36 protein-coding genes, 2 tRNA genes and 4 pseudogenes are annotated in these 43373 nt (G+C 70.3%); 11 read left to right on the forward strand and 31 right to left on the reverse strand.

Going from position 1 to position 43373, the window contains the following annotated elements:
* Both I4I78_RS04215 and I4I78_RS04220 read left to right on the forward strand, forming a co-directional pair.
* A partial coding sequence (locus I4I78_RS04215) for an SDR family NAD(P)-dependent oxidoreductase (RefSeq protein ID WP_218609850.1) occupies nucleotides 1–801 on the forward strand: 801 nt, incomplete at its 5' end.
* Between the two features lie 10 nt (nucleotides 802–811).
* Nucleotides 812–916: pseudogene (locus tag I4I78_RS04220) on the forward strand (PH domain-containing protein); the annotation flags it as partial.
* Between the two features lie 642 nt (nucleotides 917–1558).
* On the opposite strand, the gene I4I78_RS04225 reads toward I4I78_RS04220, so the two are convergent.
* Complete coding sequence (locus I4I78_RS04225) at nucleotides 1559–2218, reverse strand: TetR/AcrR family transcriptional regulator (RefSeq protein WP_308251890.1); 660 nt, start codon at nucleotides 2216–2218, stop codon at nucleotides 1559–1561.
* A gap of 178 nt (nucleotides 2219–2396) precedes the next feature.
* Between I4I78_RS04225 and I4I78_RS04230 the strand changes: the two genes are divergently transcribed.
* Both I4I78_RS04230 and I4I78_RS04235 read left to right on the forward strand, forming a co-directional pair.
* Nucleotides 2397–3719, forward strand: a complete 1323-nt coding sequence (locus tag I4I78_RS04230; RefSeq protein ID WP_218609852.1) for an MFS transporter — start codon at nucleotides 2397–2399, stop codon at nucleotides 3717–3719.
* Entirely contained in the window at nucleotides 3716–4366 is a 651-nt protein-coding gene (locus tag I4I78_RS04235) for an NAD(P)-dependent oxidoreductase (protein ID WP_218609853.1), read from the forward strand. Before I4I78_RS04230 ends, I4I78_RS04235 begins: the two co-directional genes overlap by 4 nt.
* 356 nt (nucleotides 4367–4722) lie before the next feature.
* Here the strand turns inward: I4I78_RS04235 and I4I78_RS04240 are convergent.
* The 5 genes from I4I78_RS04240 to I4I78_RS04260 all read right to left on the reverse strand — a co-directional run bounded on the left by I4I78_RS04240 (nucleotide 4723) and on the right by I4I78_RS04260 (nucleotide 7325).
* Nucleotides 4723–4788, reverse strand: a tRNA-Pro gene (locus tag I4I78_RS04240).
* A 47-nt stretch (nucleotides 4789–4835) separates the two neighbouring features.
* Nucleotides 4836–4982 carry a hypothetical protein gene (locus I4I78_RS04245; protein ID WP_218609854.1) on the reverse strand — a complete coding sequence of 49 codons (147 nt, stop codon included), beginning with the start codon at nucleotides 4980–4982 and terminating at the stop codon, nucleotides 4836–4838.
* A gap of 32 nt (nucleotides 4983–5014) precedes the next feature.
* Complete coding sequence (locus I4I78_RS04250) at nucleotides 5015–5863, reverse strand: aminoglycoside phosphotransferase family protein (RefSeq protein ID WP_218609855.1); 849 nt, start codon at nucleotides 5861–5863, stop codon at nucleotides 5015–5017.
* Between the two features lie 173 nt (nucleotides 5864–6036).
* Nucleotides 6037–6549 carry a GNAT family N-acetyltransferase gene (locus I4I78_RS04255; protein WP_226379070.1) on the reverse strand — a complete coding sequence of 171 codons (513 nt, stop codon included), beginning with the start codon at nucleotides 6547–6549 and terminating at the stop codon, nucleotides 6037–6039.
* Nucleotides 6550–6896: 347 nt separating this feature from the next.
* Nucleotides 6897–7325 carry a DUF6176 family protein gene (locus I4I78_RS04260; RefSeq protein ID WP_218609857.1) on the reverse strand — a complete coding sequence of 143 codons (429 nt, stop codon included), beginning with the start codon at nucleotides 7323–7325 and terminating at the stop codon, nucleotides 6897–6899.
* A 218-nt stretch (nucleotides 7326–7543) separates the two neighbouring features.
* On the opposite strand from I4I78_RS04260, the gene I4I78_RS04265 reads away from it, so the two are divergent.
* A complete protein-coding gene (locus I4I78_RS04265) occupies nucleotides 7544–8767 on the forward strand; it encodes an MFS transporter (protein WP_218609858.1) in 1224 nt (407 codons plus the stop codon).
* A 1302-nt stretch (nucleotides 8768–10069) separates the two neighbouring features.
* On the opposite strand, the gene I4I78_RS04270 is transcribed toward I4I78_RS04265, so the two are convergent.
* From I4I78_RS04270 to I4I78_RS04285, 4 genes are all read right to left on the reverse strand, one after another.
* The gene (locus I4I78_RS04270) at nucleotides 10070–11077 is read right to left on the reverse strand and encodes a DUF2332 domain-containing protein (protein WP_218609859.1); all 1008 of its coding nucleotides are present in this window, start codon (nucleotides 11075–11077) and stop codon (nucleotides 10070–10072) included.
* Between the two features lie 73 nt (nucleotides 11078–11150).
* Nucleotides 11151–12074 carry a hypothetical protein gene (locus I4I78_RS04275; RefSeq protein WP_218609860.1) on the reverse strand — a complete coding sequence of 308 codons (924 nt, stop codon included), beginning with the start codon at nucleotides 12072–12074 and terminating at the stop codon, nucleotides 11151–11153.
* A 1038-nt stretch (nucleotides 12075–13112) separates the two neighbouring features.
* Nucleotides 13113–13778, reverse strand: a complete 666-nt coding sequence (locus I4I78_RS04280; protein WP_218609883.1) for a trans-aconitate 2-methyltransferase — start codon at nucleotides 13776–13778, stop codon at nucleotides 13113–13115.
* 532 nt (nucleotides 13779–14310) lie between these two features.
* Nucleotides 14311–15132, reverse strand: coding sequence for a GAF domain-containing protein (locus I4I78_RS04285; RefSeq protein ID WP_218609861.1), 822 nt, complete (start codon nucleotides 15130–15132; stop codon nucleotides 14311–14313).
* Between the two features lie 590 nt (nucleotides 15133–15722).
* On the opposite strand from I4I78_RS04285, the gene I4I78_RS04290 reads away from it, so the two are divergent.
* Nucleotides 15723–16271 (forward strand): hypothetical protein, encoded by a 549-nt coding sequence (locus I4I78_RS04290; protein WP_218609862.1) that lies wholly within the window; start codon nucleotides 15723–15725, stop codon nucleotides 16269–16271.
* A 55-nt stretch (nucleotides 16272–16326) separates the two neighbouring features.
* Here I4I78_RS04290 and mobF read toward each other — a convergent pair whose 3' ends face one another.
* The 15 genes and pseudogenes from mobF to I4I78_RS04365 all read right to left on the reverse strand — a co-directional run bounded on the left by mobF (nucleotide 16327) and on the right by I4I78_RS04365 (nucleotide 32942).
* Nucleotides 16327–20784: a MobF family relaxase gene (mobF, locus tag I4I78_RS04295; RefSeq protein ID WP_218609863.1), complete on the reverse strand. Its 4458-nt coding sequence runs from the start codon at nucleotides 20782–20784 to the stop codon at nucleotides 16327–16329.
* Between the two features lie 241 nt (nucleotides 20785–21025).
* The gene (locus tag I4I78_RS04300) at nucleotides 21026–22015 is read right to left on the reverse strand and encodes a hypothetical protein (RefSeq protein ID WP_218609864.1); all 990 of its coding nucleotides are present in this window, start codon (nucleotides 22013–22015) and stop codon (nucleotides 21026–21028) included.
* A gap of 54 nt (nucleotides 22016–22069) precedes the next feature.
* Entirely contained in the window at nucleotides 22070–22831 is a 762-nt protein-coding gene (locus I4I78_RS04305; protein WP_218609865.1) for a hypothetical protein, read from the reverse strand.
* The gene (locus tag I4I78_RS04310; RefSeq protein ID WP_218609866.1) at nucleotides 22828–24702 is read right to left on the reverse strand and encodes a type IV secretory system conjugative DNA transfer family protein; all 1875 of its coding nucleotides are present in this window, start codon (nucleotides 24700–24702) and stop codon (nucleotides 22828–22830) included. The genes I4I78_RS04305 and I4I78_RS04310 overlap by 4 nt, the downstream gene beginning before the upstream one ends.
* On the reverse strand, nucleotides 24699–24971 hold the full coding sequence (locus I4I78_RS04315) for a hypothetical protein (RefSeq protein WP_218609867.1): 273 nt from the start codon (nucleotides 24969–24971) through the stop codon (nucleotides 24699–24701). Before I4I78_RS04315 ends, I4I78_RS04310 begins: the two co-directional genes overlap by 4 nt.
* Nucleotides 24971–25519, reverse strand: coding sequence for a hypothetical protein (locus I4I78_RS04320; protein ID WP_218609868.1), 549 nt, complete (start codon nucleotides 25517–25519; stop codon nucleotides 24971–24973). The genes I4I78_RS04315 and I4I78_RS04320 overlap by 1 nt, the downstream gene beginning before the upstream one ends.
* A 194-nt stretch (nucleotides 25520–25713) precedes the next feature.
* Nucleotides 25714–25986, reverse strand: a pseudogene (locus tag I4I78_RS32570) (WhiB family transcriptional regulator); the annotation flags it as partial.
* A 149-nt stretch (nucleotides 25987–26135) separates the two neighbouring features.
* The gene (locus I4I78_RS04330; RefSeq protein ID WP_218609869.1) at nucleotides 26136–26849 is read right to left on the reverse strand and encodes a hypothetical protein; all 714 of its coding nucleotides are present in this window, start codon (nucleotides 26847–26849) and stop codon (nucleotides 26136–26138) included.
* Nucleotides 26850–27378: 529 nt separating this feature from the next.
* Nucleotides 27379–27618 (reverse strand): hypothetical protein, encoded by a 240-nt coding sequence (locus I4I78_RS04335; RefSeq protein ID WP_218609870.1) that lies wholly within the window; start codon nucleotides 27616–27618, stop codon nucleotides 27379–27381.
* Nucleotides 27618–27992: a helix-turn-helix domain-containing protein gene (locus I4I78_RS04340; protein ID WP_218609871.1), complete on the reverse strand. Its 375-nt coding sequence runs from the start codon at nucleotides 27990–27992 to the stop codon at nucleotides 27618–27620. The genes I4I78_RS04335 and I4I78_RS04340 overlap by 1 nt, the downstream gene beginning before the upstream one ends.
* Before the next feature lie 219 nt (nucleotides 27993–28211).
* Nucleotides 28212–29339 carry a thermonuclease family protein gene (locus tag I4I78_RS04345; protein ID WP_218609872.1) on the reverse strand — a complete coding sequence of 376 codons (1128 nt, stop codon included), beginning with the start codon at nucleotides 29337–29339 and terminating at the stop codon, nucleotides 28212–28214.
* Nucleotides 29340–29639: 300 nt separating this feature from the next.
* On the reverse strand, nucleotides 29640–30218 hold the full coding sequence (locus tag I4I78_RS04350) for a flavoprotein (protein ID WP_218609873.1): 579 nt from the start codon (nucleotides 30216–30218) through the stop codon (nucleotides 29640–29642).
* Nucleotides 30215–31453, reverse strand: coding sequence for a helix-turn-helix domain-containing protein (locus I4I78_RS04355; protein ID WP_218609874.1), 1239 nt, complete (start codon nucleotides 31451–31453; stop codon nucleotides 30215–30217). The genes I4I78_RS04350 and I4I78_RS04355 overlap by 4 nt, the downstream gene beginning before the upstream one ends.
* 63 nt (nucleotides 31454–31516) lie before the next feature.
* Nucleotides 31517–32752: a tyrosine-type recombinase/integrase gene (locus tag I4I78_RS04360; protein WP_218609875.1), complete on the reverse strand. Its 1236-nt coding sequence runs from the start codon at nucleotides 32750–32752 to the stop codon at nucleotides 31517–31519.
* A 115-nt stretch (nucleotides 32753–32867) separates the two neighbouring features.
* Nucleotides 32868–32942 (reverse strand) — tRNA-Ile (locus tag I4I78_RS04365).
* 256 nt (nucleotides 32943–33198) lie between these two features.
* Between I4I78_RS04365 and I4I78_RS04370 the strand changes: the two are divergent.
* Nucleotides 33199–33324 (forward strand): annotated as a pseudogene (locus tag I4I78_RS04370) (SDR family mycofactocin-dependent oxidoreductase); the annotation flags it as partial.
* A 98-nt stretch (nucleotides 33325–33422) separates the two neighbouring features.
* Here the strand turns inward: I4I78_RS04370 and I4I78_RS04375 are convergent.
* Both I4I78_RS04375 and I4I78_RS04380 read right to left on the reverse strand, forming a co-directional pair.
* Nucleotides 33423–34760, reverse strand: a complete 1338-nt coding sequence (locus I4I78_RS04375; RefSeq protein WP_218609886.1) for an MFS transporter — start codon at nucleotides 34758–34760, stop codon at nucleotides 33423–33425.
* Nucleotides 34757–35908: an LLM class flavin-dependent oxidoreductase gene (locus I4I78_RS04380; RefSeq protein WP_218609876.1), complete on the reverse strand. Its 1152-nt coding sequence runs from the start codon at nucleotides 35906–35908 to the stop codon at nucleotides 34757–34759. Before I4I78_RS04380 ends, I4I78_RS04375 begins: the two co-directional genes overlap by 4 nt.
* A 391-nt stretch (nucleotides 35909–36299) precedes the next feature.
* Here I4I78_RS04380 and I4I78_RS04385 point away from each other — a divergent pair, with 391 nt between their 5' ends.
* Nucleotides 36300–37106: a response regulator gene (locus I4I78_RS04385; RefSeq protein ID WP_218609877.1), complete on the forward strand. Its 807-nt coding sequence runs from the start codon at nucleotides 36300–36302 to the stop codon at nucleotides 37104–37106.
* Nucleotides 37107–37266: 160 nt separating this feature from the next.
* Here the strand turns inward: I4I78_RS04385 and I4I78_RS04390 are convergent, their stop codons facing one another.
* Nucleotides 37267–38910: an NAD(P)/FAD-dependent oxidoreductase gene (locus I4I78_RS04390; RefSeq protein ID WP_218609878.1), complete on the reverse strand. Its 1644-nt coding sequence runs from the start codon at nucleotides 38908–38910 to the stop codon at nucleotides 37267–37269.
* 139 nt (nucleotides 38911–39049) lie between these two features.
* Here I4I78_RS04390 and I4I78_RS04395 point away from each other — a divergent pair, with 139 nt between their 5' ends.
* Complete coding sequence (locus tag I4I78_RS04395; RefSeq protein ID WP_218609879.1) at nucleotides 39050–39394, forward strand: hypothetical protein; 345 nt, start codon at nucleotides 39050–39052, stop codon at nucleotides 39392–39394.
* 37 nt (nucleotides 39395–39431) lie between these two features.
* A complete protein-coding gene (locus tag I4I78_RS04400; protein WP_218609880.1) occupies nucleotides 39432–39656 on the forward strand; it encodes a DUF2795 domain-containing protein in 225 nt (74 codons plus the stop codon).
* A 22-nt stretch (nucleotides 39657–39678) separates the two neighbouring features.
* Here the strand turns inward: I4I78_RS04400 and I4I78_RS04405 are convergent, their stop codons facing one another.
* From I4I78_RS04405 to I4I78_RS04415, 3 genes are read right to left on the reverse strand one after another with little or no spacing between them, the layout of a single operon-like run.
* Nucleotides 39679–40116, reverse strand: a complete 438-nt coding sequence (locus I4I78_RS04405; protein ID WP_218609881.1) for an SRPBCC family protein — start codon at nucleotides 40114–40116, stop codon at nucleotides 39679–39681.
* Nucleotides 40117–40150: 34 nt separating this feature from the next.
* Nucleotides 40151–40984 carry a phosphoenolpyruvate hydrolase family protein gene (locus I4I78_RS04410; RefSeq protein WP_308251893.1) on the reverse strand — a complete coding sequence of 278 codons (834 nt, stop codon included), beginning with the start codon at nucleotides 40982–40984 and terminating at the stop codon, nucleotides 40151–40153.
* Nucleotides 40985–40994: 10 nt separating this feature from the next.
* Nucleotides 40995–42185 carry a Tm-1-like ATP-binding domain-containing protein gene (locus I4I78_RS04415; protein WP_218609882.1) on the reverse strand — a complete coding sequence of 397 codons (1191 nt, stop codon included), beginning with the start codon at nucleotides 42183–42185 and terminating at the stop codon, nucleotides 40995–40997.
* A gap of 126 nt (nucleotides 42186–42311) precedes the next feature.
* On the opposite strand from I4I78_RS04415, the pseudogene I4I78_RS04420 reads away from it, so the two are divergent.
* Nucleotides 42312–43373: pseudogene (locus tag I4I78_RS04420) on the forward strand (hypothetical protein); the annotation flags it as partial.

Consider the following 43373-nt stretch of genomic DNA (forward strand, 5'->3'; position numbering starts at 1 on the left):
GCCACGGTCGTGGCAGTGTGCCGCAACCCCGACCGCGGCCGGCAGCTGCGCGAGGAGGTCGCCGCGCTGGTCGGCGCGGACCGGGTCGAGATCGTCACCGGTGACCTGGAGCGCCAGAGCGACGTCCGCCATGTCGCCGCGCAGGTCCTGACGCGACACCAGCAGCTGCATGTCCTGGTCAACAACGCCGGAGCGCACTTCCCCGACCAGCGACCCGGACCCGACGGCATCGAGCGCCACATGGCGGTCAACCACCTGGCCGGGTTCCTGCTGACCGAACTGCTGCTGCCCGCGTTGCGCGCCGGCGCGCCGGCGCGGATCGTCAACGTCGTCTCCGACGCGCTCAACGACACCCGCACGGTCAAGATCACTCCACGGCCTCGGCCGGCCACGATCACACCCGAACAGCTGGGCGAGGTCGACGACGCCACCCCGATGCAGGTCTACGGCCGCTCCAAGCTGGCCTCCCTGATGTGCGGCTACCTACTCGCCGACGAGCTCGCCGGCAGCGGCGTCACCGTGACCGCGGTCCACCCCGGACACGTCGACACCGGGATCGTCAACGCGTTCTCCACCCCGCTGACCAGACGTCTGATGCCGGCCGTCCGTCGATTCCTGCTCACCCCCGAACAGGGCGCCGAACCGGCGATCCGACTGGCCACCGACCCCGCGCTGGAAGGGGAGACCGGTACCTACCACCATCGCCACAGACTGCACGCGACCACGCACGTGTCCTACGAGCGAGCACTCCAGCAGCAGATCCGAGCGGCCAGCCTGCGGCTCGCGCGGGTTGTGGTGTGAATGCACCAGGCAGGTCCATGCGGCTTACCAGCTGATCCGGGACGCGTTTCTGTTCACCGACCGGCGACTCATCCTTGTCGATAGGCAGGGGATAACGGGACGAAAGGTTGAATATCGGTACAGGCACTGATGAGCACTTACGTGGCCCGCTGACAGGGACGCGGCAAGCGCCTGAACGCGTCGACTGCTCGCGCGATCGCCTCTACTCGGCCGACTTCGGATGGCCGGGACCGGCCGCCACGGGCCAACCGGCACAGCTCCTCCCACGCCTTCGCCGCCTCCGAAGTCGCGAACCGCGCTTCCCAGCCGTGGGGAGGCGCCGGCGGAGCAACCCGATCGCCACGCTTGGCCGGCAAGTCTCAAACCCCTTCCGGCGCCGGCACGAGTCCGTGGTCGTCATCAAGGGGACGGTTGAGCTCGTCGACTAGAGCAGGATCGGCGTGGATCGCCGCGGTCGCCCTCCACTCGACGACGACCTTCGCAAGGACGGACCAGCGACCCAACTCGGCCGATGGCCCCCACCGCACGAACGAAGTCGATGGCGAACGTCTCCCTTGTCGGCCAGCGCAGCCACACCCTTGGGGTCTCGCTGCAACTCGCTCCACTGCACCTCGGTCGTCACAACATTTATGAACTTATTCAGAAGTCGGCGTAAGACGGGTGAACGAACCCCGCAGCGGGACCGCGTGCTCGCCGTCGGCGCGGGACGGTCATGCAGACATTCATCGCTGCTGCGGCAACACAGCGGTGAGCTGGGCTACTGGGCGCGGGCGATGACGCCGTTGAGGATTACCTGCAGTTTCCAGGCTGCGCGTTGCGCGGGATCGCCGGCGGTCAGTTGCGGGGTAAGGAGCCGAAGCGTCGGATACCGCTCTTCGGGCAGCCCGCTGTAGAGGGCACTCACGGTGCTGGTTGCGGGATCGTCGTCACGCGCCCGGGAGGCGACGTCCTCGAGTGCCGCCGACGAGATGTACTGCCCGATGAGGTCGGCTGCCCAGGCGCAGGCCTGCTTCTCGATGCCGCCGGACAGGAGCAGCGACAAGATCTCTTCGACGATTCGCAGGGAGCCCGGCCCGGTGTCGAGGTGGGTCAGGCCGAACGAGCCGAGGTCGGAGTGCTCCGCCAGGGCCGCCACCGTGCGTCGGACGAGGAGCTCGAGGCGCTCGCGCCAGTCGCCGTCGGCGTCGGTCGGCAGCTCGACACCGGCCACCGCCTCATCGTGGGCGAGGGCGATGAGTTCGTCGCGGTCGGCGACATAGACGTAGAGAGCCCCTGGTGAAGTGTCGACCTCCTTCGCCACTGCGCGCATGGTCACGCCTGCGACACCGTGTGCGTCGATGAGGCGGAGCGCGGCGCCGACGATCGACTCTCTACTCAACGCCGGCTTCGCGGGCCGTGTCCGCGGGCTGTCTCGCACCCCAGCACCCTATATCTGCCGGCTCACATCGTTTGCCGCGGACGTTGTCCGCGACGTACGTTGTTCGTAACGAACAGCGTTCAATGGAGTCCATATGAGTCTCAGCCACAGCATCCGCACCACGACGCCGTCCCGGCGTCGGTGGCTCGTTCTCGTGATCGTTTTGACGGTGACGTCGATGGATCTGCTGGACTCGACGGTGATGAACGTGGCGGCCCCGTCCGTCCGTGCCGAGTTGGGCGGCTCGGAGACCAGCTTGCAGTGGTACTCCGCGGCGTACACGCTCGTGTTCGGGTCGCTGCTCATCGTCGCCGGGCGGTGGGGTGACCGCTGGGGACGGCGGCTGCTGCTACTCGTCGGCGTGCTCGGGTTCACGGCCGCTTCGGTGCTGTGCGCGGCTGCCACGGGCCCGGAGCTGCTCATCGCCGCACGCACGGTTCAGGGCGGATTCGGGGCGTTGATGATCCCGCAGGGCTTCGGCATCCTCACTGCCGTTTTCGCCCCGGAGGCGCGCGGCCGGGTCTTCGCGATGTTCGGTCCGGTGATGAGCCTGGCCGGCATCGGCGGTCCACTCATCGCCGGTGGGCTGATCGCGCTCGACCTCGGCGGGCTCGGCTGGCGGACGATCTTCCTGATCAACGTGCCGCTCGGGCTCCTCGCCGCCGTCGGTGTTCTGCTCTGGGTGCCGGCCGACCGAGGTGACCCTGCCGCCCGGTTCGACCTGCTCGGCACCGTGCTGGTGGTCACCGCGTCGGCTCTGCTGGTCTTCCCGCTCGTCCAGGGGCGCGAGTCGGGCTGGCCGTGGTGGACCTTCGTGTTACTCACCGGCGGCGTCGCCCTGTTCGCCGTGCTCGCGCGGCGGCAGCGCACGAGCCCCTCGCCGGTACTGGTCCCGAGCTTGTTGGCCAAGCGATCGTTCGTCGCGGGCCTGCTGGTGGCCGTGGTCTTCTTCACCGGTGTGGGTGGCCTGGTGCTGGTGCTCTCCGTGCACTTCCAGATCGGCCTGGGCCTGACCGCCCTTTCCACGGCCGTGCGGCTGTCCCCGATCGCCATCGGCATCCTGCTCAGCTCGTTGGCCGTGTCGCGCCTGCAGAAGGCCTGGGGCCTACGCGCCGGGCTGTACGGCGGGTTCGCCGTCGAGGTCATCGGCTTGGGTGCCTTGGGTGTCGCATCAAGCTCGGCCGCACCGTATTGGATCTCTGCGGCCGCACTCCTGCTCATCGGGCTGGGCCTGGGAGTGCTCTTCGGGCCGCTGGTCCAGCTCGTTCTGACCACTGCGAATCCCCACGAGGTCGGGAGCGCCTCCGGGGGCCTCAACGCCGTGCAACAGCTGTGTACCGCCGCCGGTGTGGCCGCCGCGGGCACCCTCTACTTCGCCGTCAAGGGTCTCGGTGGCCTCCTCGCCGGGCTGGCGTTCGCCGGCCTTGCCTGCCTCGCTGCAGCCGCCCTCGTCCCACTCATCCCGTCGGTCTCGGCCGACACGAACGGAGCATCATCGTGACCAGCATCGTCGTCTTCGGCCCCAACGGAGCCACCGGCCGCGTGATCGTGGAAGAAGCCCTCCGCGCCGGACACTCCGTCACCGCCGCGGTCCGTCGACCGGAGCTGTTCATGAAAGACGAGCCGGATGACGTGGCGCGGCCACAGATCGCGAGGGCAGACGTCCGCGATCTCGAGTCGGTCCGGTCGGCGATCGCCGGGCACGACGCCGTCGTCTCCGCGATCGGCCCTGCTGGCGCACGCGCCAAGGGCCTCTACTCCGCTGCCGCCCACAACCTGGTCACCGCGATGTCCGACCACGGCCCCCGACGACTGGTCGTCCTCTCCTCCGCGGGCGCGCGGCGTGACGACCCGCACCACGCGCTCGTCTACCGGATACTTGCCCGCACGGTCATGAACGAGCTCTACAGCGACATGCGCGCGATGGAAGACATCCTGCGCACCAGCACGCTCGACTGGACCGTCGTCCGTCCAGGGCAGATCGTCGACGAACCGGCCGGTGCCTACGAAGTGCTCGACGGGCTCACCCCCAAAGGGAACCCGAGCATCCCACGATCTGACCTCGCTCGATTCGTCGTCAGTCAGGTCGACAACGCTGAGTGGTCGCACAAGTACCCCACCCTCACCCGCGGGTCGAACCGAGGGTGACTGACGAGCAGGACGTAGGAAAGGTGTGCCTGCCCGAGCGAACCGCGCCGGGCAACGGCTGCATCGGCGGTCCGTCCACAGCGTGACGGCACCCGGGTCCGAGACGCGGTGGACCGGCATGGCTCCTGTTGTCCCGCGCGGCATCGGCCGCCTGCAGAACCTGCCGACTCCCAGCGAAGTGTTCAACCGGGATGATCCCGACGTTGCTCGCCGCCGTCACCTCGGCCGTTCTGCGTTCCCTGGCAGCCACTCGGCTCGACCGCTGGAATCTCGGGGCCCCTGCGATGGGTTTCCGTTGGATACAATCACCGTAAGGGGCCCTGAGCGGTGATCACAAGGCTCTGAGCTGCAGACTGTGGGGCGGGTCGGGTTCGAACCGACGACCTGACGGGTCCCGAGTCCGACCGGCTACGGGCTGCAGCGGTAGTCAGCAATGGTCATCGGTGCTGCTCAGCGGCGGTATGGATGTTCAGCAGCGATCTATCGAGGCAAGCCAGAGCGGAACGTAAGCGTTGGCATTCTCGTTGGCGACGATCTTGAACCGCACGTCCGGGAACTTGCCGAGTTGACCTTCTGAGTTCAAGCGCGCCGCCTCCGGCAGCGCGGGGCCGGCCACGCCGGCCCCACTCCCCTGAGACACCGCTCAGATCACCCGAGGCCATCCGACACCATCCAGCGCGCCACGCTAGCCACGCACTCGGCGAGAGCTGCACCGGTAACCCCGTCGAGAAGCGCCTTCACGATCTGCTCGATCGACAGCGTTCCGTACCAGGTCCGCGCCCGGGTGTACGTCGTCTCCTCGACCGCTCGCTTGATAGTCGACCAGCCGTGCCAGTGAGCCAAGCAGGCCGCGTCGATGGCCGGATCGGCGGGGCTTGCAAGATCCCAGTCCAGCACGCCCAGGAGCTGGCCGTCGACGGACCAATGCATATTCTCGCCGGTCAGGTCTCCGTGCACCAAGCGAGGCGGTTCCGGATCCAACGCCAGAACCTCGTGAACGCGTCGCCGGCCGGACGCGCGTAGCTCGGGTGGAAGGCGGGGAACCGCCTCGTTGAACATCAGCTCTTCCCAGCGTTCCCGGCCCGCGTAGGCGTGAGGAACATCGAGATGGTCCGCCAGTGGCGCCAGGTCGACTCGCGAGAGTGCGTCGAGGACTTGGCGAAGCGCGGCGGGATCACCTGCGTCGGGCGGGAGGTACGAGCCCGGGATCCACGAGACCGCCACAGCCGTCCATCCAGGTTCCGAGACGACCGGGGTTAGCGGAACCGGTGTGGAGAACGGCAGCCCAACGGTCTGTAGATCGGTGAGCAATGCCGTCCGGCGCGGCAGCGACTCAACCGCCGGCTTGCTTCGGGCGATCCTCACTGCTGCCCGGCCGGGCAGGAGAACGACGTCATGTGAGCCACTCGGGATCACCTTGGCGTCAGCCACGCTCATACCGGGCAGCAACGTTCGCGCGATACCGATCTCGCGATCACTCGGACGGCGCGGCACCACAGTCCGTAAGGCTAACGAAGCGGGCTCCGCCCGGACCCGGCACCGCTGCGGAGATCACGGAGTGCGGGTCGGCGGCGATCACCTCGGGCCGGGCCGTGGCAGGGATCGCAAGACGGTGCCGCGACTCGGGCGCCCACGGGAGACACGGAAGGTACCGACGCCAAGCGCTCCCGTTAGAGCGTCGTCGCGTAGACCGACACTGATTGCCCCGAGCGGGCGGTGGCTTGTCGTTCGTAGCCGAGGCCGATCTTCTCTGCGACGTGCTGTGAGGGCGTGTTGTGAGGGTGGGTGATCGCGATCAAACGACGGGTGCCGAGCTGGTCTCGCGCGTGGTCTCGACAGGCTGTCGCCGCTTCCGTGGCATAGCCGTGCCCCTGCAGATCAGCTCGGACGTGGTACCCGACCTCCACGTCTGTCTCACCGTCGATCGTCTGCGGAGTGAGGCCGCAATCACCGACGAACTCGCCCGTCGAGCGGAGGGTCACGCGCCAGAGCCCGAATCCTTCCTGCCGGTAGAGACGCTGGTTCCACTCGATCCAGGCCCGGGCCTCATCTCGATCCCTCGGCCGTGGGTAGTGCTTCATCACCTCGGGATCACCCAGGAGCCCGGCCATGTCATCGAGATCGTCCAGAGCCATCTCGGCGAAAGCGAGCCGCGTCGTCGGTACCGGTACTTGAAGTCGCATGGCGCCCGAAGCCTCCCCTTATGAAACGCGGCACCGGCCAGCAGTGCGCACGCCACGCTCGAATATGTTTCGGCGGACGGTCACGGACTATATCCGGGCGAAGACCAGGAGCCCAAGATCATCCCGTTGGCCGTCTCCGGGCCGTGGGACGTTCGGAAACCCTGAGAACCCCGGGGAACTCACGAGAGCATCAAGCCTGGTCAGGACAGGTTCCCCGCTCCCCGGGGCGTAGTGCCGGGGTGCGAGGCGGACGAGTCGGTCTGTAAGGCGGATATTGACACAATCTTGAAGCGTGCGGGCTGAAACGAGTAAGGCGGTCAGAACGAAAGGGACAGGGAGAGTGGACATCATCCCTTCGACGGCGGCGCACTCGTTGTCGAGCCTGGCGCCTGACGGAGCGCCCACGCAAGAAGGGCCCGTTTGACCGGCTCGGGTAGGAGCAGGAACTGCGGCTCGGCGTCCGCCCAACCGGGTTCCTTGCAGAGAGTGGCCTGGTCCTGAAGGTCGCGGTCGAGCGGGTTGGTCAGGTCGAGTCCTGATCCATCCTCGCCGTAGATCGACATCCAGTAGATGTACTCCGGCCCCTCCTCTCGGAAGCGGAAGGCGCATTCGACGGCCATCCGTTCGCGGTCCAGCGACTCGATGCATTCGTCGTAGCGTTCGTTGATCATTGCCATCCAGCGGTCGGCTTCCCGTTCCTTGCCCGGCAGGATCTTGCTGCGGGATAGCTCGACGACCAGGCCCTCCGGGATACTTCTGGGACGCTCGGTGCTCATTGCCGCAGGCTGGCACACCCGACGACCCAGTTTCGAACGCATCCACCTCGGCCGACCGCCGTGCCCCGGGGCAGCGCACGGACTATGCGCGGACGGAGCCGGGTGGCCTATCGCTCCACTGCAGGTCAGAGCGCATATGGCCGCTCACTGTCAATCCGCTGCTTCACTATGTTGCGGAGTCTTTGTACGACGACGCCCTACCGTGCCACGCTGATGAGGTGAGTACCGCCGGGGGGCTGCGTGGGCCGTTTGCCCGTTATTGGGCATCGGCGTTCCTGGCCGACTTCGGTGACGGCGTCCGGATGGCTGCGTTCCCGTTGCTCGCGGTGCATCTGACCAGCTCGCCCATCGCAGTCGCCGCAGTCACTGCCGTACAAGGGCTGCCCTGGCTTGTGTTCGGCCCCGGAGTCGGTGCACTGGTCGATCGACTCGACCTGAGGCGAGTCATGGCCGTCGTGGACGTAGCGCGTGCAGTGACGATCGGCGCACTCGCCGGAGCAGTGCTGGCTGGGATCGCGACGATGCCACTGCTGTACGCGGCGGCGTTCTTGACCGGGGTTGGCGCGATGGCCCGCGACACGGCGGCCTCCACCGCAGTTCCACGCCTGGTTGATGAAAAGGACCTGGAAGCGGCGAACGGACGCTTGCAGTCGGGGACTCTGGTTGGTGGAGAACTCGCCGGCCCCGCCGCCGGTGGATGGTTGTTCGGGGTCGCCGCAGCATTGCCGTTCGCGCTGAACGCGGGAGGCCTAACGCTGGCCGTCCTTCTGTTGCTGACCCTGCCCAACGTCTTCGCCCCAGCGCCCGGAACGCCCGATCTGAGTCTTAGCTTGCGCGACGTTCGAGGTGACATCGTTGCTGGGCTGCGTTGGCTGTGGCGCGACCTCCCATTGCGCGACCTCAGCGCCGCCGTGGTGTTGGTGACCTTGGCCGACGGAGCATTTCTGGCGATCCTCGTGCTGTACGTGACTCAGGTACTGATGCAGCCCCCGGGGGTCTACGGACTCCTGCTCGGTGTGGGCGCCGTTGGTGGCATCGTCGCCGGGTTCGGCTGCGCTCCACTGGCGCGTCGGATGGGTCCCGCGTCGACGCTCGCACTGACGATGGTCCTCATGGCTGCCGCGCAGCTCGCGATCGGGCTGACCACCGAGGTGGCGGTTGCGGTGGCTGCGTTGGCGGTCAGCAGCGCCGCGTTCGTGACTTTTAACGTCGTCGCTCGGACCCTGCGCCAACGTCGCAGCCCACCGGACATGCTGGGCCGCACCAACAGCACCTACCTGACCATCGGTCGGACAGGCGAGGCCACCGGCGCGATTCTCGGTGGTGTGCTCGCAGCTACCGCCGGCGTGCGCGCTCCGATCCTGGCTGGCGTTCTCCCCCTCCTCGCTGCCGGAGTCGTGATCAGCCGTCCGTTCAGCCGAGGCGCCCACGACACCGAATAGTGTTCTCATCGCAGGGGTTCGGGCGATCCAGGTGCCGGGGACGACCTGGCCGATCCTGCCTCGATCGAACTGGTCTGCCCCGAGTACATGCCGAAGAGGCTTGGATCAAGCGGCACGCCTCGGCATCGGTGCAGGTCACCGGCGCTGTGAAACGAGGCTGACGCGTCCCCCTAAAAGGACCACGCTCCCGCTGAGCCTGCGGAACGAACTTAACTGCGCTAAGTGGCCCGCCTGGCCATCTTATGGACAGGAGCCAAGCTGCGGTCGGGCTTAGCAGATCCCGACGATACGGGCGTGTCCATCGGGGCACACGCCTTCAGGTGCGTACATCGGCAGTCCAAGGTTGATCTCAGCGTTCGAGCGTGGGTCGTTCTGGTACTCGGCTCGGTCAGACTTCTTGTCCGGAACCCCGCCTGTGCACAGGTCGGGGTTGTCCACACAGAACGCCGCCTCCTGTGCCTTCGCTGAGGTGGGGCCCGAAGATGTCGGAGACAATTGCTGCGTCGTGGGCGTCGCAGCGGCGACGGTCGCAGCACGCTCTTCTGCGGCTGCCTCCGCAGCGGCAGCGGCAGCGGCGTCGGCCGCAGCATCGTCGGCCGCGGTGCGAGCACTGGCTACGACGGTCGACAGCTCCACCGGAGCGACGAGCAGCCCGGTAGCGGCTGCGGCCGGGTTGCCAGTAGCGGCGGGAAGGACCCCGCTCACTATCGGGCCCGCCCCGCTTGCGGTCTGCCCGGTGAGTACGAGCGCGCTGGTCACCGAGGCCGCGCACAGGACACCAACTCCGGCCATCCGCCAGCCCGCACCGCGTCGCGCTGCCCGCGCCGATGCACGGTGTCGTCCGGCGCGCGGCGCCCACGGCTGTGGCGCCGCTCGGCGAGGCCGCGTGGTGCTACTCATTGCCGGTCCCGGGGCGAGGTCGGGGGATGTCCGACTGGTCTCCGACGTGGCCGACCGCTGCAGCTTCGAACAGCGGGCCATCGACCCCGACGTCGGGCACGCTGCAGCGGAGGGCCTCGGAGCCCATTGCGGAAACCGGGACGGCTGCTGCGTAGTGGTCACACCCGGGATGTCCGATCCGAACGGCGGGCCGTTAGCTACTCCGTCTGCGCGTCATCAAGACTGGGTAGCTCGCCCCACTACCGGCACACCGGGCCGCATCAACATGGCCATGCGGCGGTGAGAAGCCCCTCTCGGCACGAGAATCTGGCACCTACCCAGGGCGCGCTCGACCCGCGGCCGTCAGCGCCTCTGTCGCAACGCCACGATGTCTCGGTGCGCTTGTCGCTCGGGCGGGGCAGGTTACGAGACCCAGCTGATCCGCGTGCCGTGCGACTCGGTGAAGGCCAACAGTTCGTGGCCGTCACGAGTCAAGGTGAACGAGTCCTCACCGGGCGCGGCCGCAGCGCTCGCCGGCAGGGGGACGACACCAGGAGCCTCGTTGGACAGCCACACCGCGCCCAGCTCGCGGACCGCAGCGGCGAAGGCCTCGCGCTTACCGCGGTCGACGTAGGCCAGCACCGCCGAGTGGAAGACCACCAGCGTGGCCTGCCGCGGGGCGTTGGCAGCGACCCGGGCGAGATCGTCGACCAGGTCGCCACGGTGCACCGTTGGCGGGTGGCGGCGAGCGGCGCCCAACGCCGCGTGCAGGCGTGCCGCGCGGTCACCCTCTCCGGGCCAGAGCAGGCACTCCAGCCACCGCGCGTCGTCGGGGTCGGCGGCGTCGAGGGGATTGAGGTCAATTCCTGCCCGCCAAGCGACGGTCGGCAACCGTTCTGGCAGCGGTACGGGGCCCCGCGGCTGGCAGGTCAGGGTCGGTGCCTGCGGATCGGCACCGGAGAGGCGGTACCCCGCGTAATCGTAGGAGTAACGGTCGAGCAGCAAGGTCAGGCCAGCGGCCGCACCCACCTCGAGCAGAGCCAGCGGCTCGGGCAGGCCGACCAACGCCGGCAGCAGCGTCGCGCAGCGGGCTGCCTCGTTGGTCTGGGTACGTCGAGCCCGCATCACCGCGGCCAGCTCGCTGGCCTGCTCGCCAACCACTCGACGCAGGGCGCGAAGGTCGGCGGGAGCGCCGAGCAGATATCGAGCCGCGGCGAACAGGAGGTTGGGCTGGCGTTTCGCGACCGGCAACGCCCCCAGGAACGCCAGAATATCCTGATCTGCGGCCACTGCGTCGGCCAAGGTCCCGTACGCCGCCGACCGTCCCGCGGCCTCTCGACCGAACCGCCGATAGTTCTCGGCGATGCTCGCGTTCGGGTCATGACCGATCATCGCCCCGGGAGGCTCGGCGCCTCCTGCCTCGGCTACCACGCAGCAATCCTGGAACGCCGGTGCTGACGGGGTCAACCATGGGCACCTACCTGCGTCCGGCCAGGATCGATCGTCACTCTCGGCCCGCTGAGTCTCTGTTGGCTGGCCAGGGCCTTGAGGGCCGGGTGAGTCCGGTGGGGTTGCCACTTGGGAGTGCGCCACTATTGGTGATGGCATCGGCCAGGGGCGTGAGCAGTTCGGCCAGACGGTCAGTGGCATCGTCGCCGATCGCGGTCCACGGTGCGGCCGCAGCGCGGTCGGTGAGGTGCTCGATCTCCAGGTGCTCAGCGAGTCCCGCCGGTGCGAGTGCGGTGATGTCGCTGAGCCATTCTCGCCGCTGGAGGTCGGCCAGGGTGTCGTTCCAGGTATCGGCGGGCCAATTGCGGGCGTCGCGCAGAAGCTCGGGCTCGTTCTCCCCGGCGGCCGCTTTGAGCAGATGAGATTGCACGGGGCTGATGCCGCGAGTCACGAGCACGGCGACATGGCCGTCTCCGCGGTGCTCACGCAGCGTGGTGCACGCTTGCCATAGCGCGGCGACAGGGTCGGCCGGGCGCCGGACGGCGCGGTTAGCGCCACCGAGCGGCCGGCCCGCTACGTCGATGGAGCAGGCCGCCCGCCAAGCCAGGTCGACGGTCTCCGCAAGCAGCTCGGAGTCGTCGACGAGGGAACCGCAGAGCCGGCGCAGCGCCTCAGCGGCGCCGCGTTCACGGGCTTGCAGCGCTTGGTCAGGGCTGGCATAGATCCAGGCATCCGGCAATGCGCGCGCGACTCGGTCGGAGTGGAAGCCGTAGAACAGTGCCGTCACGGGCTCACACGCGACCGGCCCGAGAGGTGCAGCGCGGAGCGCGAAATAGCCCATCCAGAACCCGCGCAGACCGAGGCCGGAAGCGGCGGCGCGGCATTCCGGGGTGAAGTACACGACGTCGTGGAGGGTCTCGTAGAGCTCCCACAGCCGCCGCGCGGCCGGAGGCCGGCTTGCTCTCGTTGACGACTCCACGTCGGGCCTCCGAACCAGCGTCGATGTTGCGGCCCGACCAAGGGGACGGTACCGAGACTTCAGTGTGTAACGGGCCGGTTCTCCGAGCCAGACGGTCTGGTCTCCGACCGTCGGAGTTGAAGCGGATCGGCCTCCCGCCTAGCCTTCGACCACCTTCGCGATTGATTGTCAGCATCGACGACCGTTCTATCATCGGACGGACTGGGGGTGGACCTGCGACCTCTTCGTCCCGAAGCAACGGGGGTGACCAGCCCATCGCTCAAACGCGCTGCTCAGGGCCTCCGCGCGTCCGTGGACGTCCGCGCGGTTCCGGGCTCGGTCGGCTCGATCGTCACTCAGTTCGTCACGCACTCGCCCCGGTGCTCATGCCACACCCGGGCCATCCTGAAAACCTGCCACCCGGCGAGGGGTTTTGGACCGGTCGCCGCTCACTAAGCCACCCTCGACGTTCGGCCACTCAGGGCGGGTAGCGCGCAGATCGCCCCTGTTCAGGCGGTCAAGTACACCTGAACGTTGCAGTGTGTCGCGTCTCGAAACGCATACACCGCCCCGCTCGGCGGGCTAGGCTCCGACCCGACGCACGGTCCAAAACGACGGAGCCTAGCCCGCCGAGCGGGGCCACGCGCGTCTTCTTCGGCATGCCCTAATCGTACCCCGGCTAATCATTCTAGTCCAGCGAATCCGCCGGTTTGGGCTCTAATTCTAGTGGCCTTTATTGGCGCACTCGGAGTAGCGGCTGTCCCGGTTCTCCAGGCAGCGTTGAAAGAAGACCCGCCGAAGCTGACACGGTCATGCGTAGATATCGCCGCGGGTTACGTCAACGGCATGAAGAGTAGCCCCGAACTACGCGAGCTCATCCTTCCGGGACGCGACCGCAATTCATTAATGGAATCCGATCCAGAGGCCCGCATTTGCGGAATCAATTCGAAGATGTTCGTTTAGCTGTGTTAATGAAATACTGACGGCAGCACCCGAGGTTTACTCGCTCAGCCAAGTCGCCTTAGCCAAGCTGGAGCTCTGCGTTGTGGCTAGCGTCGCTCACGGGCGCCGTGTGCCGATGCCCCAGTAGAACGGTCCGGCGGTCTGGTGGACTCGGACGTTCCAGCCCAGACTTGTGAGTTCTTGTTCGAGGCCATCAGGTGTGTGGGGCACCTTCACTGCGCGGTGCGGGGTGCCATCGCGCAGGCGGCGCTGGATAGTCGTTGATGCCTCTCCGTGGATGAGCTCCTGTTCGGTGCGATGGGCGTCATCGACGAACAGCACTTGACCTCCTGGGCGCAAGCTGCGATCGACGAGGGCCCAGAACTCTGCGAAGCGGCCCCAGGGCACGTGTGAGATCCAGAAGCCCATGAAGACGCCGTCGTAGCGTCGGTCAGGTTCCCAGGCGAATAGATCGGCCTGGACGAATCGCGCCCGCGCGAGATCAGGCGCGACTCGCTGCTTAGCCAGCGCTTGCATCTCGCGTGAGGAGTCGACTGCGGTGACAGTGTCGGCGCGCCGGAGCAGTTGCGGAGTCCAGGTGCCCGGCCCCGAAGCTAGTTCGAGGACGTCGCCAGCAGGAGCGAACTTCGCGACTGCGACGGCCAGTTCGTCGCCACCAGGTTCGTCGAGCTTGCCGTCGAGGTACTCGTCGGCGACGGCCCGGTAGTAGTTGACTTGCTCTGCCAACAGCTGCTGTTCACCACTACCCGAGTCGGCATCCATCACGGCCCCGTTCGTGGAAAGTTCTGGTCAGCGTAAGGATGACGGTTGCCTCCAGGGCCGCGTCAAGATGGCCGTGACGGCACGGTGCCGCCATCGTGGAGATCTGCCCCCGCGCGAGCGGGAGCGCGTCGTCCCGAAAGCGGCTACACCGGACCGGGCTGTGTCACTGGGTATCGCGTCGTGCCTGTTGACCTGCGCGTTCGTGTCGGGGCGTCGTCCGGCGTGGCGAACGGTCGTGGGTGGTCCGCTCCGGGTTTGCTCCGGCTGAACAGCCCAACCGAGGGGTTCGTGTGACATCCCGTCGACCTGGCCACGCCCGACCGCGCGTCCGTCCCGGGGGCGGGCCCTCGACGCAACCGCCGGCCGAGCTCGTTCAGCTCCGCCCCGGGACGTCGCGTGGTAGCCCTCCGGGAGGTCGTCGGGATGCCACACCCCGGCCATCCCGGAGATCTGCCCGCCCGGCGAGGGCGCTCTTCCCTGCGTTGGCATTTTCAACGTGAGGGTGGCTGGCCGACCACCTCCGGTCTCGGTCCTACGCACGGTTGCCAGAGTTCTCTCCGGTCTTGTTGCCCTTCAACGCAACCGCAAGCAGTTGAGCGAATAGGCGAATGAAAGGTTCGTGGCGCTGAGTTAGCTCACCAGGTTCGAGGGCATCGACGGTAAGGAGACCGTAGATGCGAGCGTCGGTGGCCACGGGCGCCGAGATGAAAGTCTTATAGACCCTGCTGACCGCACCCGGGGGGCGGTTCTGAGTTAGGTCGGGCCAATATTCGGCCTCTCGCTTGTCAAGCTGCTCGAAAACGTGACGGTGATTCGGATTGCTCTCACGAAAGATTGTTGACGGGCCACCTTCTCGACCGTCATACACAGTTTTGCACTCTAGCCGTCTACTCCCGACGTGTCCGCTTAACTCGAAGAAGCATGCTCGCACGCGGTCGGCGCCGATGAAATTCGAGGCGTAGCTGACTATCGCCCGGCGCGCCTCTGCCTGGACGCCGGACCTCTGGACGGAATTAGTGGTGACTGCCTTGCTGAGGATATCGCTATATGGCAAGAAGATGTCGTTCAGGGCAATCTCAAATTTGGTGACTGCTCTAGTGGCGAGTTCTGACGCGTCGTCGGCCGCAGCCTCGGCTTCTTGACGAGCCTTGGCTTGGGCGAACGTCTGGACCGCCGCAAGAACGATCACAGCAGCAGTGGCGAGTCCGCCCACCACGGTTAGAGTGACGACTTGCCAGGGCTTGATGTTGGTGCCCGCAACAACTTGCGCCACATACGCGGCAGCCGCCAGGACTGCGGCAATGATGCCCAGGGTCCACCAGCGTCGAGTTAGGGGCTGGGTGTCACCAGGCATAGCGCTGGAGGTTACATTGTGATGATCGATTATGTAAATCGCGACACAACGTCACCTAGGGTAACTACGAACTGCTCCTCCACTGGGCCGAGTGGGCTACGATCCTTGCGTGTGCGCTCGCTCGTTGATGTACTCAGTCGGTCTGCACGCTGTCAGCGGTCGTGTACTGACAGCGACGACCATTGGAGGTTGCATGGCGAGTCCGGCATCAAGCCATAAGATTCCGAGTGTTGACCCAGAGATGGAGCAGGCGGTTGGTGAGCTAATTGAGGATGCCGACGGATACTTCGAAGCACGGTGGGCTCGACGACATGGTGAAGCTGCCGAATTTGTAAAGGGCGAGCTAGCGGCCGCCGCGGCTCGCCGGAAAAGTCGACGGTAACCGTTACTCGCGGAGACCGCGGAAGTAGTGCGCCAGGCGGGGACCGGCCGGAGGCCGCACGCCCCGCGTGGCGTGGCGCCCGGAGGCGCCGCTTTGATCAAAGGAACGGAAGTCTGAACGCACGGCTGCAAGATCGTCCGGGTCACTAGCACGCTTGCGGGGTGCCAGGCCGGTGAGAATTGTCGGTGCTCGGGGTCAGACTGCCGGCATGGCGGTGGAATGGCAGGCGGGGTGGGTAGTCCCGTCGCTGGCCGAGGTGCGGGATCTGGGGTGGCTCGCCCGATGGCGCCACTTGGCCAACTCGCATCCGTGCGACGCGGCATACGCCGAGGGGGTCGGCGCAGCGATCGCCTGGGTCCAGGGGTCGGCTCGGGTGGGGCCGGCGACGGCCCGGTCGGAGTCGCCATTGACGCGGCAGTTGGTGACGGCAGAGATGTGGGCGGCGATGGCGCTCAACGACGGGGGCGGTACCTCGGAGCGGACGTTGCGTGGTGTCTGCGCCGTGCAGGGCGTCGCCTATGTACGGCCGGATTTCGAGAGGGCAACGCTGGATCACGGCTCGGGGATCTATCGGACGCTGGGTTGGCTGATCGGCAACGGTGACGGCTGGCGCGGTGGGCGGGTGCCGCCGTACGAGATCCCGGCCCGTGACGCCGCCGGGAACGTGGCCGCTGACCCGCGCTCGCGTGAACTCGTCGAGCTGATCGAGCGCACCCGAGCCGCCGACGTGGCGATGCAGCCTGCCCGCCGCCGGTGACGCCGGGCCGCTATCGGTAGGTATGGCCTCACGCCCGCCAATGAGATCCGCTGGCCTAATCGTCGCCTGCTGAGTCGGTGTCTTCGGTGGTGTCGGTGAACGGGTCGTGCTGGGACAGGTCGACGTCGCGGTCCTCCTCAGCGGTCTGGCTGGCTTCGTAGGCCTGGCGTGCGGCCAGCTCGGCGAGCGTCCGACGGGCGCGTTCGGCGTTCTCGGCGCTCTCATCGCTCGGCGCGACCCGGTCATGGGTGACGTGCGCACGGACCGGATCGCGGTCGGCCGCGTCGCGGATGTCCTCGGCGTCGGTCTCGACCGCTGCGGCCTCGTCCTTGCCGAGGTGGTCGTCGCTGAAACGGTCGGCGTGGGCCTGGTCGTGCTCGTCGCGGTCGTCGGACAGGTCGGTGTCGGTGATGTCGCGGTGGGGCTCCTCGTCGCGTTGCGCGGCGTCGTGGGCGGCGTTCCACTCCTCGGCCGTCACCGGCGGGTCGTCGGCACGGTCGGCGCCGCGCTGGGCGACGATCAGCCGTGATCGCTCCGCGTTCTGCTGGGTGACCGCGCCGGCCATCAGCGCCAAGTTCCGCGCGCGGTCGGCTTCGGCGAGCTGCCCTGCCCGCTGGTCGAGTTCGGCTGCGTCGGCGGTCGCCTTCTCTGCTTGCGCCCGTAGTTCGGCGGCTCGGTCGGGTTCAGATGCCGCGTCGGCTTCGGTACGGCGCAGGGTGGCGGTGTTGCGGTGGTCGTCGGCGGCCTGGCGGGTGCCGGCGAGTTCGTGCGCCACGTACGGAGGCAGGGTCCGCTGCTCGCGGTCCCAGGCGCGGATGCGAGAGAAGTGCGCACCGTCGGAGAGCTCCAGCTCCTCCCGGTCCGCTTCCGGTCGTCCGAGGGCGGTCCAGCCGGCGTGGAACGACGCATAGGCCTCGACCCGGCCCGGCCTCGGCGCGCGCCCCAGGACCTCGGTGGGGTCGGCTGGGATCTCGGATCCGTCCGTCGGCTGGTCGGCGTCGGTGGGACTGTCGTGGCCGTTGAACTCGCGGGCTCCGGCGACGTCGCCGGCCCTGCGCTCCCACTGCGCCCGAGCCTCCGGGTCGCTATCGGCGTCCGGTACCGGGCCGAGGAGGTCGGTCGCCCAGCGGGGCGGCTCGGCGGCGGTCTGCGCGCCGAGGTCGGCGGTACGGCGGTCACCGTGGTCGGCGAGGTCGTGCAGGTACCGGCTGGTCTGCGGGTCGTCGAGCGCGGGCACCAAACCGGCCCACCCGTCGTCGCGCGGGGTGAAGTCGTGACCACTGTCGCGCAGGCGCCCGTAGACGACGTTCGCGAGGTTGCGGGCCCCATCCAACGGCTGCTTCGCGATCGTGTCGTGCAGCAGCTCGTAGGGGTCGTGGCCGGCTACCTCTGCGCGGCGCAGGATGCGGGTCAGGGTGGCGGCGCCGTCCTCGGCGGCGAGCTGGTCGCGCTGCTCCGATGTGAGGGCCCCGTGGTCGGTGAGGCGGTCCAGCCACGTCGCGGTCCGGCCGGTGGCGGCCTCGTGGGCGACATCGGAGAAGCGTTCCCCGAGGGTCTGCAACGACTGCGCCCACTCCTGCGAGTCCGCGGAGACGGCGAGCGCGGAGCGGTCGGGCTGCGCGGCCTCGACCGCGTCGGCGTGGATCGCCTTCGGGGACCGGTGTAACCGCTGCGCGTCGCCGCCCTGGGCGGGGTCGGCGACCTCGATGACGGTGGCGCAGTGCGCGACGTTGTCCGCGGTGCCGCGGGTCAGCCCGACCAGCCATGCCGGCGCGTCGGTCTGATAGGTGATCACCGAGTGCGCCGAGTCCACGGTCGCGCCCTGCCCGCAGTAGCGGGTACCGGCGTAGCCGAGCGCGAGGTCCTGCGCGACATAGCGGGGTGAGAGCACCATCCGCTGCCCGGTCTCGCCGTCGCCCGACGACGCGGCCCTGGCGACGGCGTCTCGGGCCGGGCGGGTGAGGTCGGTGCTCACCTCGAGTCCACCGTCGTCGCGCACCCCGACCACCCGGAACAGCTCGCGGGTCCGCGGCGGGCGGGTGTTGCCCTCGTAGCCGACGAGGTCGTGACCGATCGTACGCGCCTCGACGAGATCCCCGACCCCTGCCGTGGCTCCGGTCAGGCCGAGCTGGACGCCGTCCTCCTCGACCAGGCCCAGTTCGACGAGCCGGGCCCGCAGCTGGGAGGAGACGCGCGCAGCGGCGTCGTTCTCGTCGACCAGCAGCAGCGAGCGCTTGCCGTCGAGGGTGTCGGCCAGCCACGCCGTCGCGGCCGACTCCTCAGCCTCGGCGACGGTTCCGCAGTCGCGGAGCCGGCCCTCGCGGTGGTAGTCGTCCAGCGCTGTCGGGTCGCCCTCGCGTAGCCGCAGCGATGCATCTCGTTCCCACGCGGCCTCGAAGCGGCGGGCCTCGTTCAGCTCGTAGCGGGGCGCGCCGGACCCTGCGACCAGATCCATCCCGCCGCCCGCGCCGATCGCGGCGAGCTGGCGCGGGTCCCCGGCCAGCAGCAGGCCGGCACCGGCCGCGTCCACGTGCCGGTGGACCGCGGCCAGCGCGGACAGGTCGGCCGTCGCCGACTCGTCGACGACCACGATGTCCCCCGCCCGCAGCGCGAACTCCAGGTCCTCGTCGACACCGCGACCGCCGGTCAGGCGCTGCTGTGTGGCCAGCCAGTGCGCGGTGTTGCGGGCGGTGAGTCCCTGCTCGCGCAGCACCTCGGTCGCCGCCTCCGCGGTGGCCAGCCCGAACATCCGGCGCGGCGTACCGCCGGTCAGCTCCGGGTCCGTCCAGGCGCGCGCCAGGGTGCCGACCACGAACGACTTCCCCGTCCCGGGCGGCCCGACCAGCACCTCGACCCGCGCTCCGGAGGTGAGCACACCGCGCACCGCGGCCTCCTGCGCCGCCCCCAGCTCGACACCCTCCGCCGCCAGCCCCGTCAGGAACCTCTCGACCGAGGGCCCGGCCATGACCGCGCCGTCGCGAACCGTCGCCGCGCCGGCGAGGATCCGCTCGGTGTGGATGTGCTCCGGGGTCGCGTACAGCTCCGAGCCCGGCGCCGTGAACGCCGATCGCCCGTTGTCGAGCCGATACGCGTCGGGCTCGCTCTCCGCCGCGGGGCCGGCGTCCTGCACCCCGAGCCCGCCGGACGCGAGCGCGTCATCGGCCAGGGTGCTCAGCAGCTTGGTCAGGTCGTCGCCGTCGGACATGGCGAGGTAGTCCGGCAGCGCCCGGTCCAGCGCGGCGATCAGATCGGCGCGCGTCCACACCGCTTTCGACTGCTGCACCTCGTGCAGGGCGACGGCGATCACCTCGCTCGGCACCCACCCGTTCGCCTGCAACTCGTCGGGGCGGGCCGCGAGAGCGGTGTCGGCGATCGCGGACAGGTTCGTGTCGACCTCGGCCCGCATCCGCGCCTCGACGTCGTCGAGCAGCTGCTCGCGCGTCGTGCCCTCGTGCGACTTCCCCTTCCTCGTGGCCAGCGTCGCGGTCTGGGCGAGGCGTTCGAGCTGGTAGCTGTTCGGCGCCTTCCCGTGCCGGGCCTCGAACGCCTCCACCAGCTCCGCGGTCTTCGCCGTCACCTGGTGGCGGCGGCTGGAGATGATCCCCATCGCCTCCGCGGCCACGCCGAGCACCTCGCGCGCCTTCCCGTCCGGGCGAGTGGCCAGCAGCATCCCGACCGCGGCGGTGAACCGCTCGTTCGTCGTCCGCTCGGCCAAGGCCGCAGCGGCGGGCCGCGCCCGGTGCAGTGAGCGGCCGTCGATCGTGCGCCATTCACCGTCCGGGCCCTGGACCCGGTTGAAGATCCCGTTGTGGATGTGGAGCTGCGGGTCGCCCTCGCGGGAGTCGTGCTGCAGGAACGACGCGACGGTGAAGTTGTGCGCGTCGGCGTAGCGCCCCGCGGCGCCGCCGTGGTGTCCGACGCGGGTGTAGCCGGCCTCCTGCTGCAGGAACGTGAGCCCGGTGTTGTTCCCGGCCCAGATGGAGTCCTCGACCGCCTCGCGCAGCTGCCCCCACGCCGCGGCCTCCTCCTCGTTCCCGGCCGTGCGGGCCGCGACCTCGCGCGCCTCGAACGCGGTGTGCACGAGCGTGATGGACTTCTGCACGCTGAACGTCGCGTCGAAGAACGCCACGTTGTGCCGTGCACTACGCCCGGCTTCCGTCCAGAGCTGTGCACGCCGTTCCGGGTCGGCGTCCGGCTCGCGTTCGAGCGCCTGGTCGAACAGGTCCTGCTCGGTGGCGTACTTGCGCCCGGTGTGCCCGAGCGTGGGCACCGTGTCCCACGCCTTCGGGTCGCGGAAGCCCTCGGCGCGCGGGTCGAGGTAGCGCTCGTAGACGGCCCGCATGTCCTGGGCCTCGACCAGGCCGGTGAGGCCGAGCTGTTCGGCGCCGGCGCCCCACCACCGGCCCGGTGGCTCGCCCTCGGCGACCGCGTCGGTGTAGTAGTTCTCCCGACCGGTCGCGACCTCCCGGAGCAGGTACTCGGGGCTGTAACCAGTGTTGATTCTCAGCACCATCAGTGCTCACCGCCCGCACGGCGAGCGGTCCGAAGCATCGAGCGGAGCGGGAACGCGTCACCGCCCGTAGGCGGCCGGCCGGAGGCCGGCCCGCCCCGTCGGATCGTGATGCAAGGGTGTGCGGCTCTTGATCCTTTGCTCGTGTTCCTGCTTTCGGTGTAGTCGCTGTGCTCTGGTGAGTTCGTGCTGGTCGCGGTCTGTGTCTGGTTCTCTCGGATCGGCGCGGTCGTCGCGGGGGCGTTCATGAGTTGGTCTCGGTCGTCGCTGTCGGGTCCTGGGTCTGGTTCCGGAGGTGGCGCAGGGTCCTCGCGGCAAGGCCTTCGGAGACGTCGGCCGCTGCGGCGAGGGTCCGGACGCTGGGCCACGCGCCGTGGTCGGCGCGGTGCGTCTCGGCGCACGAGGTCGCGCGCTCCCGGAGCGGCGTCGAGGGCGCTCCGAGTGCCTGGCCGTCCCGCGACGGCTCGGCTTCTCTGATCGACGGCACTGGTTCGAGATCGCGGGTCAGATCAGTGGACGCGGCCGGACGGACATCGGCGCGCGCGTGCACGGCGGCCGGGTGCACACGGGACACGCGTGCACGGGCCGCCGCGTCGTGTACGGCGGCGGCCGTCGAACGCCGGTCGCCGTGCACACCGGGCACGGGCAACGCGCGCCCGGTCCCGAGCGGTGGCGTTGACAGCGACGCGTCAACCGGCGTCGCCCGCTCCCGCTCCGCGGTCGACGCGTGGTCCCGGGGTGGCGGTGTCGAGAGCAGGTAGAGCAGGTGCGCGGTGACCGCCGCCGCGACGGCCGGCCACGCCCCGATCCCGAACCGCAGCAGCGCTCCAGACGCTCCCGGCCCGCCGGGGTCGGTGGCGAGGTAGGCGGCCTGGGCGAGCCCGGACAGCCCGGCGGCCAGCACCACGATCGTCCACGCGTAGCGGGCTCCGGCCCGCGGGAGGCACGACGTCGCCGCGTAGGCCACGAGGGCCAGGCCGTCGGTGATGAGCGGGTAGAGCCAGGCGATGCCGGCCGGGACCCGGGCGGCCACGGCGACCTCGTAGAGACCGTGCGCGGTCGCCACCGCGGCACCGGCCGCCACGGCTCCCCCGGCGAACCACACCGCCCGGCTGCCGTGAGCCGGTGCGGCGGACCCGAGATGATCGGCCCGGAACGAAGCGGCAGCCCGAACCTGGGTGTCGCTCGCGCTGGGCCGGCCATCCGTCGATCGGGCGTAGGGCTTCGTGGTCATGGCAGGTCTCCTCCCGGCCCGTCGAGGGGGCCGGTGGTCAGGTGGTCGATCAGGTCAGGCCGTGCGCGATCGGCCGGGCGGGCCGGGTCGCTGGAGCGGACGTGGCCGGCGCGGTGGCGGCTCGGGCGCCGGCCGGTCCCGGTCCGAGCCCCACCACCCCGCGATCAGCCGCAGCTCGCCCTCGGCGGGGACCACGGGTGCGCCGGACGGCGCGGTGGTCCAGCCCTCGCGGAATTGGTGGCGTTCGCGCGAGCAGGTCCCGGCGCGGGCCTCGATCCGTCGGACGACGCCCGGGCGGTGCCGGTCGTGCCAGTCCGCCGCGGCGGCCACCGATGCCTTCTGCCCCTGGTAGGCGCCGATCCAGGCGTGCATCAGCCACAGCAGCTCCTCGACGACGTCGGGGTGCCAGCACCAGCACTCCGGCAGGCTCGCCGCGGCGTCGCTGTAGCGCAGGTACACGCGCGTCATCCAGCCGGCGAGCCCGTCGAGCACCTCGGCAGCCGCCGCCGGGTCGACGGGCAGCAGCATCCACGTCGGCGCCGGATCGCTGCGCGGCTTCTGGGCCAGGGCCGTCACCGCGTCCGAGAGCTGCGCGACCGTGCGAGCCAGGTCGTCCACTCTGGTCGCGGCCTCGCCCGCCCGGGTGCGCGCCTCGTCCGCACGGGCGGCGACGTCCGCTACCCCGGCAGTGGCCTCCGCGGCACCCGCCGCGGTCCGGGTGGCGGCGGCGAGATCACGCCGGATCCCGTCGAGCTGGCCGACCAGCGCCGTCACTGTCTCGGCGCGAGCGAACTCGATGTCACCGCCGGGGGTCATCGGGCCCACCTCCGTGCCCACCGACCCGACCGAGCCGGTCCCGGGAGTGCCCGGGGACGGGCGAGGTCGAGGCGTTCGCGCATCGCGTTGTACTCGTGCCGCCGACCCGCCCGCTCACCGACGTGATCGGGCCAGCGCCCCGCAGCCGCGGCCAGGGCACGCTCGATCCACCGCCCGACCGTGACACGCACGGCGGGTACCGGGCCGATCCGTTCGTGCAGCCGCTTACACCGGGCCCGGTGCGCGGCCAATGCCCGGACGTCGCGGCGACGCCAGCCCTTGCGCGCCCAGCCCAGCACCGGCGGGCACCCCGAGGTCAACACCAGCACCCGGTGCTTGGGCAGCGCCGCGATCTGCGCGGCTTGCAGGACCGGGACCCGGCGCAGGTTGCGGTGGGTCCCGCGGCCGTGGGCGTCGGTGCTCGTCACCCACTCGTCACGCTCCCCGACCAGGGTCGACCAGTGCATCAGGTCGTCACGGTCCGAGCAGCCGCCGAACACGACGGTCGTGTCCGCGTTCGTCAGCGTCGCCGCTGCTCCCTGCGGACCGTAGGTGTTGATCAGCTGTGCTCGGGACTGGCAGGCGACCATGATCGTGATCCCGCGACCGCCCATGTCCGAGGTCCACTCCGGTAGCGGCACCGGGCAGATCTGTGTGGCTTCGTCGAGTGCCATCCGCAACGGCGGATCCAGCCGGCCTCCTGGCATCACCTCCGCCAGACGGCGCGCCTCGCGGGCGATGTGCCCGGTGAGCGCGCACATCAACGCGGTGGTGCGGGCGTCGCGCGCGCCGAGCAGGAAGACCGTCGCCCGGCTCCGCAGCAGCCACTCCACGTCGAACACCGCACCCGGGCGCCCGGCCGCGGCAGCCGGCCCGTGGGTCAGCCACCCGAGCGCGGGCATGATCGACGTGGTGATCGACGTGCGCGTGCGGTCGTTGGTGTCGAAGAACTGCAACACGTCCTGCTCGAATGCCGGATCGCCCGCGCGGCGCAGCAACGGCGGCACCTCCCGCCCGGCCTGCTGCGGGTCCGCGACCCATCGCAGGACGTCGCGCATCGTGTGTCCGCCCAGGGCGGCGGCGTGCAGCAGACCGGCCAGCACGCGGCGGGCTTGGTCGTTCCAGTGCTCCCGATCTCCCGATCCGCCGGCGCCCTGCGACGGCGGGATCATGTCGGTCGCCCGCTCGGCGGCGGTCACCGGCTGCTCGCAGCCCGAGAGCGGGTCGAACCCGATCGTCGAGACCACCCCGCCGAGTCCGGCCGGGTTGAACACGACCACCGGCCCCGTCCGGCGCCGGAGCGGCCCGACCTGGTGGTAGAGGTCGGTCTTGGTGGAGGTGACCAGGACGGCGCCGGGAGCGTCGAGGATCTGGTCGGTCAGCGCGGCGGTCTTGCCGTAGCGGGGGCCGCCGATCACGACGACCACGCCCTCGCACGACGACCACACCCACAGCGGCCCGACCCGGCAGATCCGCACCCCGACCGTCGCTGAGGGCATCACGGCACGTTGCCAGCGCGACAGCGCGGACAGGCTCGGCCGCACGGTCATCGCCAGCCCACGTACCCGCCTGCGGACCCGCAGGATGTCGACCCCGGACGCGACGCCGGACTTGCGGCGCGAACGCCGGTTCCACCGGCCCAGCGACCCGGCGGTGCGCGACCATCGGTGCCACACCAGCAGCCCCACCACGCCCACGATCAGCAGCAGACCCGTCCAGGTCACCTGCTCGGCCAGCCACCGGACACCCGCCGAGACGAACAGGACCGCGCCGGCCCCGAACCCGGCTGCCGGCCCCCACGATCGACGACGCCAGGCCAGCGCGGTCGCGACCGACAGGCCGAGCGCGAGCAACACCGTTCCGCCGGTCATCGCTCGTCCTCCCGGCTCTCCGGCACGGTGTCAACGGTCGGCCGGTCGGCAGCCGTCGGCCAGACGGCCCACCCGGCGGCGCCGACCAGGACCAGGAGCCCGGCCACGATCACCGGCTGCGGCACCTCACGGAGCAGAGGCGTCACCGCCAGCGCCGCGACCACGCCGATCGCCGCGGCGGTCCACGGCCGTCGGCGCCACCAGGCGAGCACCATGCATGTCGACGCGACCACCGCCACGACAGAGAACGCGGTCAGGATCGGATCCATCACCACTCACCGCCCTCGATGTCAGCCCGCCATGCCGCGACCGCGGCCCGGTGTCGTGGGCAGTCCTCGGTGTGGCCGGACTCGTTGTCGTTGGGGTGGGACTCGAACGGGCCGCGGTCTGCGACCTGCTGGTCGCACGACCCGCAGCGCCACCACGTAGTCGGCGTCCGGAACAACCCCTCCCCCGGCCCGGTGGGATCGGGTGCGCGGCCCTCGACCAGCCACTCGAACACCGCCTCGCCCCGCGACCGTTCACCGTCGGCGGGTACGCAGAGGGCGGCGCCGATCTCGTCCCACGAACGGCCCGCTGCTCGGGCGTCGAGGGCGTGCTCGGTCCGCTGCGACTGCGCTACCCGCGCCATCAGGTCGGCGGCCCGTACCGCTGCCATGGGGTCGTCGAGCCTGGTCCGGGTCAGTACCTGGAAACCGTCCACGGGGACGTCATCGCGGACCGCGCCGAACGCCTCGACCGCAGCCGTGATGATCAGCTCTCGGACCCGGTGCGCAACACGTGTCCGGTGGTCCCGGGTGGTGCCGCCGGCGTTCACCGCGCACCTCCGGCCACACCGTCACGCAGGGCGGCGGCCCACCGGTCCACGGTCCGCCGTGACACCCCGCACGTCTGCGCGACCCGGTCGCGGTCGCCGCCACCGGCCAGGGCGGCGTATCCGGCCTCCCGGCTCTCCGACGGCGTGCGGCCGACCGAGCACACCGGCCGCGCGAACGGGCCCGGCCTGCGACGGCGCCGCACCGGGCGGGCGGACCGGCGCAGGCCCGCCCGCTCCGTCTCGCCGAGCCCACCAGCGACCCCGAACGGCAGATCCTCCACCGCCCAGGCCAGGCACTCAGGCTGGACCGGGCACCCGGCACACACCCGCTTCGCCGCCACCTCGGCACGTTCCAGTGCCGGGCCGTCGATCGCAGTCGGGAAGAACATCTCCGGATCGCGGTCCCGGCACGCCGCCGAGCTCCGCCAGTCCCGGGCCTCGCCGGTCCCCTGCTCGCGTCCTACCATCGTCATCTCTCCTGTTCCCTGTAGTGGTGCGGAGAGATCGGCCCGGCGGCTGACTTCCGCCAAGAACCCGTCGCCGGGCCGAACCCCTCGTTTCGTGTTGTCCTGCACTGCATCCCGCGCGGCCGATCTCGCGGTCTCGGGCCGGTTTCTCACGAGCCGGCCTCCTCGTCGTCGGCCGGCTCCTCGGGGGTGAACTCGGTGTCGCAGACCCCGCAGACGATCGGCCCGGCCTCGCGCACCGACGGCGCGACCCGGATCCGGCGCCCGCACCCACAGACGCAGGCCGGCGGGCCCGGCTTCTTCGTCGTCTCCCCACCCGTGGGCTCAGCCGCCCGGTACATGCGCAGCACCCGCCCCAGCTCGGCGATCACCGGCTCGTAGGCGCTCTGCGTCGCGGCGGGGACCGTGGTCGGCGACCAGCCGATCCGCGGGTCCTTGACGACCTCGATCCCGACCTCGGTCGCGACCGCCTTGAACTTCGCGTTGTGCCAGCGGCCCTGACGCGAGGTGTCCTGCACCCCGCGGGCGTGAGCCAGGGCGTGCGCGGCCTCGTGCAGCAACGTCCCCAGCACCGCCGCGGGGCCGCGGGCCAGCCCCTCGCCCCCGATGAACACCTCGGCCATGCCGACCTGCCCGGCCTCGCTCTCGGCCGGAGTCCAGCGCATCGCCGCGAAGTGCCCCAGCCGCAGCGCGCCGCCCCGGTCACCCGATCCGGCGCCGAGCACGATCACCACCTGCGGCAGCTCCGGGTGCCGGACCCGGATCGCCTCCCAGGCCTCCTCCAGCGCGCCCACCATCGGCGCGCTGATCGCCCCCGTCTCGCTGTGCTCCGTTGACACGGTCGCGTCAACCACGGCGGTCACCGGGCCACCGCCGATCGGACAGCGTTCACGAACGAGGTCGGGTGGGCGTGCGCCTCGACCGGCTCGCCGAACCGGCCGCGCGAGTCCGGGCACAACACCGAGCCGTCCCGGTGGGAGAACTGCGGAACGGCTCCGGCCCTCGCGGGCCACCCCAGCGGGGGCGCGCACTCCACGACCTCGCGGCACCCCGGGCACACCAGGTGCTCCGGATCGACGCCGGTAGAGGGTGGGGAATCGGTGACGGACATCGTGGCCTCCAAGAGGGACGCGGGCCGGTCGGGCCGTTGACGTGGGTGGCGGGCGCTGTCCCCGCCGCCCTTCGGCGCGTCCGCGCGGCCTCCGAGGCTCGCGATCAAGGGCGGCCGCCAGGCCGTCGCCGAAGGCGATGCGCAGCACCCTTTTTCGTGAGTGAGGCCGTGCTCAGCTCGGCCCGGCCGGCACGCCCCGCCGCAGGCGGGACCTCCCGCAGTTTCCTCGGCCCGCGTGGCCTTGAACGCGAACCCGCGCCCGTCGGAACCGCCTGCCGGGGTCACGACCCCGCCCCCGACGTCGCGGCCCGCTCGGTCTTGTTCAGGGCGGGCGTCGCCGCCTCGTCGACACCGGACATGAACGACGACAGCGCGCCCGGCAGCCCGTCGCCGACCGGCGTCGCGACGAACATGACGATCGCGACCAGGGCGAAGAGGATCGCACCCAGAGCCGACCGGGCCTTGGCGCAGATTGCCGCGCCGACGATCGCGAACAAGATCAGCAATCCGACGCTGCCCATCAGCCGGCGCTCCGATGACGGGCGGCCGAAACACCGGCGGCGCTGATCTCGCGCGTATCCGGGTGCGCCATGACCGACGCCGGATCCGCGCCTGCGATCCACTCCTCGGCGACGGCGCGGCTGACGTACCAACGATTCCCGATCCGCCGTGCCGGCAAGATCTCCGGAATCAGGCGGCGGATCTTCTGGCAGTTGGAACTGGCCGAGCCACCCGGGCCGACGGCACCGAACCAGAGTTCGGCGACCTCTTCGACGGTGAGCAGCAGGGGGTGGTGCAGAGCGTTCTCCGGACCGTCGCCGTCGTCCGGACGCGACGTGTCAGAACGTTCGCGATAGTGAACAGACATCGAGACTCCTCCTGTGACGGGCGCCAACTTGGCGGCGCCATCACAGGAGAACCCCGGAATGCACGAGGGACCCGGACAAAATGTCCGGGTCCCTCAGAGATTGCGACTGATCACCGAAATCTAGTTGTCAGGGAGGAACAGGTCAACTGCTGACGTTCAAACCACGAATGGTGCGGTAAGGCGAGACCGATCAGTCGAGTGGCCTGGCTGCAGCGCCTTCACCGGTGGGTCGCTGGCTCCGGCTGCTCAGCGCTCGCAGCCGATGCCGTCGTCGTCGGCGTCCAGCCTGTGCTTGTCCGAGCCGGTGACGTCGTACGGCCCGCCTAGGTCTCCGCAGTCCAGGTCCTTGACCGAGACCGGTATGCATGGCGAGTACCCGGGCTCACACCCCGAACCCGCCGCCTGTGCCGTGGTCGGGGCTGGCGCGGCCGCCGCGGCGACCTGGCCGATTTCAGGCGCACTCGCCTGGAGGTCTGCGTCCTGGCGGGCCGCCGCCGCTTGCCGGGCCTGGGCTTGACGAGTTGCTGTCTCCTGAGCCTGCCGGTCGCGCTCGGCCTGCGCTGCCTGCTGCTCCACGACTCGCTCTCGCTGACGGGCCTGGTCGCCCATCGATCGATGGGCGTCGTACACCGCCGCGACGGTGTCGCGGGACGTGCTCAGCTGGGCCGTCAGGCGCTGGACATCGGCGGCTGAGAGCACGCCCCAAACGAGACCCTGGCGAGGTCCGGCGAACACGGATTGCAACTGGTCCACGCGACCGAGTAGACCCTGTGTCTGTGCGGCGGCCTGGTCGAACTCGGCTGAGCTCCACGGCGTCGCCGCGACCTGCGCCGCAGTCGCCTCCGAACTCAACGCTTCTACCTGGGATGGGACGGTGCAGGCGACGGTGTCGGCGTAGAGGCCCCGCCCGTCCGCGCGCGCTTCCTCTTGGGCCTCGACCACGTCGCTGTAGTAGCGATCGTTACCTCCGACCTTCGAGGCAGTCCCAAGTCCTTCGCGTGCGATCTCGGCGTTGACCAGTCGGTCCTGTCCGTCGTAGACGGCGGCCAGCGTGCGGTCGTAGCGGTCGAGGCGCTCGACGTCGAACGCCAGCTGCACCGTGCTGCCGACCGGGATCATCTGTGCCAGACGGGCCGCGGCTTCCGGGCCGAGACACTCGACGTCGCGGTTCGGGTCCTTGGTCTCGGGGGTGTCGACGTTCAACAGGCGGATGCTCGTCGTCCGCCCCGCGACGCTCGCCTCGAACGTGTCGCCGTCGACGATGCGCTGCACCACGGCCTGCTCGGCGGAGGACTGCACGGCGACATAGCCGACACCTGCGGTCACCCCCGTCGCCGCGACGATCCCCACGACGACCTTGCCGATACCGATCACGAATTGCCCCCTGAAGGCACGACGGGGCCGACCGTCGGTCTCGCGCGACGCTGGACCCGAACCCTGAGTCTCCCCCGACATATCGGGCACGTGGGTCCGGCGTTATCGGCGAGCGCGGTCGAGGCCGCGGTGCACCCCCGAGATCATCACAATTGCGGAGGGAGACGAAGTTGGTCAGCGCCGGCGCCGTGCCGGATCCGGTATGGGCTTCGGCGGATCCGCTGTGCTCAGCTCTACCCCGATGATCTGAGGTGTCCAGGGTGCGACAGATGCGCCACACCCGATGGTCCGCTACCCCGGTCAGTGCACTCGGTCAGGCTCGTCGACGAGCCGCCCAACCGCAACGATGATCGATTCCCACGGGAGAGCGCGATCGGCAGGCGCTTGACGCGGCTCGTGCAGGGTCCAGACGGCGGGCCCGTAGATCAGGTGCACGTCGCCCGCTCTCAACGCCGAGAGATGGCCGGCCCACGCCGGATGCCGCGCGTGCGCCGCGTTGACCCGCGGGAAGACGGCGACCGGGACCTCCGGGTTACCGATGGCCTCGCACACCGTCGTCAGGGCCTGGTTGTCCGCGATTCCCAGAGCCAGCTTGGCGACGGTGTTGGCCGACGCAGGGGCCACGACGTAGCAGATCACCGGCGGGTGCGGGCTCTGCTCACCGGGCTGCCGAGGCGCCACGCGCACCGGCAGTCCGGTGACTGCCTCCAACTCGGCGATCTCACCGGACTCGTCGAGCCACTGACCGGCCGTCGGGGTCAAAGTGACCGCGACCCGCCATCCGCGATCGAGCGCGGGCAGGACGAACCCGGAGCGGATCGTCTCGACCCCGCCGACCGCGCTGGCGACCAGGCCGACGACGGGACGGTCGTCGCTCACCTGACCGCCCGGCAGCGTTGGGCGAGTCCCCGCAGCTGCGACGATCGGCTCCCACCTGTGACGGGCGCCCGCCGGTGCATGGCCTTGACCGTCTCGCGGACGACGGCGCTGTGCCGCACCAGCGCGGGCGCGGTGCGTTCTGCGTCGAGCAGCAGGGTCACCGCGTCATCGTCGCGAGCCAGGTGCGAGAGCGCCCGCGCGAGGTCGATCATGTGCGTCACCTGGCGCTCGACCGGCAGGTGGGCCACATCAAGATTCTCACCTCGCCTGGCGACCCATGCCATATCGCCGAGGTCGAGCCCGGCTGACAGGCGGTGCAGCTCGACGTTGGTCGGGCCGAAACCCGTCTGCCAATAGTTGGCGTCCTCGCCGAGCCGCTCGGCCGAGCGCTCTGCGTGCGCGAGCAGCTCGTCCGCGGCGGCACGGTCCTGCCTGCGGGCCGCCGCCACCGCGGTCCGCAGGTGCAGCATGCCGAGCAGGCTCAACGCGTCCGGGTCGCCGGCGGCGACCTGCGGCCCGAGCCAGCGGGCCGCGGTCTCGCCGAGGCTCAGCGCATCGTCGTAGCGTCCGACGGCCAGCAGGGCGTGTGTCGCCGCCCGGGCGGCCGACGCCAGAACGAGCGGGTCCTCGGCCTCGTCAGCCGCCTTCATCGCACGTTCGGCGGCGATCCACGACAGGTCGGCTTCGCCGACCTTGCTCAGGGTCGTCGCCGCCAGGTGGTGCGTGCGCGCCGACATCGCCCATGCCCGCCGGCGCTCGCCCGGTTCGCGGTCGGCAGCGCTGTCCTCGAGCTGCTGGGCGGCCTGGATAAGGCGCGGGAGCCGCTCGACAACCTCGCCGATCCGGCCGCGCTGGTAGTCGGACCACAGGAACTCGACCAGCTGCTCGGCCTGCCGCACGTCCGGTGGTGCGCCGGTCTCCGCGGCGAACAGCACCCGGGACAGCCGTCCCGGAGCCATCAGCGCGTCGCGGATCGCGGGGATGTTGTCGCGTTCCTGGTCGTCCTCCATGAGGACGGGCTGGCCCATGAGGTCGCCCAACGAGACGCGCAGGGCGCCGGCCAGCTCGGTGAGCAGGTCGACCCGGCGGATCTGGCGCTCGCCCCGCTCGATCTTGCTCAGCCAGTCCGTACTCCGCCCGACGAGACCGGCGAGCTGGCTCTGTGTGTACCCACGCCGCTGCCGGTAGAAGGCGATCCGCTCGCCGATCTGCATCTCGTCACCAGCCCCGCGCACGGTCTCAGGCTACCGTCGTCCGGCGCCTCGAAAAGGACTCTCGCACAATCGGACGCACCGCCGTCACGAATCCATCCAAGCCGCGTCCATTACCGCTGCGCCGGCCGGGTGCAGCTCCCCGCGTGCCACGTAGATGTCCGTCAGCGTGCTGATCTTCGCGTGGCCGGTGAGATCCGCCTTCTGGCGGTCGGTGAGCAAACCAGAGTCGTGCCAGATCGTCGCCGCCGTCTTGCGGAACGTGTGACTGGTGACCGCCCAGTCCATTCCGGCGGCTTTTCGCGCCTCACGCACATAACCGACGACGTTGTTCGGATCCTTCCAGTTGAATCCCCCCTTTGCGGCCGATGCCGGGAAAACGGGAACCTCCGGACCGTAGATGTCCCGCGCGCGGAGAGCCGCCACCACGAACTGTGGCAGCGGAACGATCCGGAGCGAGGTATCGGTTTTCCCGTCGTGCCGGTGGAGTCCCTTTCCCCGGTGCCGGACGATGTTGCCGGTGATCGCGACGATCGGTACGGCCCGCAGCGTGTCGCCCTCGACCACCGGGACGCCCTCCAGGTCGACGTCGCACCACCGGACGCCGAGCGCTTCCCCCATCCGCACGCCAGTGCCGATCATGAACGTCACGATGTCGGGCAGGTCGCGACGGCGCGCGCGGACCTGGGCGCGCGCCTCCTCGTCGTCCTCCGACGTCCCGGCCATCCAGTCCAGAAAGTGACGCCGCTCCATCGTCGTCAGTGCCCGAGGCCGGCGGGGGCCGCGCTCGATCGGGTCCAGGTGCCGGATCGGGTTGTCCGCCATCGCCTCGTGCTGCACGGCGACGCGCAGCACGAGCGACACAACGGTCCGGATCGTCTTGCGGGACTCCGGGCTGTGGCGGGCCGGTAGCGAGTTGAAGAACGCGTCGAACCGCGGGACGGTGCACTCGTAGAGGCGCCACTGCCCGATCGCCGGCAGAATTACGGCCCGGAGCCGCTGCCGGTAGGTGTCCGCGGTCGTCACAGCGCGGGCGCCGTCACGCACTTGCGCATCCAACTTGGTCAGCCAGATCTCGGTCGCGCGCTCGAAAGTGTGCTCCGGTCGCAGCGGTCCCGAGGTGCTGCCGATCCGCGAGCGGATCTCGTCCTGGATCGCGCGGGACGCGGCGGCCTTCGTCGAACCGCTGCGTTCGAGCAGCCGTGTCACGCCGTCGTAGTCCCGGAAGCGGCACTTCGCGACGTAGCTGCCGGTCGCTCCTCCGGCCCGTCGGGCGACCCGGATGCTGCCGTGGGTGCCCATGGACAGCGGTGGTCGCGCCATGCGCCGCACCGCCCTTCGGCCGGACCCACGGATGAGTTTCCGTTGGGTTTCCGTTGGATACGATCACCGTACGGGGCACGAAGCAGTGATCACAAGCCGCTGAGCTGCAGGTTTGTGGGGCGGGTCGGGTTCGAACCGACGACCTGACGGGTTATGAGTCCGCTGCTCTGACCAGCTGAGCTACCGCCCCTGAACGGCGGAGAGGTGGCCACCGACGTCCGGACAGCGCCGGCGACGACCATCCGTCACGGCACCGCGGGCCAGATGGTAGCGGCCGCCACGGCGTGGGCGACGCCCTCCGGCCCGACCGCCGGTCCGATCAGTCGGTCAGCCGCCGGAGACGGGCGAGACCGGTTCGGCGTAGGTGCGCCGCCAGTCCGTCTCGATCACGCGTTCCGGCGGTGCGACGACCGGTCACCGTTCGATCACACTGGCAGGCAGGCGGTATGGGACTCCTCGACGGCAAGGTGGCGTTCGTGACCGGGGCGGCGCGCGGGCAGGGGCGCACGCACGCGGTGCGGATGGCCGCCGGGGGTGCGGACATCGTCGCCGTCGACGTGGTGGCGCCGGTCGCGGCCGACAACGGTGCTGTGGCTGGTCAGCGACCTGGGCCGGACCGTCACCCGGCGCCCAGATCCCGGTCGATCTGGGCGCCACCGCGCTGTGACGCCTACCAGGGGTCGGTCCGTGCCCACTCCGGCCGCCAGCCGATGAAGCGCGGCATGACGATCACCGCGACGAGGCTGATCACCGCCGTCAGCACGAGGTAGCCCGCCGCCCACCACGGGTCGCCGGCGCCGAACGCGAGCAGCCCGGTCAGGAACACCGGCGTCAGGCCCGACGCCCAGATGCCGGACCCCTGGAAGACCAGCGACATCCCGGTGTAGCGGACGCCGGTGTCGAACAGTTCCGCGAACAGCGCGGACTCGGTCCCGGTCATCGCGGCGTAGAAGACGCCGAGCTGCGCAACTATCGCCGTCGCGGCCAGCCACGGAATCCCGGACTGCACGGCCAGGAACGACGGGACGACCGTCAGCCCGAACCCGGCCGCGCCGATCCCGAAGATCCGTCGCCGGCCGTAGCGGTCGGCGAGCCGGCCCGCGACCGGTGTCAACACCGCCATCAACAGCGCGCCGCCGGTGACGGCGAGCAGGATGGTGGTCTTGTCCATCTCCACCGTCGTGGTGGCGTAGGTGATGATGAAGACGCCCCAGGTGTTGAACGCGGCTCCCTCCGCCCAGCGGGCGAGCATCCCGGTGCCGACACCGCGCCGGTGCGCACGGGCCCGGAACACCTCGACGATCGGCACCGACGCCGTCGCCCCGGAGGAGTGCAGCGCCCGGAACTCCGGAGTCTCGAGCACCTTGAGCCGCACCACCAGGCCGACCCCGACCAGCACGACGCTGAGCAGGAACGCGATCCGCCAGCCGATGCTCAGGAACGTCTCCGGGTCGAGCACCTGCCCGAGCAGCGCGAACACACCGGTGCCGAGCGCCAGGCCGAGCCCGAGACCGATCTGGGGGACGCTGCCGTAGAGCCCCCGCCGTCGGGGCGGCGCGTTCTCCACCGCGAGCAGTACCGCGCCACCCCACTCGCCGCCGACCGCGATGCCCTGCAGGACGCGCAGCAGCACGAGCAGCAGCGGCGCCGCGACGCCGATCGACGCGTACGAGGGCAGCAGTCCGATCAGGGCGGTGGCCACGCCCATCATCACCATCGTGGCGACGAGCGTGCGTTTGCGGCCGAGGCGGTCGCCGATGTGGCCGAAGATCACCCCGCCGATCGGGCGCGCCACGAAGCCGACCGCGAACGTGCCGAACGCCAGCAGCGTGCCGGCCACCTCGTCGCCGACCGGGAAGAACAGCGCCGGGAACACCAGGCCGGCCGCGGTGGCGTAGAGGAAGAAGTCGTACCACTCGACGGTCGTACCGATCAGGCTCGCCGCCAGCACCGTCCGCGGTCCCGCCGGTGCCGGTCCGATGGAGTGTTCGGCGAGGGTGGTGCTCACCTCGCGTCCCGCATGGCGGCGAACGGCACGGAGACCGACGCGTCCGGGTCCAGGCCGGCGCCGTCGGGCGGGGACCACAGACCGCGTTCGTGCAGGATCGGCAACACGCCCTCGCCGACCTGCCATGCCTCCTCGAGATGCGGGTAGCCGGACAGCACGAACTCGTCGATGCCCAGCTCGTGGTACTCCGCGATCCGGTCGGCGACCTCGGTGTGGCTGCCGACCAGCGCCGTCCCGGCCCCGCCGCGCACCAGCCCGACGCCGGCCCACAGGTTCGGCGAGATCTCCAGGTCGTCGGTGGAGCCGCCGTGCAGCTCCCGCATCCGGCGCTGCCCGACGGACTCGCTACCGGCCAGGCCGGTCTGGACGTTCGCGATCATCTCCGGGTCCAGCGCGTCGAGCAGGGACTGCGCCTGCGCCCAGGCGGCCCCGGAGGTGTCGCGGGTGATCACGTGCAGCCGGATGCCGAACCGCACGGTGCGGCCGCGGTCCTCGGCGAGCTTGCGGATCCAGGCGATCTTCTCCGCGACCTGCTCGGGCGGCTCACCCCAGGTCAGGTAGACGTCGGCGTGCTCGGCGGCGATGTCGCCCGCGGCCGGCGACGAGCCGCCGAAGTAGACGTCCGGCACCGGGTCGGGCAGCCGGTCCAGGAACGCGTTCTCGACGTGGACGTGCTCGCCGTCGAGGTCGATCTTCTCGCCCCGCCAGAGCGCGCACACGACCTCCAGGAACTCGCCGGTGCGGGTGTAACGGGCGTCCTTGTCCAGGAAGTCGCCGTAGGCGCGCTGCTCGCTGCTCTCGCCGCCGGTCACGACGTTGACCAGCAGCCGTCCCGCGGAGTGGCGCTGATACGTCGCAGCCATCTGCGCGGCCAGCGTCGGGGAGACCGAGCCGGGGCGGAACGCGACCAGGAACTTCAGCCGCTCGGTGTGTGCGACCAGCATCGCCGTCGTCAGCCACGCGTCCTCGCACCACGCGCCGGTCGGGGTCAGCGCGCCGGTGAACCCGACCTGCTCGGCGGCGCGGGCGACCTGGGTCAGGTAGCCGATGCTCGCCGGGCGGATCGCCCCGGCCGAGCCGGTCCCTACACCGTGCCCGCCGCCGACGAGCTGACGGCTGTCGCCCATCGTCGGGAGGAACCAGTGCATGGTCAGAGGGGCGTCAGAGGACACGGGCGAGCCTTTCAGGCGCAGGAGGACGCCGTCCCTCGTGCGGAGCGGGGATGCGGCGGATCAGGACCGGGAGATCGTCACCGGCGACAGGACTGCAACTGCACCCGTCCGAGATCGAGCCAGCGACGACGCGTCAGCTCGCTCGCACCCATCCCACGAGCGCAACAGACGGGCCTTCGCGACGCAACCGGTCGCGATCGGCGTCACTGCGGCTCGGCTACGAGTCGTCTCCTCGAAGAGGACGCTCGACCTGGTCGAACACTTCTCGGCTCCCCTGCTCGCGGAGTCTCCAGCCGCTCACGAGGTCCGACGGCGGAGCCGGTATCGTCGTCACCCCGCGACATTCCCGGACAGATCGGGCCCCAGTATGACGGAAGCAAATTCGGGAGCAACCGATCGCCCCGACGAGGATCGCACGCAGTCCTTCGGAGGTACCGCCGTCAAGCTGGCGGGAAACCCACTTGGCATCATTGCCTTGTTCATTGTGTTGGTCTACGGTGTCGCGGCACTCATCACCGCTTTCGCGTCGCGCCTCGCGCCGTACGAAAGACTTCCGCTAGTAATTTTCCTCGTCGCGTTTCCCGTGCTCGTACTCGGCTCGTTCCTGTGGCTGGTGACGAGATACCCACAGAGCCTGTATGCCCCGAAGGACTTCGTCAACGAGGACAACTGGGTACGGGTGCAGCTGGAGACCGCCGTATCTCTCGCTGCAGCGAAGAAGTCTGACCCCGCTGGGAGCGAGGTAAATGTCGCATCCGTCGTCGACGCCGTACAGCGCGCGGCCGAGCCGAGCCAGCGACATCGGGGGGAGACCACCCGTCGAGAGCACATTCTGTGGGTGGACGACAATCCACAGAACAATACATACGAACGAAAAGCGTTTGAAGCTCAGGGATGCATGATCTCCCTTGCCATGAGCACAGAAGAAGCGCTTGCCAAGTTGGCGCAGAGCACCTACGCGGCGATCATCTCGGACATGGGTCGCGCCGAGGGAGCACGAGAAGGCTACGTACTCCTTGACGAAATGCGACGGCGCGGAATCAGCACACCGTTCTTCGTCTACTCCTCGTCCGGAGCGCTTGAGCACAGACGGGAGGCATCAGCTCATGGCGGCGACGGAGCCACCAACCGCGCTGACGAACTCTTCACCATGGTGTTGAGCGCGATTCGATGAGTCGGCGTATTCGAGCTGTGGCGATCGGTGCGGTCGATCCGCCCAAAAGATTGCCGGCCACGAGGAGGATCACTACGTGGCGGAGTTCGACGACAGGCCTGTTCCGATCACCGGCGCCCTGCCGGTGCGGCAGCGAGATGCCACCGCACCGGCGCCGGGCTCACGCCATCGACGCGGCTCCCGTCGTCGCCGTCTCGAAGCCCTCGTAGCCCTTCGCGGCCACCTCGTCGCACAGCCCGCGGTACACCCCGACCCCACCCATGTACGGGTAGACGCTGCGCTGCTTGCCCGGGATGTTCGCGCCCATCCACCACGAGTCGGCCTGCGGCAGCAGGGTCATGTTGCCGACGGCGGTGTGGTGCTCGACCCAGCCGTCCTCGGCCTCGGCGGTCGGTTCGATCCGGTCCAGGCCGCGCTCGTTCATCCAGCGCAGGCAGTCGGTCACCCAGTCCACGTGCTGCTCGATCGAGACCGGCATGTTGCTCATCACCGACGGGCTCTGCGGCCCGGTGATCATGAACAGGTTCGGGAAGCCCCGCGTGGTCAGACCCATGTAGGTGCGCGGGCCGTCGGTCCACTTCTCCGTGAGCCCGACGCCGTCGCGGCCGGTGATGTTGAGCCGGAACAGCGTGCCGGTCATGGCGTCGAAGCCGGTGGCGTAGACGATCGCGTCCACCTCGTAGTCGGTGCCGTCCACCCGCACGCCGTTCTCGGTGATCGCCTCGATCGGCGTCGAGCGCACGTCGACCAGGGTCACGTTGTCCCGGTTGAACGTGTCGTAGTAGCCGTTCTCCAGTGGCGGGCGCTTGGTGAAGAACGGGTGGTCGGTGGGGCTGAGCATGGCCGCGACCTCGGGGTCGCGCACCTTCTCGCGGATCTTGCTGCGCAGGAACTCCGCGGCCGTCGCGTTCGCGTCGGCATCGATCAGCAGGTCGTTGAACGTGGTGCCCAGACGGAAACCGCCGCGCGCCCACGCCTCCTCGAAGATCTCCTGCCGCTCCTGGTCGCTGACCGACAACGCGGTGCGGTCCGGGGCGTCGTAGGGGAAGCCGAAGCCGGTCTCCCGGGTGCGCGCCCAGATGTCGGCGTAGTTGTCCTTGATCTCGCGGGCGTCCTCCTCGCTCATCGGCCGGTTGCCACCGGAGATGTCGTAGTTCGGCGTCCGCTGCAGGACCACGACGTGCGCGGCCTGCTCGGCGATCTCCGGGACCGCCTGCACCGACGTCGCCCCGGTCCCGATCACGGCGACCCGCTTGCCGGTGAAGTCCACGCCCTCGTGCGGCCAGCGCCCGGTGTGGTAGCTCTCGCCGCGGAAGCTGTCGCGCCCCGGGAAGTCGGGCAGGTTGGTGGTGGACAGGCAGCCCACCGCCGTGACCAGGTGCCGCGCGGTCGTCGTGGCGCCGTCGCCGGTCTCGACGTGCCAGCGGTTGCCCTCGCCGTCCCAGGTCGCCGCCGTGACGGTGGTGGAGAACCGGATGTCACGGCGCAGGTCGTAGCGCTGCGCGACGTGCTGCAGGTAGCTCAGGATCTCCGGTTGCCCTGCGAACCGTTCGCTCCAGGTCCACTCCTGCAGCAGCTCCTGCGACAGACGGTCGGAGAAGCTGTAGAAGTAGCTCTCGGAGTCGCAGCGTGCACCCGGGTACCGGTTCCAGTACCAGGTGCCGCCGACGTCGTCGGCGGACTCGACCACCTGTGCGCGCATTCCCAGCGTGTCCCGTAGCCGGTGCAGCATGTAGAGGCCGGAGAAGCCGGCCCCCACGATCAGGGCGTCGAGGTCGGGGCCGTCGTTGCGGGTGTCGGTCATGGATGCGCCGCTCCGTCGTCGGGGCGTCACACCGATGTGACGCCTCTCACGAGTCTGCACACGTCCCGGACGGCTACGCCAGATCCGAACCGGTGCCGCACCCGACGATTCGGACCGCCCGTGTGAGGTACCCCCGAGGATGACCGACCGATCCGACCTACCGATTCCCGACTTCGACCACCTCCCGGAGAACGGGCTGGCGAACCGCATCCGCACGCTCGACGCCGCGGACCTGCAGACGTTGCTCGACTACGAGCGTGCGCACGCGAACCGGCTCCCGATCGTGATGCTGATGGAGAACCGCCTGACCGCACTGCGCGACGGCGACGCCGAGCCGACCGGCGGCGACCCGGCCGGGGCGCAACCGGAGACACCGTCGACGCCCGACCGCGGCTCGCCGGTGCCGGATCAGCACCAGCAGGCGAACAACCAGCCGCTGCGACACGGCGTCTCCGACCAGACGCCGAACCGCCCGACCCGCTGAGCCGAGAACTCGAGCGAGAACTGTCGAGGAGGACGAGATGACCCGACGTGACGACCTGCGCGTGGACAAGGCACTCCAGGGTGCCGACTTCCCGGCCGACCGCCGGACACTGCTCACCTACGCCCAGGAGCGCGGCGCCGACGAGGAGACGCTCGAGGCGATGCGCGCGCTGCCCGAGCGCACCTACGCCAGGGCCTCCGAGGTCGTCGACGCCGTGCCGCAGGAGCCCGAGGGCGACCGGCCCGGCGGCGTCGAGCGCTGAACCGCCCGGGGCCGGGACCCGTTCAGCTGCCGAACTTCTCCCCCAGCGCCGCGAGTCCCGCCCCGAACACCCCGTTCGCGAACAGGTCCACCAGCTGGCCCTCGTCGGCGGCCTCGGCGTCGAAGTCGACCCACCACTCGCCGAACGTCTGACCGGTCGCCGTCACCGGCGACAGTCGCACGGTGGAGATGTAGCGGCGGACCGGGAACGGCGACTCGAGGATCTCGTAGGTCAGCGAGTGGAAGCGGTCGTCGATCGACACCAGCTGTTCGACGACGACGCCCCCGTCGCCGAGGGTGAGGCGGCGCTGGGCGCCGATCTCGAAGCCGGTCGCACCGCGGATCAGCTCGGATGTCGCGATCGCCGGGTGCCAGCGGTCGAGACCGCCGAAGTCGCGGATCGAGGGCCACACCTGCTCGAGTGGGGCGGGGATGACGGCACTGGAGTACGGACGCGGCATGGCGGAGAGCTCCTCGTCTACGAGCCGGACAGGTCTACGAGCCGGACAGGCGGGTCTTGAACAGGCGGGTCTGCTCGGTCAGGGCCTGCTCGACGGGCAGGCGCTCCATCGAGGATGCGCCGTAGAACCCGTGGCAGTGCTTCGCCCTCGACAGGACGTACGCGGCGTCGTCGGGCATCGCGATCGGGCCGCCGTGGCAGAGCACGAGGACGTCGTCGCGCACCTCCAGCGCGGCCGCGGCCCACTCGTCGACGAGCGCGACGCAGTCGTCGAGGGTCTTCGACGTCTCGGCGCCGATCGAGCCGCCGGTGGTCAGGCCCATGTGGCAGACGACGATGTCCGCCCCGGCCCGGGTCATCGCGCGGGCGTCGTCGGCGGAGAACACGTACGGCGTGGTGAACAGGTCCCGGGCGCGGGCCGCGGCGACGAGGTCGACCTCGAGGGCGAAGCCCATCCCGGTCTCCTCCAGGTTCGACCGGAACGTCCCGTCGATCAGGCCGACCGTCGGGAAGTTCTGGATGCCGGCGAAGCCGAGATCGTCGAGCTCGCGCAGGAACCGGTCGGTGATCATGAACGGGTCGGTGCCGTTCACCCCGGCCAGCACCGGCGTGTGCTCGACGACCGGCAGCACCTCGGACGCCATCTCCACGACGATCTCGTTGGCGTTGCCGTAGGCCAGCAGCCCGGCCAGCGAGCCGCGCCCGGCCATCCGGTAGCGGCCGGAGTTGTAGATGACGATGAGGTCGATCCCGCCGGCCTCCTCGCACTTGGCCGAGAGCCCGGTGCCGGCGCCGCCGCCGACGATCGGCTCGCCGCGGCGCGCCATGTCGGTGAAACGTTCGACCAGCTCGCCTCGCTGGAACCTCACTGTGTCGACCTCACTGGCCAAGCACCTCCCGCCACGCGGCGACGGCCGCGTCGGCGAACTCGGGGTCGTTGATGTTGTGCGGTACCCGCATGATCCTCTCCGGGCGCCGCACGTGCTGCTCGATCGCGGTGAACAACGCCTCGTCGGCGTCCGGGTCCCAGAACGCCTGTCCCGGGGCGTCGAGCACGGACACGCCGCCGGTCGGCAGCAGGAACAGCACCGGTCCGGTGCACGCGTCGAGCTTGCCGGCCAGGAAGCGGCCGATCGCGGCGTTCTCCTGCGCCGTCGTGCGCATGAGCGTGACCTGCGCGTTGTGCTCGTGGAGCAGGCGGTCGGCGAAGCGTTCCGGCACCGAGTCGCGGGACCCGAAGTTGACCATGTCGAGCGCGCCGCAGGAGCCGACGTAGGGCACCCGGGTGCGGGCGATCGCGTCCAGGCGGTCCGGACCGGCCGCCATGATGCCGCCGACGACGAGGTCCGCGATCTCGGTCGTGGTCAGGTCCAGCACCGACGTGATCAGCCCGTCGTCGACCAGCTTCTCCATCGCCTTCCCGCCGGTGCCGGTGGCGTGGAAGACGAGCGCGTCGACGTCGTCGCCGAGACGCTCGCGCACGGCCGTGACGCACGGGGTGGTCACGCCGAACATCGTCAGCCCGGCCGCCGGGCGGTCGTCCGCGACCGGGACCGACGCGGCGACGGCGCCGGCGAGCATGTGCGCGGCGTTGCCCAGGACCATGCGCGAGATCCGGTTCAGACCGGCCACGTCGGTGACCGAGTACAGCATCGCGATGTCCGACGCGCCGACGTAGGGCGCGGTGTCGCCGGAGGCCACGGTCGAGACCATCACCTTCGGCACGCCGACCGGCAGCGCCTGCATCGCCGGGGTGATCACCGCCGTACCGCCGGAGCCGCCGAGCCCGAGGACGCCGTCGACGTCGTCGCGGGAGAGCAGGTACCGCTCCAGGGCCACGGCCATCGCCCCGACCGCGGAGCCCCGGTCGCCGGTGAACACGGCGTCGGTGCCGTCGGGGTGGTGCGCGGCGACCTCCCCGGCCTGCACGTCGGCCGCGGTGGTCGGGCCGCCGCCGGTGGAGACGTCGACCCGGGACACCCGCGTGCCCGCCGCCTCGAGCAGCTCGGCGACGTAGCCGAGCTCGTCGGACTTGGTGTCGTGCGTGCCGATCACGTACGCGGTGCCCACCAGGGATGTGTAGCGCAGATCGCCGGCCGGGACGAGGGGTCGGCAGCACCGATCCGGCATCGGCCGTGCCCCCTCGGTACCCGCCCGGAGCAGTCACCTCGGGCACGATCCCGTCGTTGGGTAGTCATGCTGCGCCATCCGGACCACACCAGCGGGCTCGTCCTGCCCATGGACGCGCGTCCCGGCCGGCATCACGGCGCTACCCCGGCGAACGGGTCGGCGTCACGGGGCCCGGCGATGATCGTCGGGTGGTGGGCCGAGCCGGCCGCGACGGCCCGCTCGTGGGGCGATGCCCTCTCCGCGGGCAGCGAGCTCGCCCGCCACCTCGGTCGGGTCGTGTCGCGCGGCCCGCAGGAGCACTCCGTCCTCGACGGCGGCCTGACGTTCCGGCTCTGCCTGCCCGAGGCGTTCGGCGCCGAGCCGCTGCTGCACCTGGCCGACGGGTCTACGTGGCGTACGGACCCGCCCGGGCGCGGTGTGCTGGTGCCGCTGTCGGGGCCGCGCCAGGGCGCCGTCGCACCCGGCGCGCCGCTCGGGCTGATGGCGCTGACGCTGCTCACCGAGATCGCCACCACCGACGTCCAGAACCGCGTGGTGACCGAGCTGACGACCGCCGTGCACGACCTCGTCCCGTCCGCACCGACCCGGCTCGACGCCCGGCTGCGCGCCGCCGAGGAGACGTTGCGCGCGGCCCAGACCGCGCTGCTCGAGCACGGCGCCGTCGGGGAGGACGTGGCGCTGGGTACGGCGGCGGCCAACCTGTCGGTGCTGCGCCACCAGACCGTCGCCCACCTGGCCGGCTGGGAACGCGTCGTGGAGAACCTCGACCCGGCCGGAGCACACGGCACCGCGGTGCGCGAGGCCCTGGGCGGGGTCGGGCGACTGGGCTGGGCCGGGTTCCCCGGTGCCGTGCATGCCGCCTACCAGGGCCTGGTGCTCGACGCCCGCCGGATCCTGCTCGTCGCCGCCGAGCAGCACCTGCGCGTCCCGGAGCGGTCGATGACGGCGCTGCGCCCGCTCGTCGAGGCCGACCTGACTGCCCGCGCCGCCGACGTCGCGCGACTGCGCCGGATCCTGGCCAGGCTCTCGGTCACGCCGCTGACCGTGCGCAAGCGCTCCGGGGCGATGCTGCCGCACCTGATCGCCGACCAGGCACTGGACAACGCACACGCCCAGGCCCTGTTCGCG

Origin of the sequence: Pseudonocardia sp. KRD291 (assembly GCF_019263595.1) — a bacterium.
GTDB lineage: Bacteria > Actinomycetota > Actinomycetes > Mycobacteriales > Pseudonocardiaceae > Pseudonocardia.

Coding starts and splice junctions, on each gene's coding strand:
- I4I78_RS04280 (WP_218609883.1), bottom strand. CDS start 13,778: ATGGATGCCGACTCGGGTAGTGGTGAACAGCAGCTGTTGGCAGAGCAA.
- I4I78_RS04395 (WP_218609879.1), top strand. CDS start 39,050: ATGACCGACCGATCCGACCTACCGATTCCCGACTTCGACCACCTCCCG.
- I4I78_RS04255 (WP_226379070.1), bottom strand. CDS start 6,549: ATGCGACTTCAAGTACCGGTACCGACGACGCGGCTCGCTTTCGCCGAG.
- I4I78_RS04360 (WP_218609875.1), bottom strand. CDS start 32,752: ATGGCGCGACCACCGCTGTCCATGGGCACCCACGGCAGCATCCGGGTC.
- I4I78_RS04400 (WP_218609880.1), top strand. CDS start 39,432: ATGACCCGACGTGACGACCTGCGCGTGGACAAGGCACTCCAGGGTGCC.
- I4I78_RS04405 (WP_218609881.1), bottom strand. CDS start 40,116: ATGCCGCGTCCGTACTCCAGTGCCGTCATCCCCGCCCCACTCGAGCAG.
- I4I78_RS04285 (WP_218609861.1), bottom strand. CDS start 15,132: ATGCCTGGTGACACCCAGCCCCTAACTCGACGCTGGTGGACCCTGGGC.
- I4I78_RS04315 (WP_218609867.1), bottom strand. CDS start 24,971: ATGGATCCGATCCTGACCGCGTTCTCTGTCGTGGCGGTGGTCGCGTCG.
- I4I78_RS04390 (WP_218609878.1), bottom strand. CDS start 38,910: ATGACCGACACCCGCAACGACGGCCCCGACCTCGACGCCCTGATCGTG.
- I4I78_RS04230 (WP_218609852.1), top strand. CDS start 2,397: ATGGATCTGCTGGACTCGACGGTGATGAACGTGGCGGCCCCGTCCGTC.
- I4I78_RS04380 (WP_218609876.1), bottom strand. CDS start 35,908: ATGCACTGGTTCCTCCCGACGATGGGCGACAGCCGTCAGCTCGTCGGC.
- I4I78_RS04310 (WP_218609866.1), bottom strand. CDS start 24,702: ATGACCGGCGGAACGGTGTTGCTCGCGCTCGGCCTGTCGGTCGCGACC.
- I4I78_RS04305 (WP_218609865.1), bottom strand. CDS start 22,831: ATGACCCCCGGCGGTGACATCGAGTTCGCTCGCGCCGAGACAGTGACG.
- I4I78_RS04335 (WP_218609870.1), bottom strand. CDS start 27,618: ATGGGCAGCGTCGGATTGCTGATCTTGTTCGCGATCGTCGGCGCGGCA.
- I4I78_RS04300 (WP_218609864.1), bottom strand. CDS start 22,015: ATGACCACGAAGCCCTACGCCCGATCGACGGATGGCCGGCCCAGCGCG.
- I4I78_RS04290 (WP_218609862.1), top strand. CDS start 15,723: ATGGCGGTGGAATGGCAGGCGGGGTGGGTAGTCCCGTCGCTGGCCGAG.
- I4I78_RS04260 (WP_218609857.1), bottom strand. CDS start 7,325: ATGAGCACCGAGCGTCCCAGAAGTATCCCGGAGGGCCTGGTCGTCGAG.
- I4I78_RS04385 (WP_218609877.1), top strand. CDS start 36,300: ATGACGGAAGCAAATTCGGGAGCAACCGATCGCCCCGACGAGGATCGC.
- mobF (WP_218609863.1), bottom strand. CDS start 20,784: ATGGTGCTGAGAATCAACACTGGTTACAGCCCCGAGTACCTGCTCCGG.